A 41,603-nucleotide genomic window follows, 5' to 3' on the forward strand; every position below is an offset into this window, starting at 1 on the left:
AGCTATTATGTCAAATTCGCTTTCAGAAATACTTATTCGAGAATTTATATGGTCAAATAGTCGATTCATGTAGTCATTTTTCTTTTAATTACTTATAACAATTGGATATAGTTATTAACTATATTTCTTTTATATAAACTAAGATAGTACAACTAAGATTATGAGCACAATATATTAAAATACAAGACCCCCAAATTAGATAGAGTGACTCAAAAATGTTCTTTGAAAGAGAAATCACAAGCTGGCTAGAAGAATAATTCTAAATATGAATGATATCATCCTCTTGCAACAACTGTTCGTTACGCAGCCTTAGAAAGACTTGTGCTAAAGTGATAACATCTAGTTCACAATAAGCCACTATGCGATCCAAATCACCTTTTTCATAATAAACATCTCTGACCATACTGCCATCCATATCTTCTTTGGGAGAAGGGATACCCAGAATATTGGCCATGAGTTTTAGGGAGGTATAATGTTTGAAATCTCCAAATTTCCAAAGCTCCATAGTATCTAAATGGGGCACTTCCCAGGGTTTTTTCCCAAAAAGGTCTAGCTTATAAGGTAGCGAAATACCATGGATAATTAATCTTCGCGCTATATATGGGAAATCAAATTCTTTCCCATTATGTGCGCAAAGCAGATTTTTTGGACGGCTGAAATGTTCGTTTAGGAGCCTTTTAAAGTCTTTAAGAATCTTTTTTTCATCTCCATGAAATGTAGTAACTCTGAAATTTCGACTCCCGTCTTTAATCAGGAAATACCCTACCGATATACAAATAATTTTACCGAATTCAGCCCAAATACCTGCTCTTTCATAAAATTCTTCAGCTGTGTATTCATCTTTGCGTTGATATTGCGACTTCTGTTCCCATAGCTCCTTCTTATAGTCATCTAACTGAGCATACTCTTCTACTTCAGGAACAGTTTCGATGTCTAAAAAAAGGATATCTTCAAGATTTAGTTTCTGCAACATCCTAATCAAATTTTAAATAAGCTTCATTTTAAAGATTAAAATGGTCAATATAGTCGGTTTTTAATTTTTAGGGCAATTAAACTAAAGATAAGAACATTATTCAGAAACTTAGAGCTTTCCTTTCTAAGTAGTCTTATCCAAGATACCCATGACTAATGCATGATAGTTGCAGTTTATCGAATTACAATGCCAGTATTCAATAAAAACATTGAAAAAACGTTTTAATACCGCTTTAAAGTCTTACAAATTATTGATATGAAACCTCCATTCTATTTAAAAATGATAAAAAGGTTGCTTATGCTGACTTTTGTATTTTCTCTTTGTTTTGCTGTTTCCTGCACTAATGACGATTCAGATAACGAAGACGATTTGGAAATAATTACTCCGGATGAAGAGAATGGAGTTTATGTCTCCGAATGAAATAAGAGAAGTTACATTTAACAGCATTTCAATGCTGCAGTACAATCAATTCTGCCCGCAGGCCCTATATGCACTGAAGTCCATTTTCAGTTCAATAAGGTTAAGAAACAACTTAGACACTTTTTAGATCACTTCCAATAAGTTATTATGTATCTTTAAAAAAAAAAGATGCATGAAAGGTTATAGGATTTTGGGGGTATTCTGCCTCCTTATTATTAGCACACTTTTTCTTGGCTGCACAAATGACGACTTCGGACCAGAAATGGCATCTGAGGATCAAATGCCCGATTATACCGTAATAGGACAGAATTTTCAAAATGTTTATCAGTATAATTATGATGGCTCTCTGGATGAAGGCGATCTATTTAACTTAACACTGGAAAGTAATATTAACAGGGAGTACCTTACATTAAGACAGGTATCTCGGGTTCTTACTTTTTTTAGCTTTGCAGCCGGCAGTTTTTCTGCGGTACAAAGAAATTATATCACCGGAGAGAGCACCTTTCTGAATGAATTTTATACAGTTTCCAATGAAAGATCGGTTACCTGGGGAGCAAGTTCAGAAAATAAACTTTTTCTTGGGTTTTTCAGCCCTGAAGGGTCTACCAATTATGGGATTAGGACTATAGACCTCGCTACTGATCAGGAGATAGATTTAAACGTTGAATTTAATGTTAATGACGTATTTGAGCCCTTGTATTCCGATGGCCGACTGTTAATTACCTATTCGGATCAGCAGGCTAACTATAAACTTGCTGTTTTGGATACAGAAAGCAATACGATAATAAGAACCTTTGATTTTGGGAAATTGATCCCGAGTATTTTCATTAACAAAGAAGGGGATATGTTCATTTTTAGTGGAAATTCATCCTCTGATTATCAATTAACACTATATGATTTACAGACTTTAGATGTAATACGGCAAGACCTTTTCTCCATAAACAGGTATTTTTTTGCAGGATCAATCCAGTCTGAGGCCTCTATTTCTAACGAGAAACTGTATTATCTCAATCTTTATGCACAGCCTTCATTAATCCCTTTTGGACCTGCTACCTATGATTTTATCACAAAAGAAAATAGAATTATTGATATGCCCTTCATTGTGCAACAAGTTCAGGAAGAGCTAGGACTGGATATAGAGCTTACCGCCTTTGATTATAATGAGGAAAGCAATACTTTTCTAGTGGGCTACGCTAAATTTGTAGATGTCGAAACTCTGGAGGGAGGAGTAATCGTAATTTCTGAAGAAGGTAGGCTTTTGAAGAATACTAATTTGAAATTTGCGCCAACTCGTTTTATTGATAATTAGAAAAGTAACTAACCGACCGCCCGGTTTGTTTTTATAATCACTAATGATTATCTTTTTTTCTCAATAAGGTCAATAAGGAGAAAAATAACGACAAAGAGCTTATTTGGAGCTAAATATGCGGTTGAAATTATGCCTTTGCAAACCAGTTGGTTTGCTAATTTAAAATAAGGATTGTTGTTTGGAAGGACTCTCGTGGTTTAACAGCCATTTTTTACGGTGCAAACCACCGGCATATCCTGTTAATGAACCATCTGAACCAATTACCCTGTGGCAGGGAATAATTATCCATAAAGGGTTTTTTCCATTCGCTGCAGCAACTGCACGAATAGCTTTTTCATCCCCAAATCTCCTGGAAAGCTCTAAATAAGAGATGGTTTTGCCGTATGGAATTTCAGATAATAAAGACCATACCTTTTTTTGAAATTCAGTTCCTTCCGGATTTAATAAAAGGTCAAAATTTTGTCGTTTACCTTCAAAATATTCATTCAACTGATATACTGCATCTACCAGAACATCAGGTATTATCTTGCTTTCCGGCTCATCCTGTTCAAGCACCGTAACACTATTAAGGCCATTTTCATCACCTTCCAGTTTGGCACTACCTAAAGGGGTGCTTATAAATGCAATAGCCATTTTTTATTCTATTATACCTGTTTTTTTAGCTCGGTCTTCCCATTTTTTCCTTGCAAGCAATTGCAAATCTTCAACATTGTCGCTTTCATCCATAATTTCCAGTCCTAACAAGGTTTCTATGACGTCTTCCATGGTTACCAGGCCGCTAACAGAACCATATTCGTCTACAACCAGTGCAACATGCTCTCTTTTCGCAATTAGAGTCTCAAATAGTTGAGGAATGGGCGTGTCCCTTTTTGTAACCAACAATGATCTTTTAATTTTTCCTAAAGGAATGGCTCCATTTTCATTTATAATTTCTTCCAGAACATTATCCTTTAAGACATAACCTGTAATATTATCCACACTCTCTGTATAAATAGGAATCCTTGAAAACCGCAGTTTCGGGTTTTCTTCAAAAAATTCCTTTATAGACATAGACTCTTCAGCTATTTTCATTACTGCACGCGGAGTCATAATGTCTTTTGCACGAATCTCATCAAATTTTAAAAGGTTTTTTATCACTTTTGATTCTGATTCCTGAAAAACACCTTCTTCATGAGCAATATCGGCCATTGTAGTGAAATCTTCTCTGCTCAGAACACTGCCGTAGACTTCTTTCTTCCCAATAAGCCTTGTAAATAACTGAAGTAGCCACAGTAAACCTGTCCATTTTAAGGCCAGGACCATTACTTTTAGTGATTTAGCGGAAAAATTCGCAAGCTTTTTCCAATAAGTTGCACCAATGGTCTTAGGAATAATTTCTGAAAGCACAAGTATTAAGATGGTCATTACCGCAGATACTACGCCTACCATAAACTCTTCTGTAAAAGTAAATCCGAATATGACCCGGGTTTTACTCCCATAAATTTCCTGATAAGCCACTTTAGCTTGCACTCCTACGAGTATGGCACCAACGGTATGGGCTATTGTATTAAGGGTGAGGATAGCAATTAAAGGCTGGTCTACATCCTTTTTCAGGTCTTCCAGAGTATCAGCATAATGCTTACCTTCTTTTTTCTTTAAATTAATAAATGTGGGAGTAACACTTAATAAAACAGCTTCTAAAATGGAACATATGAAAGAAAAAAAGATAGAGAAAAAAGCATAAAAGAGAAGTAATTCCATTTGGTTTAATTATACCACTAAAATACTAATAATATGATTTACTATTTTCAAAACTTATTCAACCCCCTGTCTTCATAAAATAACTGATGCAATTGTGGACGAATATTCAGTTCGTATAAATTTCTATTATCACGGCTAGGGTAAACCCGATTAGAAAGGAAAATAAATACCAATTGGTTTATTGGGTCGGCCCATATAAAAGTTCCTGTAAAACCTGAATGTCCAAAGCTTTCCGCACTTGCGTCTATAGCAGGATAAGCGCCAGATATAGGCAGGTTTCTATTATTCAAAAGTGGCTTATCAAAACCGAGGCCTCGACGGTTGTCATTCTCAGGAAATTGAACTTTTGTAAATTCTTTAAGCGTAGCTTCAGACAGATACCTCTGACCATCATAAATACCGTAATTCTGATACATTTGCATTATTAGGTACAGGTCTCTTGCAGTACCAAAAAGGCCTGCATTTCCCGATATTCCTCCTATAAGAGCTGCATTTTCGTCATGCACCCAGCCTTTTACCAGGTCTTTCCTGAATAGTGTATCTACTTCAGTTGGGACAATATCATTAGGATAACCAGTAGTTTTAGGGTTGAAACCTAGTGAAGCAGCGCCAATTGGCAAATAGAAATGTTTTTGTAAATAATATTCATAGGACGCTCCGCTAAGTTGTGAAATAAGTTGAGGGAATATTAAAAAGGCAAGCCCGGAATATTGGTATTCTTTGCTTTCATTTACCTGGGATCGGTTAATTTCCCGGTACATTTTGGCTATAAATCTATTTTTTACATAAATATGCTCATAGGCCTGTGTTTCAAATCTGGGTGAAGGCTCAGAGCGGATATATTTTCGCTTGAGCCGGCCTTTTTTTTGAACTTTATTTAAAAAGACAATATAGGGCTTTAACCCAGCCTGATGCGCCAGTATTTCCCGCAGTGTAAGGCCTTTTTTGTCTTTTATTTTTTTCCAGGGTTTCCAGTATGTACTAAATGGGAGATCCAAATCAATTTTTCCTTCATCATATAGTTTCATCAGAGCAAGTAAAGGAGCTGTAATTTTGGTAACGGATGCCAGGTCATAAATGGCATTCAAGGCTACCGGTTGAATACTGTCGTAAGTATAAAACCCGAAGGCTTTCATGGTTTTTTATGCCATTAGAAATAATAGAATCTACCTTTTGATCGGTTTCTTCAGAAACCAGATTTACTGATAAATGTGAAGCTGTATTTTTGTTAACCGTATTTTTGGCATCAGGAGATTCTTTATAACTGTCCTGAGAATAGGACATAGAAGAGAAAATACCAAATAGTATTAAAATATAAAATTGATGATAAGAAAAATGATATCTTCCCATAATACGGTATAGAAAGTGAATTAGCTATCCCATAAGCTTTACTGCATCTTTTGCGAAGTAACTGGCTATAATATCTGCGCCGGCACGTTTTATTGAGATCAATTGCTCCATCATAACGGAATCATGATCTAACCAACCTTTTTCCGCTGCAGCCTTTAGCATAGCATATTCTCCGGAAACCTGATAGACTGCCACCGGTATTTCTACTTCATCTTTTATCTCCCTTACAATATCGAGATAACAAATCCCCGGTTTTATCATAACAATATCAGCGCCTTCGTCAACATCCATATGGGCTTCCTTTATGGCTTCAATCCTGTTGGCCGGATCCATCTGATATGTCTGTTTATCTTCAGGAACATCTGCCTTGTTTACAGGAGCTGATTCCAGAGCATCACGGAAAGGGCCATAGAAGCCACTTGCATACTTGGCGCAATAAGACATAATTCCTGTATTGGTTAGTTCCTCATCCTCTAAGGCCTCCCTGATAATTTGTATCCTCCCATCCATCATGTCACTGGGAGCTACAAAGTCTGCACCTGCCTCAGCATGTGAAATACTCATTTGTGCCAATATCTCGCTGGTCTCATCATTAAGAATCTGCCCCCCGGCTACTATGCCATCATGCCCATAAGAAGAATACGGATCTAATGCCACATCTGTCATAACTAACATATCAGGGCAAGCACTTTTAACCGTGTTAATTGCACGTTGCATTAAACCATGTTCATTCAAGGCTTCCGTTCCCTTATTATCTTTAAGAGATTCAGGGATTTTTACGAATAGCAGCACTGCACAAAGACCCATGTTCCATAGTTCTTTCACTTCCTTACCAAGATTATCCAAACTTAACCTGTAGTAATTGGGCATGGATGGAATTTCTTCTTTTACTCCATGTCCTTCAACAACAAATAATGGAACTAAAAAATCACTGGGGGTTAATACTGTTTCACGAACCAAATGTCTGATAGCATTGTTTGCTCGTAATCTTCTATTTCTTCGAAGTGGATACATTGGCTTTATTTTAAGCCTAAAGGTAATAGAAATGTATATATTCTAAATAATAATCTCACCTTTTAAATAGGGGACTGCCCTTCCTGCAATTTTTACCCGTGTATCCAGAAATTCACAATAAATATCACCACCTCTTTTGGATAACTGCCTGGCTACAAGTTTAGATTTACCCAGAACCTTCGACCAATAGGGTATAAGGCTGGTATGTGCTGAACCTGTAACAGGATCTTCATTGACTCCGCATTTGGGAGCAAAAAAACGCGATACAAAATCTACTTCATTTCCGGGAGCGGAGACAATTACCCCGCGGGCATCCAGTTGATTAAGAAGAAAAAAATTCGGGTTCAATTGTTCTATTTCTTCCTGATTACTATAAATAAGGAGATAGTCTGTCTTACCTTTCAGAGTGTAAACCGGATTCTTACCAATAGCTTCGTTAAGTATTTGAATTGGCGCAATGGATTTAATATCATCTGTGGGGAAATCCAGTATTAACAATCCGTTTTCACCCTTTTCTACCAAAAGTTTACCGCTTCTGGGTGAAAAAAATTCAATATTAGAAACATTTAAATCATAGTAGTTAAACAAAACATAAGCCGTGGCCAGGGTTGCATGCCCGCACAAATCCACTTCCAACTCCGGAGTGAACCATCTAATGATATATTGAGAACCATCTTTAACCGCAAAAGCTGTTTCAGCAAGATTATTTTCCCGGGCAATATTTTGCATTATACTATCATCTATCCAATTTTCCAGAATACAAACGGCAGCCGGATTTCCCGAATATAGTTGATCCGTAAAAGCATCTATTTGAAATAATTTTTGTACCATCTTAAGAGGTATTTAAGCCTAAATTACGATTAAAAAGGCGATCAAACCCATGATTTAGGATTCTTCAGTACTTGGATTAACCTTGCCTCCTCACTGTCAGGTTCCGGCTGATGGTCATACTTCCATTGAACATGCGGAGGAAGGCTCATCAGGATACTTTCAATACGACCGTTAGTCCTCAAGCCAAAAAGGGTACCCTTATCATGAACCAGGTTAAATTCCACATAACGCCCCCTGCGAATTTCTTGCCAATCCCTTTGTTCATTGCTATAATCAATAGATTTTCTTTTTATAACAATTGGTATATATGCTTCCAGAAAGCTATCCCCCACCGTAGTAACGAAACTGTACCAATCTTCAATACTCATTTTGTCGGAAACTTTGCAGTAATCAAAAAATAGCCCGCCTACTCCTCGCGCTTCCCCCCGATGACTGTTCCAGAAATAGTCATCACATTTCTTTTTATAGGTTTTATAAAAATCGGGATCATGCGTATCACAAGAGGCTTTACAAACCGAATGAAAATGTTTAGCATCTTCCTCAAATAAATAATAGGGAGTCAGATCCAGNNNCCTTTTTTATCATACATTTCAAAATAGCGCCAGTTAGCATGCACGGTCGGGACCATAGGATTTCTCGGATGGAGAACCAAACTTAGACCACATGCATAAAAATCGGCATCTTCTACACCAAAATAAGTTTGCATACTTTTTGGGAGTTCACCATGCACGGCAGAAATATTTACGCCACCTTTTTCAAAAACAGAACCATCTTCAATTACCCTGGTCCTGCCTCCTCCACCTTCCGGACGTTTCCAAATATCTTCGCGAAATTTAGCAGAACCATCTATTTCTTCAAGTTTGGACGTAATGGTGTCCTGAAGTTCCTGAATATAGCTGTAGAATTTATTTTTCATATAGTTCCATCATTAATAACTAAATTTCGCCAGGCTCAGAATAGGTCTTCTGAATTTCAAAAACCTCAAAATACTTTAAGCTTTATACTCTTTAACTGCATCAATAAATGCCCTGGCATTTTCCACCGGGACATTAGGCAGAATCCCATGTCCAAGATTTACTACATATTTATCCTTACCAAATTCATCAATCATTTGGGTGACCATTTTTTTTATGACATCCGGGGGAGATAATAGCCGTGAAGGATCGAAATTTCCCTGAAGCGTTATTTTACCTCCGGTTAAAGCTCTGGCATTTTGTGCAGAACAAGTCCAATCCACTCCAAGCGCCGCTGCACCGGATTTTGCCATATCACCTAAGGCAAACCAACATCCTTTACCAAAGACAATTACCTGTGTTTCATCTTTTAACGCATCTATGATTTGTTGGATATAAAACCAGGAATACTCTTGATAATCAATTGGTGAAAGCATTCCTCCCCAGGAATCAAACACCTGAACCGCATTTACACCCGCTCTCACTTTAGCTTTCAAATATGAGATTGTAGTATCCGTAATTTTCTGTAATAGATCATGAGCAGCTACGGGTTGTGTAAAACAAAATTCCTTGGCCTTATCGAAGGTTTTACTGCCTTGCCCTTGTACGCAGTAGCAAAGAATTGTCCACGGCGAACCTGCGAAGCCAATTAAAGGAACCTCATCCTGCAATTTTTCCTTGGTTGCAGCAATAGCCTGCATAACATAATCTAACTCTTCATTCACATCGGGGATTAAAACCTGGTCAACATTTGTTTGGGAGCGAATAGGCTTAGGCAAATAAGGACCAAAATCGGGTTTCATTTGTACTTCTATTCCCATAGCCTGGGGTATCACGAGAATATCACTAAAAAGTATGGCTGCATCCATTCCAAAGCGCCGAATTGGCTGGACCGTAATTTCAGAAGCTAATTCTGGTGTCCGGCAGCGTGTGAAGAAATCATATTTCTCCTTAATCTTCATAAACTCCGGCAGGTATCTGCCAGCCTGCCTCATCATCCAGACCGGAGGGCGCTCAACGGTTTCACCTTTTAATGCTCTTAAAAACAGATCGTTTTTTATTTTCATTTCTTTAAGCTCAAGTTATAATGCGATATCACCTTTTTCAAAAGATTTTCTATAGTTGGGGTCTCCGGAACAACAATGGAATCTGTTAGTAACGAAGCCTCTTTAGCCGTGGTATTGCCTATGCAAAAAGCCACACTATTACCTATATTATTATTCATAATAAAACTCTTTACACCAGACGGACTAAAAAATAATATTCCATCAAAGGACCCTGAAAAATGCCGAGGGTTTAACTCTGTATTGTAGACCGCAATTTCTTCAAAACGCAGTTTATTATTTGTCAAAATATTCGGTAAATCATCATTTCTTCTATTTCCGCAAAAAAATAAAAATGAATCATTTTTGTGGTATTGTGCAATAAAAAAGGCTAAATCTGCTGCCCCTGATAATTGGATAAATGACTGATAAATGCCTCTACCGCATTTTGACTGGTAAAAATGTAGTTATCAAAACCGTCGGGTAATTGAAATTTTCTGTACTGAATTTTTATAGCCTGGTATTCCAGAAAATCAATACCAGCATCATTTAAGATAGCTTTTTGATCAGAGGTTAAAAGTTTTGTGGATAGGATATATTTCATTGACTCATACGGATTTTTATGTCCTGCATTAATTCCTTTCCCCCATTAGTTAAGATTTCCTGTGCACAGGCCTTGCCAAAATTTGAGACATCTGCCAGTTTAATTTTCTTATCAACACTAATTGTCTGTTGCCCATCAAGAGACAATAAAATTCCCTTAAAAAGTAAAAATTCTTTTTCAATAGTTGCCAATGCTCCTATAGGTGCCGTGCAGCCGCCTTCCAATTCCTTTAAAAAATCGCGTTCAACTTTAGTGCAGATTTCTGTAGCCTCATGATTCAAAGAAGTAAGCGCCTCAATACAATAGGTATCATCCTTGTTGGCCACAACCATCATAGCGCCTTGGGCGGGCGCCGGTACCATCCATTGGAGTTCCGTACAGTTTTCCGGAAGTATATTTAAACGTTCAAGGCCGGCAGCCGCAAAAATTGCCGCATTCCAGGAATTATCCTCCAGTTTTTTTAGCCGTGTATTTACGTTTCCTCTTAAACCTACTACTTCATGCAGCGCATAACGATTTAACCACTGTGCTTTTCTCCTTAAACTTCCTGTGGCAATGATTCCTTCAGTATTTAGAAAATCCAGGCCCTTATGTACTAATATGTCTTTTTGGTTAGCACGTTTCATTACGGCTGCCTGGACAATGCCATTTGGCAAAATGGTAGGAACATCTTTCATAGAATGAACCGCAATATCTATTTTATTACTAAGCAGCGCTACATCCAATGTTTTTGTAAAAATTCCTGTAATGCCCATTGAATAGAGCGGTTGGTCTAACTCCAGATCCCCATCAGATTTTACAGGGATTAATTGGGTGGAATGCCCCAGTTTGTCAAGTTTTTTCTTGACGTCATTCGCCTGCCATAGTGCAAGTTCACTATCGCGGGTACCAATTCGAATGACTTTCTTCATTGGGAGTTCAATTCTATTTGAAAGACTTTTTGAATGAGTTGCAAACTTTCGTCCGCATCATTCTCAGATTCCTTAAGATGGTTGGCAAACTGTTTGGTAATCTTGTGAATGATTCGTTCGGATATTATGTCCGCATGTTCTGAATTGAAATCAGAAAGTTTTTTAGACTGAAAATCCAGCTCCTCTTCTTTAATTGATTTTAGCTTCTTTTTTAGTGCTTTGATAACCGGAGCAAATTTTCTGGTTTCCAGCCACTGGTTAAAATCTGATTTCACTTCATCTATGATAGATTCTGCCTGTGGAATATATTGTTTTCTGCGTTCAAGGGTTTCGTCAGTTATTTGCGATAGATGATCGAGGTGCAATACAGTTACATCCGGAATTTCTAATACACTATCTGCCACGTTTTTAGGAATTGATAAATCCAGAATCAAAAGAGGTTTGTTGGTATAAATGAGTTCTTTTGAGATAGTAGGGGTGTTAGCGCCCGTAGCCACGATTAAGACATCTGTCTTACGGATTTCCGTTTGCAGATCACCGTGATCCTTTACCACAAGATTAAACTTTCCCGCAATTTTTTCAGCCTTATCCTTTGTGCGGTTAATAAGGGTTATATGGGTATGATTTGTATGTTTGACGAGGTTTTCACAAGTATTCCTGCCTATTTTACCGGTGCCAAAAAGCAGAATATTCTTTTCAGAAATATCAGTCACATTTTTTAGAATATACTGAACCGATGCAAAGGCAACTGAGGTAGCCCCGGTAGATATTTCCGTTTCATTTTTAATTCGCTTACTGGCCTGAATAACTGAATTAGTCAACCGTTCTAAAAAGTGATTTGTAAGGCCATGCTTTCTGGAACGGTAAAAGCTATTTTTTAATTGGCTTATTATTTCAAAGTCACCAAGTATCTGACTATCCAGTCCGGTACCTACGCGAAACAAATGGTTAATTGCTTCATAATTTTTTAACACATACGCCACTTCCTGAAATTCCTCCACCGTTCCCCGGGAATGATCACAAAGGAGTTTAATTAATTGAAAAGGGTGCTGCGCAAAGCCGTGTAATTCTGTACGATTACAGGTAGAAGTAATAAGAAGACCGTCAACTCCTATGGCTTTAGCATCTTTTAAAAGCGCTTCCGCCGCGTCCTGGTCCAGGCTAAATTTTCCCCTTACTACTGCGTCAGCATTTTTATAACTTAGCCCAATAGTGTAAAAAGAATTGTGTTTGGAGATATGATACCTCTTCATACATGATCAATATAGCTCACAAAAATAACAGCATACATTTAATAAAAATAACGCTGGAGGGACAATATATATCGTTTTAAGTTTTTTTATGGCATTTTAAGCGTAATTGTTGGAAAAACCTTTAATTTTATGGCAATCATAGCTCTAGGTAAACATTCTATTTAGAATGTTTCTAAATAGAATATTCATGAATTTATCGGAAACAAATTACAAAAACATCGCTCAAGGTTCTTTTACCGAAGTATTGATTGATGATGATTTTTATGTATTGAAAATACAAAATGAAAGTCCTCAGGTTCAAAAAGTTAACCGTTATATTGATAGTAGTTTTATTCAATTCCATTTTTGTTTAAAAGGGAATGCAAAATTTATTTTTAATGAAGGGCATTATGCTTTGGAGGTCTCCGAGGAGAATTCTTTGTTGCTATATAATACTCAAATAGATCTCCCTTTAAACCTGGAACTTAACCCCAATTCTTGGTTGGTATCTGTAATAATGACCATACGAAGGTTTCATTCTCTTTTTTCAAAAGAAGCGGACTATATTCCCTTTTTGAGCAGTGATAACAAGGAAAAAAAATACTATTCTCAGGAAAGTGTAACTCCTGCTATCGCAGTTATACTTAGTCAAATAATTAATTATAATCTTCACCCTTCAATAAAGGAGCTGTATCTGACGGCTAAGGTGTATGAATTAATTTCGTTGTATTTCAACAAAAGTGAAGATGCAGATTTGGAACAATGCCCTTTCCTGGTAGATGAAGAGAATATAAAACGCATAAAACAAGCGAAAGAAATAATGATAAGCCGCATGGCAGAACCGCCTACGCTGACCCAGTTATCAGAAGAGATTGGCCTATCGCTTAAAAAATTAAAGGAAGGTTTTAAGCAGGTGTATGGCGAACCGGTATTCAGTTTTTTATTTGATTATAAAATGGATTTTGCGCGCAAAATGCTGGAATCAGGTGAGTATAATGTCAGTGAAGTAGCGCATAGGATAGGATATAGCACTTCCAGTCATTTCATTGCATCTTTTAAAAAGAAATTCGGGACTACGCCAAAGAAATATTTGATGTCATTGGGTAATTAATAGTAAGATTCAGTAGAATTTTCGATATTTAGCAATCCAATAATTTATACTTATGAAAACACTCAAAATAGTTATTTGCACTTTCCTAATTTGCATCTCGTTTGCAGGATCTTCTGAACCTCAAATGCCCGAAGAAAATATTGTAGTCTTAAATGACGAAATAGCTCAAATTCTGGTTTTTACAAAAACCATGGGTTATAGGCACAAGTCTATTGAAAAAGGTGTGGAAACCCTTAGAAATTTGGGAAAAGAGAACAATTTTTCAGTTACGCAAACGGAAGATTCATTACAATTTAATGAAACTAACCTAAAAAAATATGATTTGGTTCTGTTCCTAAGTACTACTATGGACGTGCTGGGACCTGATCAGGAGAAGGCCTTTAAAAATTATATTAATAATGGGGGAAACTACATGGGAATACATGCTGCCAGTGATACCGAATATGGCTGGCCGTGGTATGGTAAATTGGTAGGCGCTTATTTTACAAGTCATCCAAATAATCCTAATGTTAGGGAGGCCAAAATGAATGTGGTGAACAGAGAGCATTTATCTACAGCTCATTTAAATGACACATGGGTCCGTAATGATGAATGGTATAATTATAAAAACATCAATCCGGATATAGAGGTACTTATCTACCTGGATGAAACTTCTTATGAAGGAGGTACAAACGGAGATAATCACCCAATTGCATGGTACCAGGAATTTGAAGGAGGTCGCGTTTTTTATACCGGAGGAGGCCATACTAAGGAATCCTATGATGAACCCGACTTTCAAAAACATTTAGTTGGGGGTATAAATTATTGCCTGGGGAGATAAACAACCAGACCTAAATTCAGGACAGTATTTCAGAATTTAGAAGAGTTAGTTTTAAAGAGGCCTGGCAACCATTATGCCTGTATTCTTTTTAATTTTTTTCAAATAGTCCGCCAGGGGTAATTCGGAAATTTCAACCATTCCGGAGGAAGAAGCATGAAGCAGGTGAATACGTCCGTCGTTTTCTCTAATGGCAATGCCTGTATGGGTTATATCCAGCCCGGGAATAGCTGTGGTTAACGCAATAATATCCCCGTTCTTTATTAGCTTTTCGTTTGCTTCAATCTGGTCCTGGGGTAAAATGCAAATTGGTTGGTGGTTAAGGGAGTTTTCCGATGCTTTTATTTTGTTGAAATTCTCTTCGTCTGCTAAAAAGGGATATAAATCCCTGTGAGTACTCATAAAATTAATCTCTTTCTTTATTTCAATACCTCCTGTTTCAGCAGTAATATCTTTTAATAATCCTTTCTTTTCGTTGTTGGCTATCCATTCAGAAAAATAATGTAGCCGGGAAGCATAACCATCCAGTTTACCATCCTTGTATCGTATATTTTCAAGAGTATTAATGAAAGCATCGAAATTCATTTTATCCTCATACAATAGTATACTAAAAGCCAAAACATTCTCAACATAGGTAGTGCAGTCCATCCCCTGTAAATTAATAACCAAAGCCTCAGATTCTCCTATTTCCAGTGTTTTGGCTACGTATGGCAGTCCAAGGAAAGTCTTACCAACGGAGATCATGGTATTGCCTAAATCTGATTGTTTTAAATCTTGAATTTCCCTGATCTTAACATCAAATGCAGCTCTGTCTTGATCAGAACATATAAGCTGTTGAGAACTAAGTGTTAGTGATAATAAAAAGAGAATTAAAGAAGGGATTAATTTCATATATTTTTGCTGATAAAGCAAAAGTACAATTTAGAAGCCAAAACTTGCATAACCTCGGTATTGGTTTGGCCTGTAGGGTATAGCCCTTTTCCGATCTTTTAATAAAAAGGTTTCAGTTACAAAGTCCATTGCCTCTTCCTCAGTGTCTGTATCTGCCATCCTCATTCCTTCATTAATATAATAAGGAATTGAATTAAAGGGAGTATCGTTTGCAAATACAACGATATGCATTTTAAAATTCTTATTGTAATCCTGGCTATTCTGTGTCTTAAAATAATACGCCTTATAAGGGTTACCCATATAACTAATTGACTTCTCTCCCAAGTATATTACTTTATCTTTATTTCTGTCAAACCTTCTGTCCTCAAAGATGTGAGCTTCCGCCAGTGATTGTTCAGAACTGTACTGATGAGGAAAAATATCAGATTTCCCCTGCCGCACTAACTTGGTATGCATTAAAATCCTGCTATTAATATCATAGGCCATCGAATTGATTACCGCAGCCGGAATATTTTTTTCATCAGATGCAAGCAGAGTGATGTATGTACTCCGTATTTGTGGATCTTTTACTAATAGGAGTTTGTTAAAAAACTGGCCCATTTCTCTCTCTCCGGCAAAAGGATATAGTAAAATAACATAATCTTCTAAGATTTTATTATTTATCAGCCTCGTGTAATTGGCCTGTCTTGTTTTTAATTCATTGCTATTTTGTTCCCCAAGATGTCTTTTCAAAAGAATTTTAGCATCATTTAAAAGCTGACCCCTGTATTTCTTATAGTTTGAAGGTTTTATAAGTTCTTCCTTTTTGAGCTTTGCCAGAAGAGAAAAAATTGGGGATTTATATTCTGTAATAGAACTGTATTCAAGCAATTCAGGATATAATCGCCTGGCTAATTCCAAACTGTCTTTATAGGGTTTGAAAATACTCTTTATTTCTGCAGTATTGGATACCAGTGGCAAATCCTGAGACATAAGTTGAAGCAAGAGGCTAACCGAAGTTTCAGTTTTTTTCCTTGCAATAGACTGCAGAATATTAATTTGTGCATTAGAATTATTATATGATTTGGCATAAAAATCTGCAAGGAACGGAATTACCTTGTCATCGTCCAAAGCTCCTAATTGCTTAATGAGGTAAGACTGTATGTGTTTTTTATCCTCGTCAAAGGAATATTGTGAAATATAGTATGTCAGTGAATCTATATGTCGCTCATCAAACAAAAGATATCTATAGCCCTTTAATACAATACTATCATTTTCCCTGAGTGCAGCAAAAAAATCTTCTGTTTTATCTTCGAGGAGATCTCTTCCTAAAGGTTCGCCTTCCGGTTTAAAATTGTCGAAAAAAGCACTTACAAAAGGACTGGGTTCCGAAGTGGTATCTACTACAGTTTTTAACTGGTATAGCAATCCCCCCCTAATAATATTCTTAATTAGAATACCTCTTGTGCTGGCTGTATCAGTAATAACAAATTGTAATTCTTTAGAGCCATCATCTGAGGTCTTAATCTTTTCATTTTTAATGATAAAATGTTTATCAGAATATTGTTTTTTGCGCAGTACCCAAATAGAATCTATGTTGGAAAAGGTTAGGTAGTCATGAGATTTAGTTAACTCTACCTCTATTGCCTCATTATTTTTGTTCTGATAAATGGTCTTTTTGGAGTAGGGGCTATAAGCCTTTGTTTTTTCCTTCTTACTGAACTTGTGTTTACTATTCTCAACAAATTTAGGCGGCTCTATAGAGGTAACCGTACTGAAAAACATAGCTGTATCTACTACTTTTTTGAAATCTTCAGGATATGCTATTTCTCTGATATGGAAAGAATTAAAGAATTCTTTAGCTTTTATTTCACTTTTGGTACGCGCAGCCAGTAAATAATAATCGGCCCTGTTGATTACTGTTTTCAGATACAGATCCTGACCTGTCACAGAATCCCAAACAGCTTTTGAAGTAAGAGATCTCTTGTCAAATGAATTGTATTTGGGTTTAAGTTTGAGGTCCTGGTATATGCGTTTTTGAATTTGTTTAAGCTCAAATGTGTCCTCCTCAATAAAATTCAGATCATTCAGGGTCGTCTTCTTAAGAAAATAATAGGTATTGCTTGAGGGGTCATACCCTTCAATGCTGCGACTACCACCCCTTGATGCATTTGTAAATTTATGGAGCCCCGGCATTGCTATTTCAAAGTCCTTGTATGCAGAGGACAACAGTTTGCTGCCTTCATCCGGGTTTTTAAACTTTAGACTATTGAATATTTTATCTGAGTAATTTATAACGTAATCACCTTCACCTCCCATTTTAAAAATGATTACCTCCAACGGGGTAATATAAATTTGATACCGTTGATGATCTCCATTTTTTAATTTGTTTCTTACGTCTAAACCTTTATACCTTTTGTTGGTAATGGGATTTTTACTTAAAATTGTCCCGGGAATATTTTCAAACAATAAGTGTTCAATATCCTCTAAGGTATAGTCCCCTCCGGCTTTCAAGCTGGCATAAGTAGGGATCCTGTTTACCATAAAATAACTTCCGTTAGCTAAATCAGGTGAAACATAGACCGTAGTAATTTTTTCAGATATTGGGTATAATTTATTTGGCAATGATACAGTGAAGAAGTTATCATCCGGCCTAAAAGTTTTATAAGAATGGTCCTTTATTTTATTCAAAAACTTATTCTTGAGTTTTTGACCTTTGTCGGTTGCTTCAGAAACAAGGGGTTTAACCACATATCCTTTTTCCTTAAGTAAAGCAATTACTCCATGCTTACCTGGTAAATGAGCTGCTCCAATTCCTGCGAAAACTTTTGCTTTTTGAATGGCAGAATCTAAACTTCTAGCCATATTTTCATTGCGGATGTAGAGCATATTTTTTAGGTAGTGATCTGTATACATCGCTTTATCTATAGAATCTAATAGACTTAAATTTCGCTCTCTATACGCATCTTGCATCAAAAACATCAGGTCTTGTTGCTGCATCCTTTTTTGAAGCCATTCATCCGGTTTCATTTTCATGGAATTCAAACTGGCCCTTCCTACCAGTGCGGCTGATTCTTCGAGTTTCTCCAAAGCAAGAATTGGTTTGTTAAACCTGCTTCCTGCCTGATAGATGAACATATCCAAATAAGTATCCTCCTCAAAATTTTGCGAATATTCATTGGTTCGGTATAGGATACTATTTACTAACCTTTCTTCAAATGCCAGGTAAGATGCCAGGTCTTTTTTTCTCGGATGTTGCAAGGCAAAGGAATGGGTATAAAATCCTTTTGTATTGAAACCATAGCGTTTTTTTAGCGAACTTGAACCAAAACGTTCCTCACTTTCCAGCCAGGTTTCAGGATCAGATTCGAGAGCAACTATTTCACTTTTATTCAGAGCTTCATAAAAAACATCGTCTAAACGGAAAGCAATTTTTTTGCTAACGTGCATGGTTCCATATAAATATGAAGATGTTTCGAGACCGTTACCAGATATTTCCCATAGTAAACTTTTTTCCGACTGGGAATAGCATATCATTGATAAAACAGAGCAAATAATTACTGAAGTTAAGCGCATTATATTGGTTTGTTTGGGCCCCCGTGCAAATTTTTCGAGGTAAGAATATTAACTAATGCCAATGCAATTTTAAAAAAATTTCCCATAGAGTGGTTGGCTCTATAAGGATTGCTTATTTCGTCATCAGAAAAGTATTCGCCCTAATTTAACGGTTTTTCATTGCAAGTAGTATTTTTGTATTGTTAAAAAAAATTGCTTAAAAAAGAATTATGAAAGGTGTATTATTAGTGAACTTAGGATCTCCCGATGGTCCCACAGCTAAACAAGTAAAACCTTATTTGGATGAGTTTTTAATGGATGAGCGTGTAATTGATGTACCAAATTGGTTACGAAACCTGATTGTTCGCGGAATTATTCTTCAAACCCGTCCCAAGAAATCTGCAAAGGCATATGCAAAGATTTGGTGGGAAGAAGGCTCTCCTTTAATTGTAATTTCAGAGCGTTTTGCATCTAAAGTCCAAAAGCAAACAGATCTTCCTGTTGCCTTGGGGATGCGCTATGGCTCAATGAGCATAAAGAACGCATTAAGAGAATTAAAGGATAAGGGGGTTAGTGAAATATTACTGGTACCACTTTACCCGCACTATGCAATGTCTTCATATGAGACAGTTGTTGTTAAGACTATGCAGGAACAACAGGCAAATTTTCCGGAATTAAAAATTACGACCTTACCTGCATTTTATAAGAATGCCGATTATATCAGAGTTCTTTCAGAGAGAATTTCCAAGGGATTAAAAGAATTTGACTATGATCATATATTATTTTCTTATCACGGTATTCCGGAACGGCATATCAGAAAGTCAGATCCAACTAAATTCCATTGCAAAATAGATGGAAATTGTTGCCAGATAAACTCAGTTGCACACCATACATGTTATCGACATCAGTGTTATGATACCACAGAATTAGTAAAAGCAGAGTTAAAACTGGACGAACAAAAAGTGAGTTCCTCATTTCAATCGCGCCTTGCCGGAGATCCATGGTTAAAACCTTACACAGATTTTGAATTTGAACGACTTGCTAAAGAAGGGGTTAAGCGACTGGCTGTGATTACGCCTGCTTTTGTAAGTGATTGTCTGGAAACTCTTGAAGAAATTGCTATGGAGGGCAAAGAACAATTTATTGAAGCAGGTGGAGAGGATTATATTCATATTCCTTGTTTAAATGAAAGTGACCCATGGGTGGCTCTAATGGCAGAATGGATAAACAATTGGAATAAAAGTGAGACCTTGCCGGTTTAATAACCAGTATTTAATAAGTATTGGACCGGTAAAAAGTGAAATCATACATCGGCGTATGCATAATTTTATAATTATTGAACAATAATGGCGAAAGTCTCCTCAGATCAATTAGGCGCCGAACCCATTGGAAAACTTCTTATTAGGCAGGCAGTGCCAGCTTCTATAGGCATTCTTGTAATGTCACTTAATATATTGGTAGATACCATCTTCGTTGGCAACTGGATCGGTTCTATTGCCATAGCTGCTATTAATGTAGTGCTGCCGGTTTCTTTTTTTATTGCAGCGCTTGGAATGGCTATTGGGATAGGAGGCAGTAGCATCATTTCTCGAGCCCTTGGCGCCGATCATAAAGAGAAGGCATTAAAAACCTTTGGAAATCAGATTACTTTAACCCTGTTGGTCACCATTTCTATGGTGGTTTTGGGTTTATATTATGTAGATGCTTTGATCCCTGCATTCGGGGGTAAGGGTGCTATATTTGATCCGGCAAAGATCTACTATATCATAGTTTTATACGGGGTACCTTTTTTAGCTCTTTGTATGATGGGCAATACGGTTATTAGGGCCGAGGGGAAACCTAAGTATGCCATGATTGCCATGATTATACCATCAATTGGGAATCTCGTATTAGACTACATTTTCATATATGTATTGAATTGGGGAATGGCAGGAGCAGCATGGGCAACCACGGCAGGGTACCTGATGTGTTTTGCCTATATATTTTATTTTTTCAGATCGAAAAATTCTGAACTAAAAATTAACTGGTCTCATTTTGGATTAGATAGAAATATTTTACGGGAAATAGGAGGATTGGGATTTGTAACGCTGTCGAGGCAGGCGGTAACAAGTATCACCTATTTACTAATGAACAACATTCTGTTTTCGCTTGGTGGAGAACCTATGGTAGCAGTTTATGCCATAATAGGAAGAATGCTGATGTTTGCCCTTTTCCCTGTATATGGAGTTACTCAGGGATTCCTTCCTATAGCCGGGTATAATTATGGGTCACAAAAATATGGGCGGGTAAGGCAGTCTATTAATACTGCCATTAAATACGCGGCCTTTGTAGCTACGCTGGTTTTTGTCGTGCTAATGGTTTTTCCGGCGGAGATTACATCCCTATTTTTAAGCGATAAACCTAATATGCCTGCATTGGAATTGGCTACAAATGCCTTTGTTTTGGAACATACACCTGCAGCGATGCGATGGGTTTTTGCAGCAACACCTATTATTGCACTCCAACTAATAGGGGCGGCATACTTTCAGGCTGTTGGGAAAGCCGTTCCCGCTTTACTGCTTACATTAACACGGCAAGGATTCTTTTTTATTCCTTTAATCCTGATTTTGCCAAATTTTTTAGGAGAATTGGGTGTTTGGATCTCTTTTCCCATTGCTGATTTATTAGCAACGCTGGTTACCGGCTTTTACCTTAGAAAAGAAGTAAAAAAGGTTCTGACCTGAGAACTATTATAGCCTTTAAACGCAATATGGCCTTTTGAGGTTTAATTCCATACCAAAGTACCTACGTCTTTTTCACCTAAGGTTATTTGTAACTTTTCCTCTTCCTTTTTAAGTTCAACAGTAACCCTTTTATTGTTTTTATTTTGCAGAATAACTACTGTTTTGTTATCAGGGGTAGTATAGGCTACGTTTAATATGTTCCCTTCCTGATTTGAATCTATTCTAACAGAGCCAGGCGGGACAAATTTTGAGGCATGGGCAATGATATAATAGGCCGGATTACGGGTAATACTATCGCCCTGTATAGTAATCGCCCCAAGACAACGGGTACAGCCACCACGGTCTGTATGTGGTTCTTGATTTTTATCTGCTGCCAAATTCCATTGCAATACGTTACGGCTCCAATTTCGTGGGGCGCCAATAATGAGATTTTCCATATGCCAGCTAAGATTCTCTTCAAAATTACCGGGAGCGCCAATCCATTGTTCGGTAAAGTAGAGATGCTTATCAGGATGAGCATTGTGAACTTCGGAAAGGGCGTCAATAGTACCCCCGTACAAATGAAATGCTGAGCCATCTATGTATTGCGCCGCTAGTGAATCATCAAGAATGGAAATAGGATAATCCGGTCTGTCGGCATTATGGTCATAAATAACGATTTTGGTTGAAATTTCATTTTTTCTAAATGCGGGCCCTAAGTGATTTTTTACGAATTCCCCCTGATCTTTTGCCAACATTAACAGACTTGGATTATTACCGGGATGTAATGGTTCATTTTGAACCGTTATAGCGTCAATTGGGATGCCTTCAGCTTCCATGGCTTTGATATATTTTACAAAATAATTTGCATAAGCCGGGTAATATTCTTTCATCAGACTGCCACCTCTTGTGTCCTTATTATCTTTCATCCATGGTGGCGGAGACCATGGTGAACCCATAATTTTTATTTTGGGTGATATTTTAAGGATTTCCTTTAAAACAGGGATGAGATAAAGTGTATCATAAGCCAATGAAAAATGTTCTAAATCAGGATCAGTTTTACCAGGTGGGAGATCATTATAAGACCAGGTATATTCGTCAAGATCCGAAGCACCGATGCTTATTCTTAAATAACTCACCCCAATGCTGTTTGGACCTTTACCAAAGAGTTCTTCTAAGACTTTGGTCCGGGCTGAAGCATTCATTCTTTTCAGGTGTATAGAGCTTCCGCCTGTAAGTGTATAACCAAAACCATCCATTTCCTGGTAAGTTATCGAGGGGTTCAGAGCAATATTGGATGTAACTGAAAGTGAATCAGAAACCTTATTTTCTAATATTTCAATTTCGTTTAACAGTTCCGATTTGTCCAGTGAAGTGCTAAATAGTGTAGCTTTTGGCAGTGTGTCTTCTGAACCGGGCTGGCCCTTGCAATTTAATAAAACACTAAGAATAACGAAAGAGGCAAATAGGATATAGGTCTTATGCAGAACATAATTAAAAGCAGTAAGCAGTAACCCCGACTTTTTAATCAAATAAAAGCTCATATAATTTAAATTTCAGTGTAAAATTTGTGACTATTTACATAATATAAAATCCCTTAGGTTCTAGAGGCTGGGGCAGTTCTTCTTCTCCCAACATTTCCTTAATGTTTATCTCAATAGCACGGGCGATGCTTGTCACAGCCGTATCTGTTGGCTGATTTTCGAAAGGGTCCTGAATGACAAACGCAATTTTTTCAAGCATAAAAAAAGGAATTGAGATTAAAATCAACAATGGAATCTCTAAAAACCCATAAACATTTTCAAGAGCTAAAGAAAGCAATAACAAAAAGATATAGATAAAAAAGTGCAGAACATTTCTGTATGTTCTGGGAAATACGGTATTTTTTATTCGCTCAGCCATACCCATAGAAGCGGTAAGTTTCAAAATTGTGCTATCTATTTGTATTTGTTGGAAGTTGTTGAGTGAATTTTCATTATGCAGGGATCTTACATTTCGTCCATGATAGTCCAGTAAAGTCAGGGGGATATGATTTTTTTCCTTTAAAGCCATTAATTCATCCTCCGAAATATAGTGTTCTAATTTACTACGTACATCTAGTTTTCGTAAATGTTGCCCCAACGCATAACACCAGGCAATTTGTCTATATGCCATAGTTTTCACATAGCTGTTATCAGGCTCTTTACAGAACTGTTTTATCTGTATGACCAAAGTTCTTGAATCATTAACTATAGCACCCCAAATTTTTCTGGCTTCCCACCAGCGGTCATAAGATTGTGAAAGTTTAAAAGATAGTAACAAGGCAATTGCAGTTCCTAAAAATGTCCCTATGCTTAATGGGATTCCCAGGTCAACTACATACAGTTTAAAAAAATAGATAAGTATTGAAAAGACACTTACAATAAGCAGATCCCATTTTATTTCCCTGAACCAATATTTTAATGGTATTCTCTTTTCTAAGATCATTTGTATTTCTTATTGATTATTTTCCTTTTCTAACTTAACCTTTTAAATATACATCCGTGTTGTAAATAGTCAGAATTTATTTTAATGTTCGTTTTATAAAATTTGACTTAGCTAAAATTAGGGAATATTTCTGTACAAACGGATCAAATAGTAGCTGATCAAAAGTTATAAATTAACAAGGAATAGAACTAATTTGAATGATCAACTACAATTATCTGCGCAGACTCTTGATTCTCAATTACCGAGTTTTTTCCTACATTAGCGCATCTTTGAAATAAACTCAATATGAAAATCTTTTCGGCTAAGGCCAGCCTTTTTATTTTAATTGCTTTATCAGCCATCTCTTTAACAAATGCTCAAAAAAAAAGAGCCTCTTCGAGTACCCAGTTTGAATACCAGGAAGCCTTGTATTCTAGCCTTGAATATAGATTAGTTGGCCCTTTTCGCGGTGGGCGTTCTGCAGCGGTCACCGGAGTACCGGAAGAACCTAATCTATTTTATTTTGGTGCTGCCGGAGGTGGTGTTTGGAAAACAATTGATGGAGGCAGGAGTTGGGAAAATATTTCAGATGGGTTTTTTGGGGGTAGTATTGGTGCAGTAGAAGTAGCTAAAAGTGATCCAAATGTAATTTATGTTGGCGGGGGTGAAAAAACATTGCGGGGGAATGTATCTTCTGGTTATGGTATCTGGAAGACTGAGGATGCCGGTAAGACATGGAAGTCCGTTGGTCTTGAGAAAAGCAGGCATGTACCTAGAATTCGTATACATCCGGATAATCCGGATATAGTGTATGCCGCGGTATTAGGGAATATTTATAAGCCAACTCAGGATCGGGGCATATATAAGACCACAGACGGCGGTATTACCTGGCGTAAAACTCTTTTTGTAAATGAGCAGGCAGGCGCGGTAGACCTTATTATGGATCCAAATAATCCGCGAATATTGTATGCGTCTACTTGGAGAGCAAAAAGAACACCTTATAGCCTGAGCAGCGGTGGAAAAGGTTCTGCTTTATGGAAAAGTACCGATAGCGGGGAAACATGGAGTGAAATTTCAAAAAACGAAGGTTTTCCTAAGGACACTTTGGGAATTATTGGTGTAACTGTATCACCTAAGAATTCAGAACGTGTCTGGGCCATTGTTGAACAAAAAGAAAAAGGGGGTCTTTATCGGAGTGAAGACGGGGGAAATAAATGGACACAGGTTAACAGTGAAAGAAAGTTAAGACAAAGAGCGTGGTATTATACAAGGTTATATGCCGATACCGAGGACGAAGATGTTGTTTATGTTTTAAATGTACGTTACCATAAATCTACAGATGGGGGTAAGTCTTTCAACACCTTTAATGCTCCGCATGGGGATCATCACGACTTGTGGATAGCCCCGGAAAATTCGCAGCGGATGATTATTGGAGATGATGGAGGAGCTCAGATTTCTTATGATGGAGGTCAAACATGGAGTACCTATTACAATCAACCTACAGCTCAGTTTTACAGGGTAACCACAGATAACGATTTTCCGTTTCGAATATATGTTGCCCAGCAGGACAATTCAACAATCCGTATTAAACACCGAAGTGATGGCAGCAGTATTGGTGAAGATGATTGGGAAGAAACAGCCGGTGGTGAGTCTGCTCACATTGCTGTAGACCCTTTAGATAACGACATTGTTTATGGAGGTAGTTATGGTGGCTTTTTAACAAGGGTAAATCATAAGACAGGAACTGTTCGCGGTGTGAATGTATGGCCGGATAATCCAATGGGATATGGTGCAGAGGGAATGAAATACCGTTTTCAATGGAACTTTCCTATCATTTTCAGCAAACACGATCCTAAAAAATTATACACCTTTTCCAATCATGTACATCTAAGTGAGAACGAGGGACAAAGCTGGGAATTACTGAGTGATGATTTAACCAGAAATGATCCGGCGAAACTTGTTTCCAGTGGAGGGCCAATAACACAGGATAACACAGGAGTTGAGTACTATTGTACTATTTTCGCGGCTAATGAAAGTCCGCTTAAAGAAGGTTTACTATGGGTGGGAAGTGATGACGGACTTATACATGTATCGAAAAACGGTGGTGAAAGTTGGGAGAATGTAACACCTTCAAATATGCCGGAATGGAGTATGGTAAACAGTATTGAGCCTTCTGCTTTTGATGAGGGAACCTGCTATGTGGCAGCTACGCGCTATAAGCTGGGAGACTTTAAACCATACCTTTACAAAACCAGTGATTTTGGAAAAACCTGGACAAAAATAACGAACGGTATAAATAACGAACACTTTACAAGAGTTCTTCGTGAGGATCCAAAAAGAAAGGGATTGCTTTATGCGGGAACAGAAACCGGAATGTATATTAGTTTTAATGATGGGCAAAACTGGCAGGCTTTTCAACTTAATTTACCAATTGTTCCCATAACCGATCTTACCCTAAAGGATGATAAACTTATTGTGGCAACTCAGGGTCGCAGTTTATGGATTATAGATGACCTTACAGTTCTGCATCAGCTTGATTCAGCTAAAAAAAATGCTACTACAATACTTTTTAAACCCAAGGATCCATACAGGACTAAAGGCCGGGCAGCCAGTGAACCTTCTAAAACAGAAGGACAAAACCATCCGGCCGGAGTGATGACTCAGTTTTACTTAAAAGACTGGGACAAGAAAGATAGTATTGCACTAACATATATGTCCATGGCGGGGGATACACTGGCTAATTTTACTACTTATAGCGATAAAAAAGAAAATAAGTTGGAAGTCGAAAATGGAGGAAATACCCATGTCTGGGATACACGTGGAGAAGGAGCAGAAAAACTGGAGGGAATGATTTTATGGTCTGCTAACCTTGATGGGGCAAAAGCTGTTCCGGGCTCTTACAAAGTTTATTTGAACAGGAATGGCACGACTTTCTCTGAAACGTTCACTATTTTACCAGATCCTAGAGCCGAAGTTTCATTAGCTGATATGCAAAAGCAATATGATTTTATAAGCGATATAAATTCTACAATAGATAAGGCACATAAATCCATAAAAAAGATACGCAAAATCACATCCCAGTTAAGTGCTTTTACAAAACAATATAAAGGTAATTCCACAACAGAGGATTTAGTGGAGAAAGCCACGGAAATGAAAAAGGGATTTGAGGAGATTGAAAAGGCACTTTATCAAACTAAAAACCGTAGCGGACAGGATCCTTTAAATTTTCCAATTCGGCTTACTAATAAACTGGCTCATTTAAATAGTTTGGTCTCCATTGATGATTTCCCCCCAACAGATCAGGATATTGCTGTTAAAAACGAATTGACCACGAAGATCAATGCACAATTAAAAACTTTTGATGCAATGGTTGATAGGGAGATCAAGGAATTTAATAAGGCTTTTAACGACTTAAAGCTTAATTACCTATTTATCGAAGAATAAAAATTCATATAAAATAATACACCCTAAGAATGAAAAATATTTATGTATTGCTTGTTTTTGTATTTACCTTAAGTCTGGGTTTGGCTCAGGATGCGGAGACTTATTTTAAACCCCTTAAATATCGAAATATCGGTCCTTTTCGAGGAGGCAGATCAGTAACCGCAGTTGGTGTTATTGGAGATCCATTAACATATTATATGGGAACTACAGGAGGTGGTCTTTGGAAAACTTCCGATGCAGGTCAACGATGGGAAAATATATCGGATGGGTTTTTTGAAACAGGCTCCGTGGGCGCAGTTGCTGTTTCTCCCTCAGACCCCAATGTTGTTTACTGTGGTATGGGAGAGCACGCACCGCGAGGAGTTATGACCTCTTATGGTGATGGGGTTTATAAATCTACAGATGCCGGGAAAACATGGAAAAAGTTAGGGCTGAGCAAAACACAACATATCTCGCGAATTGTTATTCACCCTAAAAATCCGGATATAGTTTATGTGGCAGCTCAGGGAGCACTATATGGTCCGAATGAAGAACGCGGAATTTATAAATCTGTAGATGGTGGTGAAAACTGGGAGCAAGTATTATTTGTAAATACACTTACCGGATGTTCAGAACTTTCAATGGATCCCAATACACCGGAAGTGCTTTATGCAGCAATGTGGCACCATCAAAGGAAACCGCATATCGTTATTAGCGGAGGCTCCGGAAGCGGACTTTATAAATCTGTTGACGGTGGAGAAAATTGGTTCGAAATAAACGAAGGACTGCCGGAAGAAAAGGGTAAAATGGCTATTGCCGTAAGTCCGGCCAATTCTGCTAAAGTATATGCCCTAATTGAAAGTGATTCTAATCAGGATAAAGGAGGGTTGTTTGTTTCTGAGGATGCAGGGAATTCCTGGACCATGGTAAGTGGCGATAACAGATTAGTGCAACGCGCCTGGTATTATATTGAAGTGTTTCCGGATCCTAATGATGAAAATACAGTTTATGTCTTAAGCGCTTCTACCTACCGATCTATTGATGGGGGAAAAACATGGGAATTGATAACGGGCACGCATGGTGATTACCATGATCTGTGGATAAATCCGGATAATTCAAAAAACATGGTTATAGCTAACGATGGTGGTGCCGCCATCACCTATAATAGCGGTAAAACATGGTCTACCCAGGATATAATGCCTACCGCTCAAATTTACCGAATAAATGCTGATAGACTTTTTCCCTATAATATTTATGGCGGACAACAAGACAATTCCTCTGTTAGAATTGCAAGTCTTTCGTTGGGACGAGAGGGTATTACGGAAAGGGATTGGACTTATGCTGCAGGTGGTGAAAGTGCTTTTCTTGCATTCGACCCTGATAATCCCAGGTATGTTATGGGGGGCAATTATCTGGGCACTATTGAATTACTTGATATGGATACCAAGTCTGAAACAAAAATAATGGCAGCTCCTATTCAATATTTGGGAAGAGCCGCCAGGGACATGAAATACCTATATAACTGGAGTGCGCCAATAATAAAATCACAGCATGAACCCGACACTTTTTATCATTGTGCCCAATTAGTGTTACGTACAAGAGATAAAGGTCTTAACTGGGAGGAAATTTCTCCCGACCTAACCCGTAATATGGACGAAAAACAAGGCAAAGGAGGTGGGCCTTATACCGTTGAAGCGGTAGGTGCTGAAAATTATGGTACAATTGCCCATATGATTGAATCGCCTCATGAAAAAGGAGTGCTTTGGACAGGAAGTGATGATGGTCTTGTTCATTTAACCAGAAATGGCGGAGATACCTGGGAAAATGTCACTCCTAAAGGTCTCAGGGAGTGTTTAATTAACGCTATTGATGTTTCTCCCCATGACCCGGCTACAGCCTATATTGCAACTACGCGTTACAAGTTCAATGACTATACTCCAGCCCTTTACAAGACCACAGATTACGGTAAAAACTGGATAAATATTAGTTCAGGAATCCCTTACGGGTCATTTACAAGAGTAGTTCGGGAAGATACTTCGCGCAAAAACCTTCTTTATGCAGGAACGGAAAAGGGAATTTATATTTCATGGAATGGAGGAGCTTCATGGGAACCTTTTCAACTGAATTTACCTATTACTCCGATTACGGATTTGATGGTACATCAGGGCGATTTGATAGTGGCCACTTCTGGAAGATCTTTTTGGATTTTAGATGACCTTGGGGCACTTGCCCAGTACAACACCCAAAACAGTGATATTGGAATAATGAAGCCCGAGGATTCATACAACGGATCCTGGGATAGCCCTTTAAGTAATAATTCTAGTAGTTTTAAAGGAACAAATCCATTTCACGGAGTCAACCCTGCTAATGGTGTGGTTCTGTATTATGAATTACCCGAGAGTTCTGAAGCTGAAGAGATAACGCTGGAAATACTTAATGAAGAGGGCAAGCTAATTCGAAAGTTTAGCTCCAAAAAAGACCCAAATTATAAAAAAAACAATGGCGGTGGTCCTCCTCCGGCACCTGTTCTTTCCAGAGATGAAGGGTTAAACAGGTTTGTATGGGATATGCTTTATCCAATAATTCCGGGCATCCCGGATACATATATCGAAGCTAATTTTAGAGGCCATATGGCACCACCGGGAACCTACACTTTAAAATTACAGATGGGAGATAAAACAATAAGTACAACGGCAAATATCCTCGAAACACCGGGTTTCGAAACTAAGCCGGGACAGTATGATGCTTACGATTCATTTATGACCGAAATGGAGAGAAATGTAACCCAAATGCATCTGATGGTTAATACACTTTTTAATGCCAAGACACAACTTAAAGACATCATAAATGATCTGGAAGATAATGATCTTAAGAAGGCTGGGATAGCCCTATATAATAAATTAAACCAATGGGATGAGGATATGATACAGCGAAAATCCAAAGCTTACGACGATGTAGAAAATTTTCCAAATAAATTTACCGCGGAATACCTGTTTCTCTTAAACGAAACCAATAGTACAATACCAAGGGTTAATACTTCAAGCAGGGTTCGTAAAAACGAATTAGATAAACAATGGGAGCAATTAAAAATGCAAGGGAAAGAATTTTTGGAAAAAGAGCTTCCGGACTATAATAAAAAGCTATGGGAGGCTGGTATTGGAGCAATCAGATATGAGAAATAATGGAGGAATATTACAATTATATTAAAGCACTGCATCTAATATTTGTAGTAACATGGTTTGCTGGCTTATTTTATATACCCAGATTATTCATTTATCATATTGAAGCAGCGGCCAAGCCTTCTCCTGATAAAGAAATACTTTCTGATCAACTTAAACTAATGACAAAACGTTTATGGTATATAATTACATGGCCTTCAGCCGTTTTATGTACTGTGTTTGCAATCTGGTTATTACTCATAATACCGGGGTGGTTAGAACAACCCTGGATGCTGATTAAATTGGCATTCGTAGTATTGCTGATTGTTTATCATATGAAAACACATATGATATATCTGCAATTACAGCGCGATGAAATAAAGTATTCTTCCAATTTTATGAGAATTTGGAACGAAGGAGCCACAGTAATTCTGTTTGCAGTTACGTTTTTGGTTATATTGAAGGGCACTTTCAATTGGATATTTGGAGTATTGGGGCTTATTGTTCTTGGCATTCTTCTAATGCTCGGTATTCGCTTGTACAAGAGGATTAGAGATAAGAATCCTGATGCTTAAATCTGTTTAATCAGGAAAATTTCATTGGCTGCTTTGGCTTGATTATTGCTATCTTTAGACTCAAATCAGGAGTCCTTGCTTAAAAAGTTATCCCTTAGATCCCGAATTTTCGTCACTATGATTTTACTGGTGCTTATAGCATCGGTATTAATAGCGGGAGTTACTATTTACCAATATAGAGAGCAATCTAAGGATTATCACCAGGTCCGTTTGGAGCGTAAGGAAGGTCAGATTAAACAGAGTATTTCTTATACCCTGCGGGAAACTACCTATCCGGTAACTACAGAAAATCTTGCACTAATATTCAAAGATGAAATTTACAGGATTGCCGATGTCCAGAACCTTAATTTCAATATTTATGATCTTAAGGGGAATTTAATCAAGAGTTCAAAACCAAGATTCAGAAATGATTCCATTTCCCTTCACCTGGATTCGGAGATAATTGAAAAGCTTTCAAATGCAGTGGATAAGCGCTATATACTTGAAGATACTGCTGCCGGCGACAAATACCAGGCATCATATACATACATAAACGATGATAAATTTAAACCAATTGGTATATTAAATTTACCATATTATGAGGACAATACTCTTAACGATATGGAACTCAAAGAATTCCTGATCAGATTGTCTTTAGTTTATCTTTTTATGTTGTTAATCGCCATAGTTCTGGCTTATTTTATTACAAAGTACATAACCCGCTCTTTGCAGACAATTTCGGATAAGATTACTCAAACTGACCTTACAAAAAGGAATGAAAAAATACTTATTGAGAATCCCGGGCATGAAATAGGAAAACTTATAGATTCATATAATGCCATGATTGATGAATTAGAAATCAGCGCAGCTAAACTCGCTCGCAGTGAAAGAGAACAGGCCTGGCGCGAAATGGCAAAGCAGGTAGCTCATGAAATTAAAAATCCGCTTACTCCTATGCGTTTAAGTGTTCAAAGTTTTGAAAGAAAATTTAATGCAGACGATCCCGATATAGATACTAAAGTTAAAGAATACTCCGGGACACTGATTCAACAAATTGATACCATGAGCAGCATTGCTTCAGCATTTTCAAGCTTTGCGGAAATGCCGGCCCAACAGAATGAAAATTTAAACGTTGTAAAAATAGTTAAACTGGCTTTGGATATTTTCAATGAAAAGTACATACATTTTATTGCGGATGAAGCGGAAATAATTGCCAAATTAGACCGCACTCAATTGATACGTGTAATTACAAATTTGGTGAAGAATGCTATTCAGGCAGTTCCGGAAGTAGCATCACCACGAATATTAGTCTCTGTTGCCTCAGAAGGAGATAAAGTAAAAATATCCGTAGCAGATAATGGTATTGGAATTCAGGATGGTTTTAAGGACAAGGTGTTTGAACCTAAGTTCACAACTAAATCAAGTGGGATGGGTTTAGGTCTGGGCATGGTAAAGAATATTGTTGAAACCTATAATGGCAGTATAAGTTTTACTTCACAACCCGAAAAAGGAACGGTATTTACTGTTTTGTTTCCAAAAGAAGAAATAAATTAATTAAATGATGTCTTATGAACTTTGAAAATGTACTCATTGAGCTAAATGATAGCTTGGCCACGGTAATTATAAACAGGCCAAAAAAATTAAATGCATTAAACAGGGCAACAATCAAGGATTTAAGTAAGGCATTTAAGACACTGAACAAGGATAAAACCATAAGAGCAATAATACTCACCGGCAGTGGTGAAAAGGCCTTTGTTGCCGGCGCAGATATTTCGGAATTTGCGAATTATTCTGTAAAGGAAGGCAAAGAACTGGCTGCAAATGGGCAGAAATCCCTTTTTGATCTTATAGAGAACTTAGGTACTCCGGTCATAGCTGCTATCAACGGATTTGCGCTTGGCGGAGGACTGGAATTGGCCATGTCCTGTCATTTCAGAATTGCAAGCAATAATGCCAAAATGGGTCTGCCTGAAGTTTCTCTTGGAGTAATTCCGGGCTATGGAGGCACTCAACGCTTACCTCAATTAATTGGAAAAGGCATGGCCTTGGAACTTATCATGACTGCCGGAATGATTAATGCGGAAAAAGCTTTGTCCTATGGTTTGGTAAATTACGTGGTACCTCAAGAAGAACTATTGTCACTTTGTACAAAAATGGCAAGCAAGATAACGAATAACTCACCTGTTGCAATTTCTTATGCAATAAAAGCGGTAAATGCGGGTTTTAAGAATAATGCAAAAGGGTTTGAAACCGAAATAAATGCATTTGGCAGTTGTTTTGGCACAGCCGATTTTAAGGAAGGCACTACTGCCTTTATAGAAAAAAGAAAGGCAGATTTTCCGGGAACCTGATGAGCTTAAAATTCATTATTTATCATGAAAATTCGTTTTATCGTGTTTTTGGCAGTTTTTACTGCGAGTTTTATGTACGGGCAAAAAATGCCCATTTCCTATGATTTTGGGGAAAAGTATGCGGACAGATATAAATATTCCAATTTAGTTTCAATTTCTGAGGATGGAAAAGGTGGCACTATTTTAGTAAGAGCCTATTATACCGGTATGATCCTTACACCTAAGGGATATTTTATAGAACATTATAATGAGAACCTCGAACTGGTTTCTGAATACAATTATAAATTAAAAGGCCCCGATTTTATAGAAGGCTATGTTAAAAACGGACAATTGTATTTGCTGTTTTTGGATTACAATCTGGAAACATTTTCCTATGATTATGTAGTTCACCGCAGTCCAATTTCAGATTATCGTTTTACTCAGGAGAAGTTACTTTCAATTAAGTCAGATCAGGTAAAACAACCTTATGATCGCAACTATTACAATAGAAATTTTTCATCTGGGTTTACTACTACAGCCTTATTTAATGATGATAAGAGCTCCTTTATAATAAGCACCCATTACAAGAAGGGCAAAATAAATAAGCATAATATTTACGTATTTAGCGCTTCGCTCAAAAAGATATTTGAACAGGATTTTTCCAAGGAAATAGAAGATAAGAATTACGCTTTTGAGAATATTGCAGTTTCTGCAAATATGGATCGGGTATACATTATAGGGAAAGCGTATTTTAGGAAAAAAAGATTTACAGCCCTGGAGCGAAAGTTTCAGTATGAACTCATTATGCTTACAAAACAAGGCACTAAAACGCAGACCTTTGACGGCTCAGGGAAATACTCAGAAGCGCTAAAGCCTATTCTGCGAAATGGAAATCTCATTTGCGTTGGGTTTTATGCTGACAGAAAGGATAACAGGTATAATGGGTTGGGATATTTTAAATTAGACCCAAATACTCTGGAAGTCCAAATAAAGAAATACAATCCTTTTTCAAATCAGTTTATGGCAGACAAGTTTGGTAAAGAGGATGCAGAACAGGTAAAGAATCTGGTGTTTAAGAATGTAAACTTCACTAAGGATGATGATATACTTTTCAATGCTGAGGAGTACTTTGTTACATCAAGTATTCAGGCAAATTCCAGTGGCGGAAGACTAAGAGTTGAACGTTTTCATCACAATGATATAGTGAGTGCAAAGCTCAACCTAAAAGGTGAAATGGTCTGGGCCAGAAATATTAATAAATCTGAAGTAACACAGGGGGATGGTGCATATGCATCTTATAGTTCCTATACGAAAAACGACAATACGTACTTCTTTATAAGCAGCGCTGCAGAAAATCCACAATTACTCAATAATGAAAGGATAATTTTTAAACAGGGCATGAGCAGGAACAGAAATGTCTTTGTAATCCAACTCGACAAACATGGTAAAATGAGTTATGAAAAAATCATAGATAACAAAGAAGCTAGACTACCCCTTATGGTGTCTAAACCATTAATGGATTTTAATGACAACGCATTATTGTTCTATGCTAAAAGGGGAACTAAAAAACAATTAGTTAATGTCTCTATTAATTAAATTGATAAAATTGACAATATAGGAATAATTCCATAAATTTGGAATAAATCCAAATATTGAAAAAAGACGGTTTTATTAAAGGAAGAGGAGCGCAACACAATACTCCAAACAAATTTCTCAAACACATTCACGAAATACAGCAAGATTTTCTTGAATATTGCAAGAAGGAAGGTGAAGAGGCCACGCCTGGCAAAACCCAATACTTAGCTGTTTTTCCCAAAACAATTGTAAATAAAGTTACTAGTCCCGATGTTGGGATGGAATATTCTATGAATCCCTATCAGGGCTGCGAACACGGCTGTATATATTGCTATGCCAGAAATACTCACGAATTTTGGGGTTTAAGCGCCGGATTAGATTTTGAACAAAAGATTTTGGTAAAGAAAGATGCCGCTTCCCTTCTTGAATCCAAATTAAGAAGTAGTAAATGGAAAGCTGAAACCATTGTACTCTCAGGAAATACAGATTGTTATCAACCGGCAGAGCAGGAATTTAAAATTACAAGGGCGTGTCTGGAAATATTTTTAAAATATCGCCATCCTGTTGGGATCATCACCAAAAATTCTTTGATCTTAAGAGACCTGGACTTGTTAAAGAAATTGAGTGATGATGGCCTTATAGGGGTAAATATCTCACTTACTTCACTCTCGGAAAATACCCGAAGAACTTTGGAACCCAGAACAACAACGATCAAAAAACGCCTGGAAACAATAGCAGTTTTAGCTGAGAACAAAATCCCCGTTAATGCCATGCTGGCTCCTATAATACCAGGAATAAATAGTCATGAAATTTTAAATTTGGCCAAGGTTGCTGCAGATCATGGCGCCACTTCCTTTGCATATACAGTAGTAAGATTGAATGGGGCAATTGGACTTATTTTTACAGATTGGATAAGGAAAGTGATGCCCGATAGGGCAGAAAAGGTATTGAATCTTATAGCATCATGCCATGGCGGAACCTTAAATGACAGCAGGTTTGGTTTGCGCGGTAGAGGAGAAGGTCAAATAGCTCAACAAATTCAGGATATGGCAAAATTGGCAAAACGGAAATATTTTGAAGGACGATCATTTCCCAAATTAAATAGTGATTTATATGAACAATACAAACAGGGTCAATGGAAACTATTTAATTAGGCTTATTGCTTTTAAAAATTTAATATACGCAATAACGAAACATGTCATTATTTGGTGAAAAGGGATAGCGAATTGCAATAAATTAAAACGACGTTATTTTATACCTTCCCATTCCTGGTAGAATTGATCCAGGTAACTGAGCATAAAATCATGACGGTTCTCCGCAAGTTTTTTCCCTGTAGGTGTGTTCATTTTTTCTTTTAAGAGAAGCAATTTTTCATAAAAGTGATTGATAGTAGGGGCACTTGACTTCTTATACGCTTCCTTGTTCATATTCATATTTGGCGGAACTTTAGGATTATGGAGCTCCCTGTTTTTAAACCCACCATAGTTAAAGGCCCGCGCAATACCTATGGCCCCAATAGCATCTAATCTGTCTGCATCCTGCACGATCTGTAATTCTATAGAATCAAATGGATTTTCTATAGGGGATAGACTGTTCTTAAATGATACGGATTTTATTATTTTGATTATGTGTTCCCTGTCTAATAGGTCTACCTTCTGTGCTGCCAGGAATTCGGAAGCTATTTTAGGCCCCAGGGTTTCATCCCCGTCATGGAATTTTGCATCTGCAATATCATGTAACAGCGCAGCTAGTTGAACCACAAATAAATTAGCATTTTCTTTCTTGGCAATATGGATAGAATTTGCCAATACCCTTTTTGTATGAAACCAATCGTGGCCTCCTTCTGCACCTTCAAGTGTCTGTTTGACAAATTTTTTAGTCTTATTTATTATAGCTTTCCGGTTCATTAAAAAGAAGTTACGCCACTGGTTATGACTTGTTCTACTTTTTGAATTAATTCTTCCGGATCTCCGCTATTATCGAGAGGCTGGTGAACTTCAAAGGTTAAATGCGATCCAATTCCGTATGGAAATTTCCCATAACGAAGCATTTTCCACGAATTATTTATACTAATAGGGACTATCAAAGCAGAGGGTGCTTGCTTCATAAGTATTTTTAAGCCCGTTGTTTGGAATTTTTTTGGATGCCCTGTTCGGCTTCTGGTTCCTTCCGGGAATATGACCGCACTTCTATTATATTTCTCAATGTATTTGCCAAGTTTAGATATTTCCAAAAGGGCTTGTTTGGCATCTTTTCTGTCAATAAGCACAGATCCACCATGTCTTAGATTGTAGGAAACGCTGGGGATTCCCTTCCCAAGTTCAATTTTGCTTACAAATTTGGGATGGTGAGCACGCATGAACCATATGATAGGAGGAATATCATTCATGCTTTGATGATTCGCAACGATAATTAAAGGTCTGTTTGAAGGAATTTTATAGGAATTTGTAAAAGTATACCTGGTTCCCAGTACATGAGTACACCTCAGCAGTACCAAATTCAGGATACTTACACTTTTTTTATGTGCATTATACCCAAAAAGATTAAAGCAAATCCATTGAATGGGATGAAAGATTACCAGGGCTATCCCAAAGAAAATAAAATATATTACGGTAAGTGGATACGCCAAAATTTTTTGCATGACACAAAAATAAAAAACCACTTCCATAGAAGTGGTTTTTTACAATTTTTTATGCGATCGAAAAAAATAGGTTTTCGAAATTAATCCTGTAAACGTTAATGGATAATTCAATTAACGCATGAAAACATCTGATACCCGTATATTAGCTGTTAACAGAATTCCTCGTAGGCCTGCATTAAGTTCTGCGAAATTAATTCTGCAGGTCTTCCTTCTATATGATGTCTTTCAATCATATGAACCAATTCTCCATTTTTAAACAAAGCCATACTGGGTGATGATGGAGGAAACGGAATCATAAGATTTCTTGCAGCGTCTACTGCTTCCGTATCTACCCCGGCAAAAACCGTTATAAGATGGTCAGGTTTTTTACCATTTTCCAGACTTAACTTCGCAGCTGGTCTTGCATTTGCAGCAGCACAGCCACATACAGAATTCACAACCACAAGGGTTGTACCTTCTTGCTTTATAGCATTTTCAACTGACTCTGCTGTATATAATTCTTCGAACCCGGCTGATGCCAGATCTGCTCTCATTGGTTTTACTAATTCTTCAGGATACATAAGCATTTTTTTAATTAAACTAGTCGCAAAGATAGTGAAATTGTAATATCAATAGTGCAAAGCTTAACCATTCTTTAAGTAAGGTATTCCTTCATATTATTCTATATTTGCGCAAATTTTACTAAGATCATGATTAGGTGGTTCGCCGCAATATTAGGTTATTTTCTTTTTCGTTTACCCGGAGCTATTTTGGGCTTTTTAGTTGGGAGCTTTATAGATAATCTAAATAGTAGTTCGGGAGGAAGAACTGTATTCAGTGATTTTACCAGACAAAAAGTGTCTCCGGCAGATTTTGAGCTAAATCTACTTTCTCTTTGTTCTATTGTTATTAAAGCAGATGGACAAGTAAGTCAGCGCGAATTAGACTATGTCAGACAATATTTTCTAAGCACATACGGCAAAGAAAAGGCCAATGCTATTTTTCGAACATTTAATGAAGTAATAAAAAACAGGGAGGTATCTGCCCAACGCATCTGCACTTATCTGAACCAGCGTACCCGCTATGAAGTTCGGTTACAATTATTACATTTTCTTTTTGGTATTGCCCAGGCCGATGGTGCTGTTAGCCATTTGGAAATAGAGAAAATAAAGGAGATAGCTCGTTACCTGAGGGTTGGAAGGATTGATTTTGAAAGTATTAAGGCGATGTTTATTAAATCTGCCGACAATGCCTACAAAATATTGGAAATAGAAAAAGCGGCTTCAGATGATGAGGTAAAAAAGGCATATCGGAAAATGGCGAAAAAGTATCATCCGGATAAAGTAATCACGGAGAATGAAGCCATTAAAAAGGGCGCAGAGGAAAAGTTTAAGGAAGTTCAGAGGGCCTATGAACAAATTCAAAAGGAAAGGGGAATCTAGGGCTGGCTTTGAAATCCGAAAGTTTCTGTGCCAACCGGCAGCTTGAACGCTAAAACCTTGTATATTAAAATATAAGAAATGTATGATTTTTGGTTCTATTGCAAACTTGGTATTAACCATGTCTTAGATTGGGGAGCGTATGATCATGTATTATTTCTGACTGCCTTAACGGTTCCTTTTACTTTTAAACACTGGAAGAAAGTTGTTGTACTGGCTACATTATTTACCATTGCACATTGTCTTTCCTTAGCATTATCTGCTTATTCTATTGTTAAGGCTGATGTGGGATTAGTTGAATTTTTAATTCCATTGACCATTTTATTAACTTCCGCTTATAATATGTTTCAGGTTTTTGCAGTGCAATCTGGAAACAGGGGATATCTACTTGAATTCAGCACTACTTTTTTTGGTTTAATACACGGATTTGGATTCTCTAATTACTTCAATATGCTGATGAGCGAAGAAGAAGAAAAAATAGGACCTCTGTTGGGTTTTGCGTGTGGAATAGAAATTTCACAGATTATAGTAATATTTGCAGTCCTAATACTGGCCTTTATCTTTCAAAATAAACTTGGAGTTAAAAGGGCGGTATTCACAGTATTAATTTTGTCGGCCATAATTTTACTTTCAATACCCATGTTAATAGATGGATGGCCCTGGTAAGAGCGCATATCCTATGGCATATGTTCTGCGCTAAAGACTGAAATGTTTTTATACCATACAACGGTTTTAAACAAAAATTAACCGTATAAGGTTGTGGGACTTTGGTAAAGCAGGTATCTTAGTGCTTTGCCTGAATAAAATGGTGCATAAAATGATTCTGTTTGGTGAGACAAAGTAAACAGGAAAAATACGATAAGGCTTATTTGAGAATGGCTCATGAATGGGGGAAATTATCCTATTGCAAACGAAAGCAAGTTGGAGCTATTGTGGTTAAGGATAGGATGATTATCTCTGATGGGTATAATGGAACACCTACCGGATTTGAGAATTTTTGTGAGGATGAAGAAGGATATACCAAATGGTATGTTTTACATGCCGAAGCAAATGCCCTATCTAAAGTAGCTTCTTCAACTCAGTCTTGTGAAGGAGCTACCTTATACATAACTTTGTCGCCTTGCAGAGAATGCAGCAAGCTTATTCACCAATCCGGAATAAAACGAGTGGTATATCAGATTGCGTATAAGGATAATTCAGGGCTGGATTTTCTAAAAAGGGCCGGCGTGGAATTGCGACACCTGCCTTCAATTGAAGATGCTATTTAAATTATAATTGAACGAATGAAGAAACATTTTTACATATGGCCAACAATTATTGCCCTTGCTTTATCGCTTGGAATCTTTGTGGGTGGTAAACTTCACTTTAACGATACGCCTGAGAAATTATTTACTACAAATTCTAAAAAGGATAAGCTCAACAGGCTAATAGATTATATTGATTATGAGTATGTTGATGATATTAATACAGATAGTATTGTAGATATTACTGTAAATAATATTCTGGATAAATTGGATCCTCATTCAGTTTATATTCCTAAAAGTGAAATGAGGCGTGTGGCTGAGAATATGAAGGGTGATTTTGTAGGGATAGGGATAAATTTTTATATGTATAAAGATACTATCACGGTAATACGCACTGTAGAAAAAGGCCCTAGTTACCTTAAAGGGATAAAAGCCGGAGATAGAATACTAATGGCGGGCAATGATACCCTTTACGGCAAAAGATTACCCAGTGATGCTATAGTTGAAAGGCTAAAAGGACAAAATGGTTCTTCAGTTGAACTTAAGGTTTATCGCAAATCTGAGAACAAAATGTTCAGAGTAAACCTTAAACGGGATCGGATACCTATAAAAAGCGTTCAGGCATATTATATGCTAACTCCCCATATGGGATATATTAAGATAAACAGATTTGCCGAATCAACCTATAAAGAATTTAACATGGCATTGCGCATATTGCAAAGACAAGGCGCAAAAAAACTAGCTCTGGATCTTAGGGATAACCCGGGAGGTTATCTGGGAATTGCAGAGCAATTGGCTGATGAATTTTTAGGGGATGGAAAATTAATCCTTTATACAAAGAATAAGAAAGGGGAAATAGAAAAAACTTTCGCATCCAAAAAAGGCAGTTTTGAAGACAAACCTGTCTATGTATTAATAAACGAGCGCTCTGCCTCTGCAAGTGAAATCATTGCCGGTGCCCTGCAAGACAATGATATAGGAACAATAATAGGTCGAAGATCTTTTGGTAAAGGATTAGTTCAGCGCGAAATGGAATTGGGCGACGGCTCTGCTGTGCGTTTGACAGTTTCGAGATATTACACACCTACCGGACGTTCCATTCAAAAGACATATAAAAATGGAAATAAGGATTATTATCAGAAATTTACGGATCGCTATCATAACGGCGAGCTGATTTCTGTAGATAGTATTAAAGTGGCAGATTCTTTAAAGTTTACAACACCCAATGGCAAAGTGGTCTACGGAGGTGGAGGTATTATCCCTGATGTTTTTGTACCCATTGGCACAAATGAAGAAGAAGCTGTTGAAAGCCTTGAAAGTCTTGGGTTTATGTCCAGGTTTATATTTGAACATTTAGAGGAAGACAGAACCAGATATTCC

General features: G+C 37.3%; 36 protein-coding genes and 1 pseudogene. 17 read left to right on the forward strand and 20 right to left on the reverse strand.

Translation table 11 applies throughout. The annotated features are described in order from the left end of the window. Window positions 1-259: 259 nt before the first annotated feature. Entirely contained in the window at window positions 260-973 is a 714-nt protein-coding gene (locus Q0X89_RS09030; RefSeq protein WP_297693321.1) for a 3'-5' exonuclease, read from the reverse strand. Window positions 974-1,270: 297 nt separating this feature from the next. Between Q0X89_RS09030 and Q0X89_RS09035 the strand changes: the two genes are divergently transcribed. Together Q0X89_RS09035 and Q0X89_RS09040 are read left to right on the forward strand one after the other, a co-directional pair. Then, window positions 1,271-1,393 (forward strand): hypothetical protein, encoded by a 123-nt coding sequence (locus Q0X89_RS09035; RefSeq protein ID WP_297693323.1) that lies wholly within the window; start codon window positions 1,271-1,273, stop codon window positions 1,391-1,393. A gap of 172 nt (window positions 1,394-1,565) precedes the next feature. After that, on the forward strand, window positions 1,566-2,702 hold the full coding sequence (locus Q0X89_RS09040; RefSeq protein WP_297693325.1) for a hypothetical protein: 1,137 nt from the start codon (window positions 1,566-1,568) through the stop codon (window positions 2,700-2,702). Window positions 2,703-2,861: 159 nt separating this feature from the next. Here the strand turns inward: Q0X89_RS09040 and Q0X89_RS09045 are convergent, their stop codons facing one another. The 12 genes and pseudogenes from Q0X89_RS09045 to hemA form a co-directional block, all read right to left on the reverse strand. After that, window positions 2,862-3,335 (reverse strand): methylated-DNA--[protein]-cysteine S-methyltransferase, encoded by a 474-nt coding sequence (locus tag Q0X89_RS09045; protein WP_297693327.1) that lies wholly within the window; start codon window positions 3,333-3,335, stop codon window positions 2,862-2,864. Between the two features lie 3 nt (window positions 3,336-3,338). Next, window positions 3,339-4,442 carry a CNNM domain-containing protein gene (locus tag Q0X89_RS09050; RefSeq protein ID WP_297693329.1) on the reverse strand — a complete coding sequence of 368 codons (1,104 nt, stop codon included), beginning with the start codon at window positions 4,440-4,442 and terminating at the stop codon, window positions 3,339-3,341. Between the two features lie 47 nt (window positions 4,443-4,489). Continuing rightward, window positions 4,490-5,578, reverse strand: a complete 1,089-nt coding sequence (locus Q0X89_RS09055; RefSeq protein WP_297693331.1) for a serine hydrolase — start codon at window positions 5,576-5,578, stop codon at window positions 4,490-4,492. Continuing rightward, entirely contained in the window at window positions 5,514-5,792 is a 279-nt protein-coding gene (locus Q0X89_RS09060) for a hypothetical protein (RefSeq protein ID WP_297693333.1), read from the reverse strand. Before Q0X89_RS09060 ends, Q0X89_RS09055 begins: the two co-directional genes overlap by 65 nt. Before the next feature lie 24 nt (window positions 5,793-5,816). Further along, window positions 5,817-6,806 (reverse strand): porphobilinogen synthase, encoded by a 990-nt coding sequence (hemB, locus tag Q0X89_RS09065; protein WP_297693335.1) that lies wholly within the window; start codon window positions 6,804-6,806, stop codon window positions 5,817-5,819. Window positions 6,807-6,848: 42 nt separating this feature from the next. Then, complete coding sequence (locus tag Q0X89_RS09070; RefSeq protein WP_297693337.1) at window positions 6,849-7,637, reverse strand: PhzF family phenazine biosynthesis protein; 789 nt, start codon at window positions 7,635-7,637, stop codon at window positions 6,849-6,851. Between the two features lie 41 nt (window positions 7,638-7,678). Further along, window positions 7,679-8,553, reverse strand: a pseudogene (gene hemF / locus Q0X89_RS09075) (oxygen-dependent coproporphyrinogen oxidase). Window positions 8,554-8,628: 75 nt separating this feature from the next. After that, window positions 8,629-9,657: a uroporphyrinogen decarboxylase gene (hemE, locus tag Q0X89_RS09080; protein ID WP_297693339.1), complete on the reverse strand. Its 1,029-nt coding sequence runs from the start codon at window positions 9,655-9,657 to the stop codon at window positions 8,629-8,631. Then, on the reverse strand, window positions 9,654-10,067 hold the full coding sequence (locus Q0X89_RS09085) for a uroporphyrinogen-III synthase (RefSeq protein WP_367177036.1): 414 nt from the start codon (window positions 10,065-10,067) through the stop codon (window positions 9,654-9,656). The genes hemE and Q0X89_RS09085 overlap by 4 nt, the downstream gene beginning before the upstream one ends. Further along, the gene (locus Q0X89_RS09090) at window positions 10,025-10,237 is read right to left on the reverse strand and encodes a hypothetical protein (protein ID WP_297693341.1); all 213 of its coding nucleotides are present in this window, start codon (window positions 10,235-10,237) and stop codon (window positions 10,025-10,027) included. Before Q0X89_RS09090 ends, Q0X89_RS09085 begins: the two co-directional genes overlap by 43 nt. Then, window positions 10,234-11,148: a hydroxymethylbilane synthase gene (hemC, locus tag Q0X89_RS09095; protein WP_297693343.1), complete on the reverse strand. Its 915-nt coding sequence runs from the start codon at window positions 11,146-11,148 to the stop codon at window positions 10,234-10,236. The genes Q0X89_RS09090 and hemC overlap by 4 nt, the downstream gene beginning before the upstream one ends. Next, window positions 11,145-12,401: a glutamyl-tRNA reductase gene (gene hemA, locus Q0X89_RS09100; protein ID WP_297693345.1), complete on the reverse strand. Its 1,257-nt coding sequence runs from the start codon at window positions 12,399-12,401 to the stop codon at window positions 11,145-11,147. The genes hemC and hemA overlap by 4 nt, the downstream gene beginning before the upstream one ends. Window positions 12,402-12,588: 187 nt before the next feature. Here hemA and Q0X89_RS09105 point away from each other — a divergent pair, with 187 nt between their 5' ends. Together Q0X89_RS09105 and Q0X89_RS09110 are read left to right on the forward strand one after the other, a co-directional pair. Continuing rightward, window positions 12,589-13,491: an AraC family transcriptional regulator gene (locus tag Q0X89_RS09105; protein ID WP_297693347.1), complete on the forward strand. Its 903-nt coding sequence runs from the start codon at window positions 12,589-12,591 to the stop codon at window positions 13,489-13,491. Between the two features lie 52 nt (window positions 13,492-13,543). Continuing rightward, complete coding sequence (locus Q0X89_RS09110; protein WP_367177035.1) at window positions 13,544-14,311, forward strand: ThuA domain-containing protein; 768 nt, start codon at window positions 13,544-13,546, stop codon at window positions 14,309-14,311. A gap of 51 nt (window positions 14,312-14,362) precedes the next feature. Here Q0X89_RS09110 and Q0X89_RS09115 read toward each other — a convergent pair whose 3' ends face one another. After that, a complete protein-coding gene (locus Q0X89_RS09115; protein ID WP_297693349.1) occupies window positions 14,363-15,199 on the reverse strand; it encodes an N-acetylmuramoyl-L-alanine amidase-like domain-containing protein in 837 nt (278 codons plus the stop codon). A gap of 30 nt (window positions 15,200-15,229) precedes the next feature. Beyond that, window positions 15,230-18,754 carry a TraB/GumN family protein gene (locus tag Q0X89_RS09120; RefSeq protein WP_297693351.1) on the reverse strand — a complete coding sequence of 1,175 codons (3,525 nt, stop codon included), beginning with the start codon at window positions 18,752-18,754 and terminating at the stop codon, window positions 15,230-15,232. 209 nt (window positions 18,755-18,963) lie between these two features. Between Q0X89_RS09120 and hemH the strand changes: the two genes are divergently transcribed. Continuing rightward, complete coding sequence (gene hemH / locus Q0X89_RS09125; RefSeq protein WP_297693353.1) at window positions 18,964-19,995, forward strand: ferrochelatase; 1,032 nt, start codon at window positions 18,964-18,966, stop codon at window positions 19,993-19,995. Window positions 19,996-20,079: 84 nt separating this feature from the next. Next, window positions 20,080-21,456, forward strand: a complete 1,377-nt coding sequence (locus Q0X89_RS09130; RefSeq protein ID WP_297693355.1) for an MATE family efflux transporter — start codon at window positions 20,080-20,082, stop codon at window positions 21,454-21,456. Window positions 21,457-21,497: 41 nt separating this feature from the next. On the opposite strand, the gene Q0X89_RS09135 is transcribed toward Q0X89_RS09130, so the two are convergent. Further along, complete coding sequence (locus tag Q0X89_RS09135) at window positions 21,498-22,979, reverse strand: glycoside hydrolase family 30 beta sandwich domain-containing protein (RefSeq protein ID WP_297693357.1); 1,482 nt, start codon at window positions 22,977-22,979, stop codon at window positions 21,498-21,500. A gap of 34 nt (window positions 22,980-23,013) precedes the next feature. Then, complete coding sequence (locus tag Q0X89_RS09140) at window positions 23,014-23,901, reverse strand: bestrophin family protein (RefSeq protein WP_297693359.1); 888 nt, start codon at window positions 23,899-23,901, stop codon at window positions 23,014-23,016. Window positions 23,902-24,186: 285 nt separating this feature from the next. On the opposite strand from Q0X89_RS09140, the gene Q0X89_RS09145 reads away from it, so the two are divergent. The 7 genes from Q0X89_RS09145 to Q0X89_RS09175 all read left to right on the forward strand — a co-directional run bounded on the left by Q0X89_RS09145 (window position 24,187) and on the right by Q0X89_RS09175 (window position 36,074). Beyond that, a complete protein-coding gene (locus Q0X89_RS09145) occupies window positions 24,187-27,324 on the forward strand; it encodes a glycosyl hydrolase (RefSeq protein ID WP_297693361.1) in 3,138 nt (1,045 codons plus the stop codon). A gap of 29 nt (window positions 27,325-27,353) precedes the next feature. Then, complete coding sequence (locus tag Q0X89_RS09150; protein WP_297693363.1) at window positions 27,354-30,485, forward strand: glycosyl hydrolase; 3,132 nt, start codon at window positions 27,354-27,356, stop codon at window positions 30,483-30,485. Then, window positions 30,485-31,036 carry a CopD family protein gene (locus Q0X89_RS09155; protein ID WP_297693365.1) on the forward strand — a complete coding sequence of 184 codons (552 nt, stop codon included), beginning with the start codon at window positions 30,485-30,487 and terminating at the stop codon, window positions 31,034-31,036. The genes Q0X89_RS09150 and Q0X89_RS09155 overlap by 1 nt, the downstream gene beginning before the upstream one ends. Window positions 31,037-31,153: 117 nt before the next feature. Then, a complete protein-coding gene (locus Q0X89_RS09160) occupies window positions 31,154-32,569 on the forward strand; it encodes a HAMP domain-containing sensor histidine kinase (RefSeq protein WP_297693367.1) in 1,416 nt (471 codons plus the stop codon). A gap of 14 nt (window positions 32,570-32,583) precedes the next feature. Next, entirely contained in the window at window positions 32,584-33,366 is a 783-nt protein-coding gene (locus Q0X89_RS09165; RefSeq protein ID WP_297693369.1) for an enoyl-CoA hydratase-related protein, read from the forward strand. A 24-nt stretch (window positions 33,367-33,390) separates the two neighbouring features. Further along, on the forward strand, window positions 33,391-34,941 hold the full coding sequence (locus tag Q0X89_RS09170; RefSeq protein ID WP_297693371.1) for a hypothetical protein: 1,551 nt from the start codon (window positions 33,391-33,393) through the stop codon (window positions 34,939-34,941). Window positions 34,942-34,997: 56 nt separating this feature from the next. Next, on the forward strand, window positions 34,998-36,074 hold the full coding sequence (locus Q0X89_RS09175; protein WP_297693373.1) for a PA0069 family radical SAM protein: 1,077 nt from the start codon (window positions 34,998-35,000) through the stop codon (window positions 36,072-36,074). Window positions 36,075-36,167: 93 nt separating this feature from the next. Here Q0X89_RS09175 and Q0X89_RS09180 read toward each other — a convergent pair whose 3' ends face one another. The 3 genes from Q0X89_RS09180 to Q0X89_RS09190 form a co-directional block, all read right to left on the reverse strand. Continuing rightward, window positions 36,168-36,827 carry an HD domain-containing protein gene (locus tag Q0X89_RS09180; protein WP_297693376.1) on the reverse strand — a complete coding sequence of 220 codons (660 nt, stop codon included), beginning with the start codon at window positions 36,825-36,827 and terminating at the stop codon, window positions 36,168-36,170. Then, window positions 36,827-37,561, reverse strand: coding sequence for a 1-acyl-sn-glycerol-3-phosphate acyltransferase (locus Q0X89_RS09185; RefSeq protein ID WP_297693378.1), 735 nt, complete (start codon window positions 37,559-37,561; stop codon window positions 36,827-36,829). Before Q0X89_RS09185 ends, Q0X89_RS09180 begins: the two co-directional genes overlap by 1 nt. Window positions 37,562-37,710: 149 nt before the next feature. Further along, entirely contained in the window at window positions 37,711-38,121 is a 411-nt protein-coding gene (locus tag Q0X89_RS09190; RefSeq protein ID WP_297693380.1) for a BrxA/BrxB family bacilliredoxin, read from the reverse strand. Between the two features lie 129 nt (window positions 38,122-38,250). Between Q0X89_RS09190 and Q0X89_RS09195 the strand changes: the two genes are divergently transcribed. The 4 genes from Q0X89_RS09195 to Q0X89_RS09210 all read left to right on the forward strand — a co-directional run. Then, window positions 38,251-38,982: a TerB family tellurite resistance protein gene (locus Q0X89_RS09195; protein WP_297693382.1), complete on the forward strand. Its 732-nt coding sequence runs from the start codon at window positions 38,251-38,253 to the stop codon at window positions 38,980-38,982. Window positions 38,983-39,060: 78 nt separating this feature from the next. Further along, window positions 39,061-39,645, forward strand: a complete 585-nt coding sequence (locus Q0X89_RS09200) for a HupE/UreJ family protein (protein WP_297693384.1) — start codon at window positions 39,061-39,063, stop codon at window positions 39,643-39,645. A gap of 164 nt (window positions 39,646-39,809) precedes the next feature. Next, complete coding sequence (locus tag Q0X89_RS09205) at window positions 39,810-40,247, forward strand: dCMP deaminase family protein (protein ID WP_297693386.1); 438 nt, start codon at window positions 39,810-39,812, stop codon at window positions 40,245-40,247. Between the two features lie 15 nt (window positions 40,248-40,262). Next, on the forward strand, window positions 40,263-41,603 hold a 1,341-nt coding region (locus Q0X89_RS09210), incomplete at its 3' end, for a S41 family peptidase (RefSeq protein WP_297693389.1).

The sequence above is a fragment of the uncultured Eudoraea sp. genome (assembly GCF_947258525.1).
Lineage (GTDB): Bacteria > Bacteroidota > Bacteroidia > Flavobacteriales > Flavobacteriaceae > Eudoraea.

Coding starts and splice junctions, on each gene's coding strand:
- Q0X89_RS09030 (WP_297693321.1), bottom strand. CDS start 973: ATGTTGCAGAAACTAAATCTTGAAGATATCCTTTTTTTAGACATCGAA.
- Q0X89_RS09035 (WP_297693323.1), top strand. CDS start 1,271: ATGCTGACTTTTGTATTTTCTCTTTGTTTTGCTGTTTCCTGCACTAAT.
- Q0X89_RS09040 (WP_297693325.1), top strand. CDS start 1,566: ATGAAAGGTTATAGGATTTTGGGGGTATTCTGCCTCCTTATTATTAGC.
- Q0X89_RS09045 (WP_297693327.1), bottom strand. CDS start 3,335: ATGGCTATTGCATTTATAAGCACCCCTTTAGGTAGTGCCAAACTGGAA.
- Q0X89_RS09050 (WP_297693329.1), bottom strand. CDS start 4,442: ATGGAATTACTTCTCTTTTATGCTTTTTTCTCTATCTTTTTTTCTTTC.
- Q0X89_RS09055 (WP_297693331.1), bottom strand. CDS start 5,578: ATGAAAGCCTTCGGGTTTTATACTTACGACAGTATTCAACCGGTAGCC.
- Q0X89_RS09060 (WP_297693333.1), bottom strand. CDS start 5,792: ATGGGAAGATATCATTTTTCTTATCATCAATTTTATATTTTAATACTA.
- hemB (WP_297693335.1), bottom strand. CDS start 6,806: ATGTATCCACTTCGAAGAAATAGAAGATTACGAGCAAACAATGCTATC.
- Q0X89_RS09070 (WP_297693337.1), bottom strand. CDS start 7,637: ATGGTACAAAAATTATTTCAAATAGATGCTTTTACGGATCAACTATAT.
- hemE (WP_297693339.1), bottom strand. CDS start 9,657: ATGAAAATAAAAAACGATCTGTTTTTAAGAGCATTAAAAGGTGAAACC.
- Q0X89_RS09090 (WP_297693341.1), bottom strand. CDS start 10,237: ATGAAATATATCCTATCCACAAAACTTTTAACCTCTGATCAAAAAGCT.
- hemC (WP_297693343.1), bottom strand. CDS start 11,148: ATGAAGAAAGTCATTCGAATTGGTACCCGCGATAGTGAACTTGCACTA.
- hemA (WP_297693345.1), bottom strand. CDS start 12,401: ATGAAGAGGTATCATATCTCCAAACACAATTCTTTTTACACTATTGGG.
- Q0X89_RS09105 (WP_297693347.1), top strand. CDS start 12,589: ATGAATTTATCGGAAACAAATTACAAAAACATCGCTCAAGGTTCTTTT.
- Q0X89_RS09110 (WP_367177035.1), top strand. CDS start 13,544: ATGAAAACACTCAAAATAGTTATTTGCACTTTCCTAATTTGCATCTCG.
- Q0X89_RS09115 (WP_297693349.1), bottom strand. CDS start 15,199: ATGAAATTAATCCCTTCTTTAATTCTCTTTTTATTATCACTAACACTT.
- Q0X89_RS09120 (WP_297693351.1), bottom strand. CDS start 18,754: ATGCGCTTAACTTCAGTAATTATTTGCTCTGTTTTATCAATGATATGC.
- hemH (WP_297693353.1), top strand. CDS start 18,964: ATGAAAGGTGTATTATTAGTGAACTTAGGATCTCCCGATGGTCCCACA.
- Q0X89_RS09130 (WP_297693355.1), top strand. CDS start 20,080: ATGGCGAAAGTCTCCTCAGATCAATTAGGCGCCGAACCCATTGGAAAA.
- Q0X89_RS09135 (WP_297693357.1), bottom strand. CDS start 22,979: ATGAGCTTTTATTTGATTAAAAAGTCGGGGTTACTGCTTACTGCTTTT.
- Q0X89_RS09140 (WP_297693359.1), bottom strand. CDS start 23,901: ATGATCTTAGAAAAGAGAATACCATTAAAATATTGGTTCAGGGAAATA.
- Q0X89_RS09145 (WP_297693361.1), top strand. CDS start 24,187: ATGAAAATCTTTTCGGCTAAGGCCAGCCTTTTTATTTTAATTGCTTTA.
- Q0X89_RS09150 (WP_297693363.1), top strand. CDS start 27,354: ATGAAAAATATTTATGTATTGCTTGTTTTTGTATTTACCTTAAGTCTG.
- Q0X89_RS09155 (WP_297693365.1), top strand. CDS start 30,485: ATGGAGGAATATTACAATTATATTAAAGCACTGCATCTAATATTTGTA.
- Q0X89_RS09160 (WP_297693367.1), top strand. CDS start 31,154: ATGATTTTACTGGTGCTTATAGCATCGGTATTAATAGCGGGAGTTACT.
- Q0X89_RS09165 (WP_297693369.1), top strand. CDS start 32,584: ATGAACTTTGAAAATGTACTCATTGAGCTAAATGATAGCTTGGCCACG.
- Q0X89_RS09170 (WP_297693371.1), top strand. CDS start 33,391: ATGAAAATTCGTTTTATCGTGTTTTTGGCAGTTTTTACTGCGAGTTTT.
- Q0X89_RS09180 (WP_297693376.1), bottom strand. CDS start 36,827: ATGAACCGGAAAGCTATAATAAATAAGACTAAAAAATTTGTCAAACAG.
- Q0X89_RS09185 (WP_297693378.1), bottom strand. CDS start 37,561: ATGCAAAAAATTTTGGCGTATCCACTTACCGTAATATATTTTATTTTC.
- Q0X89_RS09190 (WP_297693380.1), bottom strand. CDS start 38,121: ATGTATCCTGAAGAATTAGTAAAACCAATGAGAGCAGATCTGGCATCA.
- Q0X89_RS09195 (WP_297693382.1), top strand. CDS start 38,251: ATGATTAGGTGGTTCGCCGCAATATTAGGTTATTTTCTTTTTCGTTTA.
- Q0X89_RS09200 (WP_297693384.1), top strand. CDS start 39,061: ATGTATGATTTTTGGTTCTATTGCAAACTTGGTATTAACCATGTCTTA.